At 71.6% G+C, this 54,948-nt stretch carries 54 protein-coding genes and 1 pseudogene (1 of these 55 running past the window's edge); 25 read left to right on the top strand and 30 right to left on the bottom strand.

From position 1 onward, the window contains the following. Positions 1-156 carry the 3' portion of a hypothetical protein gene (locus ACIRFH_RS05675; protein ID WP_403517272.1) on the top strand. Its footprint begins 36 nt before the window's first position, so 156 of the gene's 192 nt are visible here — the last part of the coding sequence; its start codon lies beyond the left edge, outside the window; its stop codon occupies positions 154-156. A 336-nt stretch (positions 157-492) separates the two neighbouring features. Here ACIRFH_RS05675 and ACIRFH_RS05670 read toward each other — a convergent pair whose 3' ends face one another. The 3 genes from ACIRFH_RS05670 to ACIRFH_RS05660 all read right to left on the bottom strand — a co-directional run bounded on the left by ACIRFH_RS05670 (position 493) and on the right by ACIRFH_RS05660 (position 2,390). Next, the gene (locus ACIRFH_RS05670) at positions 493-1,311 is read right to left on the bottom strand and encodes a maleylpyruvate isomerase N-terminal domain-containing protein (RefSeq protein ID WP_403517271.1); all 819 of its coding nucleotides are present in this window, start codon (positions 1,309-1,311) and stop codon (positions 493-495) included. 131 nt (positions 1,312-1,442) lie between these two features. Further along, positions 1,443-1,949, bottom strand: a complete 507-nt coding sequence (locus tag ACIRFH_RS05665; RefSeq protein WP_403517270.1) for a DUF6584 family protein — start codon at positions 1,947-1,949, stop codon at positions 1,443-1,445. A gap of 192 nt (positions 1,950-2,141) precedes the next feature. Beyond that, positions 2,142-2,390: a hypothetical protein gene (locus ACIRFH_RS05660; protein WP_403517269.1), complete on the bottom strand. Its 249-nt coding sequence runs from the start codon at positions 2,388-2,390 to the stop codon at positions 2,142-2,144. Positions 2,391-2,471: 81 nt separating this feature from the next. Here ACIRFH_RS05660 and ACIRFH_RS05655 point away from each other — a divergent pair. Continuing rightward, positions 2,472-2,951: pseudogene (locus ACIRFH_RS05655) on the top strand (hypothetical protein); the annotation flags it as partial. Further along, the gene (locus ACIRFH_RS05650) at positions 2,948-3,307 is read left to right on the top strand and encodes a hypothetical protein (protein ID WP_403517268.1); all 360 of its coding nucleotides are present in this window, start codon (positions 2,948-2,950) and stop codon (positions 3,305-3,307) included. The pseudogene ACIRFH_RS05655 and the gene ACIRFH_RS05650, both read left to right, overlap by 4 nt. A 292-nt stretch (positions 3,308-3,599) precedes the next feature. Here ACIRFH_RS05650 and ACIRFH_RS05645 read toward each other — a convergent pair whose 3' ends face one another. From ACIRFH_RS05645 to ACIRFH_RS05635, 3 genes are all read right to left on the bottom strand, one after another. Next, complete coding sequence (locus ACIRFH_RS05645) at positions 3,600-4,109, bottom strand: GNAT family N-acetyltransferase (protein WP_403517267.1); 510 nt, start codon at positions 4,107-4,109, stop codon at positions 3,600-3,602. Between the two features lie 21 nt (positions 4,110-4,130). Beyond that, positions 4,131-6,155 (bottom strand): ATP-binding protein, encoded by a 2,025-nt coding sequence (locus ACIRFH_RS05640; RefSeq protein WP_403517266.1) that lies wholly within the window; start codon positions 6,153-6,155, stop codon positions 4,131-4,133. Between the two features lie 493 nt (positions 6,156-6,648). After that, positions 6,649-7,020, bottom strand: coding sequence for a DUF192 domain-containing protein (locus tag ACIRFH_RS05635; protein ID WP_403517265.1), 372 nt, complete (start codon positions 7,018-7,020; stop codon positions 6,649-6,651). 90 nt (positions 7,021-7,110) lie between these two features. On the opposite strand from ACIRFH_RS05635, the gene ACIRFH_RS05630 reads away from it, so the two are divergent. The 5 genes from ACIRFH_RS05630 (at position 7,111) to ACIRFH_RS05610 (ending at position 13,916) form a co-directional block, all read left to right on the top strand. Next, positions 7,111-7,983, top strand: coding sequence for an LLM class flavin-dependent oxidoreductase (locus tag ACIRFH_RS05630; RefSeq protein ID WP_403517264.1), 873 nt, complete (start codon positions 7,111-7,113; stop codon positions 7,981-7,983). A gap of 52 nt (positions 7,984-8,035) precedes the next feature. Beyond that, complete coding sequence (locus tag ACIRFH_RS05625; protein WP_403517263.1) at positions 8,036-8,827, top strand: class I SAM-dependent methyltransferase; 792 nt, start codon at positions 8,036-8,038, stop codon at positions 8,825-8,827. Positions 8,828-9,933: 1,106 nt separating this feature from the next. Next, positions 9,934-11,259: a PhoH family protein gene (locus ACIRFH_RS05620; RefSeq protein ID WP_403517262.1), complete on the top strand. Its 1,326-nt coding sequence runs from the start codon at positions 9,934-9,936 to the stop codon at positions 11,257-11,259. Between the two features lie 440 nt (positions 11,260-11,699). Beyond that, positions 11,700-12,395, top strand: a complete 696-nt coding sequence (locus ACIRFH_RS05615) for a transglycosylase SLT domain-containing protein (RefSeq protein ID WP_403517261.1) — start codon at positions 11,700-11,702, stop codon at positions 12,393-12,395. A 135-nt stretch (positions 12,396-12,530) separates the two neighbouring features. Next, positions 12,531-13,916: an AI-2E family transporter gene (locus tag ACIRFH_RS05610; protein ID WP_403517260.1), complete on the top strand. Its 1,386-nt coding sequence runs from the start codon at positions 12,531-12,533 to the stop codon at positions 13,914-13,916. 113 nt (positions 13,917-14,029) lie between these two features. On the opposite strand, the gene ACIRFH_RS05605 is transcribed toward ACIRFH_RS05610, so the two are convergent. Together ACIRFH_RS05605 and ACIRFH_RS05600 are read right to left on the bottom strand one after the other, a co-directional pair. Beyond that, a complete protein-coding gene (locus tag ACIRFH_RS05605; RefSeq protein ID WP_403517259.1) occupies positions 14,030-14,563 on the bottom strand; it encodes an alkyl hydroperoxide reductase in 534 nt (177 codons plus the stop codon). 6 nt (positions 14,564-14,569) lie between these two features. Continuing rightward, the gene (locus ACIRFH_RS05600) at positions 14,570-15,124 is read right to left on the bottom strand and encodes a peroxiredoxin (RefSeq protein ID WP_403517258.1); all 555 of its coding nucleotides are present in this window, start codon (positions 15,122-15,124) and stop codon (positions 14,570-14,572) included. Between the two features lie 133 nt (positions 15,125-15,257). Here ACIRFH_RS05600 and ACIRFH_RS05595 point away from each other — a divergent pair, with 133 nt between their 5' ends. Then, positions 15,258-16,196, top strand: a complete 939-nt coding sequence (locus ACIRFH_RS05595; RefSeq protein ID WP_403517257.1) for a LysR substrate-binding domain-containing protein — start codon at positions 15,258-15,260, stop codon at positions 16,194-16,196. 162 nt (positions 16,197-16,358) lie between these two features. On the opposite strand, the gene ACIRFH_RS05590 is transcribed toward ACIRFH_RS05595, so the two are convergent. From ACIRFH_RS05590 to ACIRFH_RS05570, 5 genes are all read right to left on the bottom strand, one after another. Next, positions 16,359-18,707, bottom strand: coding sequence for an ABC transporter permease (locus ACIRFH_RS05590; protein WP_403517256.1), 2,349 nt, complete (start codon positions 18,705-18,707; stop codon positions 16,359-16,361). Beyond that, positions 18,704-19,393, bottom strand: coding sequence for an ABC transporter ATP-binding protein (locus ACIRFH_RS05585; RefSeq protein WP_403517255.1), 690 nt, complete (start codon positions 19,391-19,393; stop codon positions 18,704-18,706). The genes ACIRFH_RS05590 and ACIRFH_RS05585 overlap by 4 nt, the downstream gene beginning before the upstream one ends. After that, positions 19,390-19,914 carry a PadR family transcriptional regulator gene (locus ACIRFH_RS05580; RefSeq protein ID WP_403517254.1) on the bottom strand — a complete coding sequence of 175 codons (525 nt, stop codon included), beginning with the start codon at positions 19,912-19,914 and terminating at the stop codon, positions 19,390-19,392. The genes ACIRFH_RS05585 and ACIRFH_RS05580 overlap by 4 nt, the downstream gene beginning before the upstream one ends. 162 nt (positions 19,915-20,076) lie before the next feature. Beyond that, on the bottom strand, positions 20,077-20,334 hold the full coding sequence (locus ACIRFH_RS05575) for a hypothetical protein (protein ID WP_403517253.1): 258 nt from the start codon (positions 20,332-20,334) through the stop codon (positions 20,077-20,079). Beyond that, the gene (locus tag ACIRFH_RS05570) at positions 20,331-21,269 is read right to left on the bottom strand and encodes an SPFH domain-containing protein (RefSeq protein WP_403517252.1); all 939 of its coding nucleotides are present in this window, start codon (positions 21,267-21,269) and stop codon (positions 20,331-20,333) included. Before ACIRFH_RS05570 ends, ACIRFH_RS05575 begins: the two co-directional genes overlap by 4 nt. A 270-nt stretch (positions 21,270-21,539) precedes the next feature. Here ACIRFH_RS05570 and ACIRFH_RS05565 point away from each other — a divergent pair, with 270 nt between their 5' ends. After that, positions 21,540-23,840 carry a transglycosylase domain-containing protein gene (locus tag ACIRFH_RS05565; protein WP_403517250.1) on the top strand — a complete coding sequence of 767 codons (2,301 nt, stop codon included), beginning with the start codon at positions 21,540-21,542 and terminating at the stop codon, positions 23,838-23,840. 68 nt (positions 23,841-23,908) lie between these two features. Here ACIRFH_RS05565 and ACIRFH_RS05560 read toward each other — a convergent pair whose 3' ends face one another. The 4 genes from ACIRFH_RS05560 to ACIRFH_RS05545 form a co-directional block, all read right to left on the bottom strand. After that, positions 23,909-26,002, bottom strand: a complete 2,094-nt coding sequence (locus ACIRFH_RS05560) for a SpoIIE family protein phosphatase (RefSeq protein ID WP_403517249.1) — start codon at positions 26,000-26,002, stop codon at positions 23,909-23,911. Positions 26,003-26,275: 273 nt separating this feature from the next. Then, complete coding sequence (locus tag ACIRFH_RS05555) at positions 26,276-26,980, bottom strand: DUF402 domain-containing protein (RefSeq protein WP_403517248.1); 705 nt, start codon at positions 26,978-26,980, stop codon at positions 26,276-26,278. Between the two features lie 57 nt (positions 26,981-27,037). Next, the gene (locus tag ACIRFH_RS05550; RefSeq protein ID WP_403517247.1) at positions 27,038-28,423 is read right to left on the bottom strand and encodes a class II fumarate hydratase; all 1,386 of its coding nucleotides are present in this window, start codon (positions 28,421-28,423) and stop codon (positions 27,038-27,040) included. A 158-nt stretch (positions 28,424-28,581) separates the two neighbouring features. Beyond that, a complete protein-coding gene (locus tag ACIRFH_RS05545; protein ID WP_403517246.1) occupies positions 28,582-30,258 on the bottom strand; it encodes a fumarate hydratase in 1,677 nt (558 codons plus the stop codon). Between the two features lie 195 nt (positions 30,259-30,453). Between ACIRFH_RS05545 and ACIRFH_RS05540 the strand changes: the two genes are divergently transcribed. Next, entirely contained in the window at positions 30,454-31,152 is a 699-nt protein-coding gene (locus ACIRFH_RS05540) for a DUF1707 domain-containing protein (RefSeq protein ID WP_403517245.1), read from the top strand. A 103-nt stretch (positions 31,153-31,255) separates the two neighbouring features. Then, entirely contained in the window at positions 31,256-31,636 is a 381-nt protein-coding gene (locus ACIRFH_RS05535) for a WhiB family transcriptional regulator (protein ID WP_403517244.1), read from the top strand. Positions 31,637-31,912: 276 nt separating this feature from the next. On the opposite strand, the gene glpX is transcribed toward ACIRFH_RS05535, so the two are convergent. Then, a complete protein-coding gene (glpX, locus tag ACIRFH_RS05530; RefSeq protein ID WP_403517243.1) occupies positions 31,913-32,947 on the bottom strand; it encodes a class II fructose-bisphosphatase in 1,035 nt (344 codons plus the stop codon). A 125-nt stretch (positions 32,948-33,072) separates the two neighbouring features. Here glpX and ACIRFH_RS05525 point away from each other — a divergent pair, with 125 nt between their 5' ends. After that, positions 33,073-33,606, top strand: coding sequence for a DUF4245 domain-containing protein (locus tag ACIRFH_RS05525; protein ID WP_403517242.1), 534 nt, complete (start codon positions 33,073-33,075; stop codon positions 33,604-33,606). 91 nt (positions 33,607-33,697) lie between these two features. Here the strand turns inward: ACIRFH_RS05525 and ACIRFH_RS05520 are convergent, their stop codons facing one another. Then, entirely contained in the window at positions 33,698-34,288 is a 591-nt protein-coding gene (locus ACIRFH_RS05520; RefSeq protein WP_403517241.1) for a malonic semialdehyde reductase, read from the bottom strand. Between the two features lie 231 nt (positions 34,289-34,519). Between ACIRFH_RS05520 and ACIRFH_RS05515 the strand changes: the two genes are divergently transcribed. After that, complete coding sequence (locus tag ACIRFH_RS05515) at positions 34,520-34,732, top strand: DUF4287 domain-containing protein (protein ID WP_403517240.1); 213 nt, start codon at positions 34,520-34,522, stop codon at positions 34,730-34,732. Between the two features lie 24 nt (positions 34,733-34,756). Here the strand turns inward: ACIRFH_RS05515 and ACIRFH_RS05510 are convergent, their stop codons facing one another. From ACIRFH_RS05510 to ACIRFH_RS05500, 3 genes are all read right to left on the bottom strand, one after another. After that, the gene (locus tag ACIRFH_RS05510) at positions 34,757-35,008 is read right to left on the bottom strand and encodes an exodeoxyribonuclease VII small subunit (protein WP_403517239.1); all 252 of its coding nucleotides are present in this window, start codon (positions 35,006-35,008) and stop codon (positions 34,757-34,759) included. 9 nt (positions 35,009-35,017) lie between these two features. Next, complete coding sequence (gene xseA / locus ACIRFH_RS05505; RefSeq protein WP_403517238.1) at positions 35,018-36,226, bottom strand: exodeoxyribonuclease VII large subunit; 1,209 nt, start codon at positions 36,224-36,226, stop codon at positions 35,018-35,020. A 483-nt stretch (positions 36,227-36,709) separates the two neighbouring features. Continuing rightward, positions 36,710-38,083, bottom strand: coding sequence for an APC family permease (locus tag ACIRFH_RS05500; protein ID WP_403517237.1), 1,374 nt, complete (start codon positions 38,081-38,083; stop codon positions 36,710-36,712). A 129-nt stretch (positions 38,084-38,212) separates the two neighbouring features. Here ACIRFH_RS05500 and ACIRFH_RS05495 point away from each other — a divergent pair, with 129 nt between their 5' ends. After that, complete coding sequence (locus ACIRFH_RS05495; RefSeq protein ID WP_403517236.1) at positions 38,213-39,229, top strand: 4-hydroxy-3-methylbut-2-enyl diphosphate reductase; 1,017 nt, start codon at positions 38,213-38,215, stop codon at positions 39,227-39,229. Positions 39,230-39,282: 53 nt separating this feature from the next. Then, positions 39,283-40,023 carry a polyphosphate--glucose phosphotransferase gene (ppgK, locus tag ACIRFH_RS05490; RefSeq protein WP_403517235.1) on the top strand — a complete coding sequence of 247 codons (741 nt, stop codon included), beginning with the start codon at positions 39,283-39,285 and terminating at the stop codon, positions 40,021-40,023. A 237-nt stretch (positions 40,024-40,260) separates the two neighbouring features. On the opposite strand, the gene ACIRFH_RS05485 is transcribed toward ppgK, so the two are convergent. Then, positions 40,261-40,902: a DUF6542 domain-containing protein gene (locus tag ACIRFH_RS05485; RefSeq protein ID WP_403517234.1), complete on the bottom strand. Its 642-nt coding sequence runs from the start codon at positions 40,900-40,902 to the stop codon at positions 40,261-40,263. Between the two features lie 175 nt (positions 40,903-41,077). Here ACIRFH_RS05485 and ychF point away from each other — a divergent pair, with 175 nt between their 5' ends. Then, positions 41,078-42,166: a redox-regulated ATPase YchF gene (gene ychF, locus ACIRFH_RS05480; protein WP_403517233.1), complete on the top strand. Its 1,089-nt coding sequence runs from the start codon at positions 41,078-41,080 to the stop codon at positions 42,164-42,166. An 84-nt stretch (positions 42,167-42,250) separates the two neighbouring features. Here the strand turns inward: ychF and ACIRFH_RS05475 are convergent, their stop codons facing one another. The 6 genes from ACIRFH_RS05475 to ACIRFH_RS05450 form a co-directional block, all read right to left on the bottom strand. Then, entirely contained in the window at positions 42,251-42,514 is a 264-nt protein-coding gene (locus ACIRFH_RS05475) for a type II toxin-antitoxin system RelE/ParE family toxin (protein ID WP_403517232.1), read from the bottom strand. Next, entirely contained in the window at positions 42,507-42,776 is a 270-nt protein-coding gene (locus ACIRFH_RS05470) for a type II toxin-antitoxin system Phd/YefM family antitoxin (RefSeq protein WP_403517231.1), read from the bottom strand. The genes ACIRFH_RS05475 and ACIRFH_RS05470 overlap by 8 nt, the downstream gene beginning before the upstream one ends. A 115-nt stretch (positions 42,777-42,891) precedes the next feature. Further along, the gene (locus ACIRFH_RS05465) at positions 42,892-43,539 is read right to left on the bottom strand and encodes a response regulator (RefSeq protein ID WP_403517230.1); all 648 of its coding nucleotides are present in this window, start codon (positions 43,537-43,539) and stop codon (positions 42,892-42,894) included. Position 43,540: 1 nt separating this feature from the next. Further along, a complete protein-coding gene (locus ACIRFH_RS05460) occupies positions 43,541-44,719 on the bottom strand; it encodes a histidine kinase (protein ID WP_403517229.1) in 1,179 nt (392 codons plus the stop codon). Positions 44,720-44,725: 6 nt separating this feature from the next. Beyond that, positions 44,726-46,891 carry an MMPL family transporter gene (locus ACIRFH_RS05455; RefSeq protein WP_403517228.1) on the bottom strand — a complete coding sequence of 722 codons (2,166 nt, stop codon included), beginning with the start codon at positions 46,889-46,891 and terminating at the stop codon, positions 44,726-44,728. Positions 46,892-47,391: 500 nt separating this feature from the next. Next, the gene (locus ACIRFH_RS05450; protein ID WP_403517227.1) at positions 47,392-47,769 is read right to left on the bottom strand and encodes a VOC family protein; all 378 of its coding nucleotides are present in this window, start codon (positions 47,767-47,769) and stop codon (positions 47,392-47,394) included. 95 nt (positions 47,770-47,864) lie between these two features. On the opposite strand from ACIRFH_RS05450, the gene ACIRFH_RS05445 reads away from it, so the two are divergent. Both ACIRFH_RS05445 and ACIRFH_RS05440 read left to right on the top strand, forming a co-directional pair. After that, positions 47,865-48,299 (top strand): winged helix-turn-helix transcriptional regulator, encoded by a 435-nt coding sequence (locus ACIRFH_RS05445; RefSeq protein WP_403517226.1) that lies wholly within the window; start codon positions 47,865-47,867, stop codon positions 48,297-48,299. A 14-nt stretch (positions 48,300-48,313) separates the two neighbouring features. Beyond that, on the top strand, positions 48,314-48,688 hold the full coding sequence (locus ACIRFH_RS05440; RefSeq protein ID WP_403517225.1) for a winged helix-turn-helix transcriptional regulator: 375 nt from the start codon (positions 48,314-48,316) through the stop codon (positions 48,686-48,688). 119 nt (positions 48,689-48,807) lie between these two features. Here the strand turns inward: ACIRFH_RS05440 and ACIRFH_RS05435 are convergent, their stop codons facing one another. Next, a complete protein-coding gene (locus ACIRFH_RS05435) occupies positions 48,808-49,749 on the bottom strand; it encodes a LysR family transcriptional regulator (RefSeq protein WP_403517224.1) in 942 nt (313 codons plus the stop codon). Between the two features lie 96 nt (positions 49,750-49,845). Here ACIRFH_RS05435 and ACIRFH_RS05430 point away from each other — a divergent pair, with 96 nt between their 5' ends. From ACIRFH_RS05430 to ACIRFH_RS05405, 6 genes are all read left to right on the top strand, one after another. Further along, positions 49,846-50,676 carry an oxidoreductase gene (locus ACIRFH_RS05430; protein ID WP_403517223.1) on the top strand — a complete coding sequence of 277 codons (831 nt, stop codon included), beginning with the start codon at positions 49,846-49,848 and terminating at the stop codon, positions 50,674-50,676. Positions 50,677-51,123: 447 nt separating this feature from the next. Continuing rightward, a complete protein-coding gene (locus ACIRFH_RS05425) occupies positions 51,124-52,287 on the top strand; it encodes a DUF4190 domain-containing protein (protein ID WP_403517222.1) in 1,164 nt (387 codons plus the stop codon). Between the two features lie 146 nt (positions 52,288-52,433). Further along, complete coding sequence (locus ACIRFH_RS05420; protein ID WP_403517221.1) at positions 52,434-53,186, top strand: GntR family transcriptional regulator; 753 nt, start codon at positions 52,434-52,436, stop codon at positions 53,184-53,186. Positions 53,187-53,623: 437 nt separating this feature from the next. Further along, positions 53,624-53,815 (top strand): SPOR domain-containing protein, encoded by a 192-nt coding sequence (locus tag ACIRFH_RS05415; protein ID WP_403517220.1) that lies wholly within the window; start codon positions 53,624-53,626, stop codon positions 53,813-53,815. 52 nt (positions 53,816-53,867) lie between these two features. Continuing rightward, positions 53,868-54,290: a (deoxy)nucleoside triphosphate pyrophosphohydrolase gene (locus ACIRFH_RS05410; protein WP_403517219.1), complete on the top strand. Its 423-nt coding sequence runs from the start codon at positions 53,868-53,870 to the stop codon at positions 54,288-54,290. Positions 54,291-54,486: 196 nt separating this feature from the next. Beyond that, positions 54,487-54,918, top strand: coding sequence for an ATP-binding protein (locus ACIRFH_RS05405; RefSeq protein ID WP_403517218.1), 432 nt, complete (start codon positions 54,487-54,489; stop codon positions 54,916-54,918). Positions 54,919-54,948: the final 30 nt, after the last annotated feature.

The following is a 54,948-nucleotide window of genomic DNA, read 5'->3' as shown; positions in this document are numbered from 1 at the left end:
GAAGGAAACAATTGTTTCCGCCTCGGCACAGACACCCGAGGCAACGCCTACATCGCCGTGGCCGGGCAGGAGGACCGCCCCCTCACCGACAGCCGGGAAGCGCTTCGCGCCCTCATCCGTGGCATCAAGGCGGGCGACGCGGACCACTTGCTGTAGCACCCGCGCGTGGGCGGCGCTTCCGGCCACCCCCGCGCACCTCGTGAGGGGAGACGGCAGGGCGGGGATCCGCACGGGTGGCCGACGTCGCACTCGCGGCGTCGGTGGCCGTCCTCCCGACCGCCTGTGACGCCACGGGCGAGAAGGACGCACCACCGTCACGGGGACAGGCACCGGTGTCCGCGACCACCGACCGGCCCGCCGAGTCTGGTGCCGCGCGGTGGGCCGCGCCCCGGTCACTCCCGCCCCGACCTCTGACCTCGGACGCCACCCGACGGGGGTGGCACTCGTTCCCGCTGCCCGAGTGGCCCCGGAACACCCCGTCGTGAACCGTCGTCAGCGGCGCCTCGTCCCGTCCTGCTCCTCCGGCTCCCAGGCGCGGAGCAGGTCGAGCAGCCCCGCGTCTCCGTCGATCCGCAGGGAGCCCGCCGGGATACGGTCGTACAGGAAGAGGACCAGCTCACTGGCTGTGCCTCGGACGGAGACGCCGGAAGCTTCCGGGCCTTCGCCGGTGACGGCGGCGGGCGTCGTGCCGGGCACGGGGAGACGGGTGGAGCGTGCGCCGTCGCCGTCGACCGTGAGGCGCCAGGAGAGCCCCTCGGCGGCGTGGAAGTCGAAGGCGGTGGGCCGGTGCGGCCAGGCGCTCGTCGTCGCGACGCAGGTGAACAAGAACTCCTCGACCCCGTCGAGCGCCACCTCGTCCGGCAGCCGCTGCGGGGCACCCGCGGTGACCTGGGCGTCGTAAGCGTGCAGCGCGATCTCCTGGAGCTGGTGCCGGGCGACGGCACCCGTGGTCCGCGGCGACTGGGAGGCACCCCACCACATCCAGCAACCGCGGTCCGGGCCGACCTCCCGCAGCGCGTCCAGCAGCTGCTCCGTGGACTCCGCCGACCAGGCCGACAGGACCTCGCGCTCCCGAGGCGCCGCCGGGACGTCCGTTGCCGCGGACTTGGCGGCGGCAGGCCCCGCGACGACGGCGGCGGCCCAGGCACGGCGCCCCTCGCCCAGGTGCTGCACCAGGTCGAACAGCGTCCGCTCGGGGCAGGTCGGCACCTGCGCCTCGAGGCCGGGCGCGTCGGCGACCGCGGCGCGGAAGGCCGTCGAGCGATCGTCGATCAGTCGCAGCAGGTCGGGGAACTCCAGAGTGTTGTGCACTCCGGATGCCTATCACCGCGCTTTGGCAACCGGGCAGTGGATTTCCCGAGCCGGTGCGACGCGCGGGTGGGCCGCGAGGCGGCGGTCCCTGCGGACCGGATCGGCGCCCCCACGGGCCCCGGCGGTCCGGGTCAGTCGAAGAGGGCGATGAGTCCGTTCACCCAGATCGCGAGGAACGCGAGGACCGCCACCAGGCATCCGGTGCCTGCCAGGAAATCGGCGAAGGTGCTCTTCCCGCTGTCCTCCTCCTCGCCGGGCGGCACCGTGTCCCAGTCGACGGGACGGCCCACGGCGTCGGAGCAGGCCGCTCGTACCGCTGCCAGCTGCTCCCTGGCGAAGGCTGTTGGGGCGAGCGACTCCGGGCCCTGCCAGGCAAGGGCCCGCATGCGCTGCGGAGCCGCGTGGTATCTCGCCTCGAAGGCGGCGGTCTCGGCCGCGTCCCGGTCCTCTTCGAGGTACATCCAGCGGCCCGCTTCCGCGGGCTCCCCGTACAGGCGGTACACCTCGGCCAAGCGCCGGCGAAGCATCAGGTCGTTCGGGAAGGACGACACCAGCCCGCGCAGACGCTGGCGCGCGACGGGGACCCGCCCGGCGGCCAGGTCGGCGTCGGCTCGGGCAAGGGTGTCTCTCAGCGGCATGAACGCATGATCGGTTACCGCGGCGACCACTGTCGACCTGGTTCTGCCGTGCGGCGCGCGACGGCGGGCGGCCCGGCGCGTGCCGGACCGCGTGGTCCGGACGTGCGGCGGCGACCGGGGCTTCGAGGACGCCCGCGAACCGGGCGGCGGCACCCGCATGCGGGCGGTGTTGCCCCGCTTCGCCGCGTCCGGCTACGAACAGGCGCTGCGTGGTTCGGCGGTGACGTCGTCGGCGACCAGTCGTCGGGTGAAGTGGTAGCACTGGTCGACCGTCGTCCCCGAGCTCGAGACGAGGGCGGAGACGGACACCGTGTCCCCCTCACGCACCACGTTCTTGAGGTCGAATCCCGTGTAGTCGGTCGGGTCGCACACGCCGATGACGTAACAGTTCGTGACGGCTTTGGTGAAGTGGTCCCCGTCGTTGCCGCCGATGGTCAGCATGACCAGCGTGGTGTCCGGGCTGAGGACACCGGAGTCGGTCCGGCACTTCTCGCGGTAGTTGTCGATCCTCCCCCAGGGGGTGTCATCAAGGCCGCAGCCCAGGATGCAGGTCTGCCGCCCGAAATGGTCGCGGGCATCGCCTGGCAGGAGGTCGAAGGCGATCCGGGTGTCTTGGACGACCTGGCGTACCAGGGCCGTAAGGTCCTCCCTTTCAGCGAAGATGCCGACCGGACCTCCATGGGCCCCATGTCCATCCAGGTCCGTCGAGCGGCCGAGGTGCTTGGCTACGATCCGCAGCACCTGACAGATCTGCAACGGGACCAGGTCGTGGGCGCGCTCGAGGACCCTGCCAAGAACATCTTCATTGCCTCCGAATACCTGGCTCAGCTCAAGGCGGAGAGCGGCTTTGCCGATGTACCGCCGGAGCAGATGACGCGCGCGCAGATGCAGGAGCTGGCCGCCCGCTACAACGGCGGGTCCTATTACGAGGACCCGAACGCCCAGGCGTATGGTCGCGGCTTCGACAAGAACGTGGATCAAGCGAAGGAAGCCCTCCGGTGAACGATTCGGCGTCCCCCTCCGCGCCTGTCACCCGCGAAGACGGAACTCCGGGCCAGCGCCCCCGGTTCGGGTTCGGCTCCGGTGTTTGCGGATTGTTTCTGGCGGCGGGCAATCTCGTGTCGGTCTACGTCACCTTCCTTGCGTACATGGCCACTCCAGCCGGCCCCTGGGACAGCGAGACCGTCGCGCACTCGAATATCGCGTCCGGCCTCGTCCTGCTTCTGTCGTTGGGTATGGCACTTCTCACTTGGGTGTGCGTCAAGGCGGAGTGGCTGCGCCGATGGTGGTACGTGCTCCCTGCAGTCATGGCCGTCGCCGCTCTGCTGCGGCTGACCCTCTTCGTCCCCGAGTTCTGAGTCACCCGGATGACAGTGACGCCATGCGGTCGAGCTGCGCATTCGTCGGTGCGGCAGTTCCGGGGATGCTTGGAAGTGAGGGTCCTCGCCCACGCCGCGAGCTCCATGACAAGTGATCGGCGTTGCCCGCCTTGATCGCCGGCGCCGGGTCGTAACCCGCGTGACACTTGTCGTACAGCGGGAACCAGCGCGTGTGCTCCTCAGCAGGAGCGGCGCGCTCCAGGCGAACCAGGCGGGGTTGCGCCGCCACGTGCCCGAGTACTGCTGACAGCTCCACTTCGGGGCCCCTCAGTCACAGACCCCGGCGCATGCAGCACCTCGGCCACCGGTCCAGACCGTGCGCCGCCTCCCGCTCGCGGATCTTCCGCAGGCCAGGGGTGAGTTCGCGGTCGTCCACGGGGCGAAAACCGCAGCGGGCGGCGTAGTAAGGGGCATTCCACGGGACCTGGGTGAACGTGGTGAGGGTCAGGGCGGGGACCCCCTCGTTCCTGGCCCGGTCCGCCAGGTGGTCCAGCAGCGACCGGCCGACACCGCGACGCGCGCTGTCCGGGTGCACCGACACCTGCTCGACGTGGAGATCGCCGTCGACGCGGTCGGCGATCAGGTAGGCGACCGGGACGTCGGCGGCGTTCACCGCGACCCAGGCCAGACCGGCGTCGTGGTAGCGGGCGAGTTCACCGAGCGGAAGCGGCTCGTCCTCGGCGATCTCCGGCATGCCGATGTCCCGGAAGCACTCCCCGGCAGCCCTCTCGATGTCCTGGAGGACGGGCAGCTCGTCCAGACACACGGCTCGGATGTGCATGTCCCCATTCTCCCCCAGCCCTCACGGGCTGACGGCGACTCCGGCCGTTCCGCTCCCTCCCACCCTCGGCACGGGGACGGTGCCGTCGCCCACCAGGTCCACGACCGCATCGGCGTGTTCCCTGATCAGATAGTCCATGGCGTGCTCGGTCGACGACTGGTACTCGAGCTGCTCGCTGTAGAAGCGGAGCCGTTCCTGAGCATCCTCGATGATCTCGCCCCAGGTACGCACCCAGATCCGGTAGGCCGGATGCGTGACGACGCATCCGGGCAACCTGTCGGGCTGGTGGGCGAGTTGTCGGAGGTTGCCGTCCATGGCATTGCCGATGAGCCAGAAGTCCCAGGTCACCGTGGGCTCCCGAAACCTGTCGTCGCCCATCACGGCTTGCGCGTAGCTGCTGATCTGCGAGAATTCGGCCATGCCGAGGACGACGCTCGGTCTCTTGAGTTCCACCACGAGATGGTGGCGCTCCCCCTTCCGCTGCCGGGCGGCGCGGGACAGCATCAGGTCGACGATTCCCCGGCTCCCGTCCTCCCTCAGCACAGGGGCCGGAGCCGGCGCGTCCCGGCCGAGGAGACGGCAGTGCTGTCTCAGCACCTCGTTCAGACTGCGGTCGCTGACGTGCAGCCCATACTCCTCACCGAAGATCCAGCACTCGTTCTCCAGGATCCGGTGCAGCTCGGTGCGCTCCTTCACCCGCCCCCTGGCCACGGGATCGAAGACGAGGTGCTCCAGGGCCGACAGGAAATCGAGACGCCCGGTCGTCGCCGTCGACGCCTTGATCAGGGCGGACAGCGGCGTACGGTCCAGCAGTCGGCTCAGTTCCGTCTGCTCCTGCTTGGAGAGCGCGAAAAGCTCCTCGGCGATACGGAGCACTTCGCCCGGCTCGTGGGTCAGGACGGAACGCAGCAGCGCGAAGGACACCTTCTGGGCCCTCTTGCTCGCGGGCAGATGCCGGACAACCGCGGTCGCCACAGCGTCGAAGGTCTCGCGCTCCGCGCGCTCCTGATCGTTGCGGGGCTCGCCTGTGTACGGGTAGAAGCCTTCCGCGCGCCATGAGTCGACGAGCTCCTGACGCCGCTCGTCGGCACGGGAACGGAAGTGCGCCCGCATACGCTCCCGGGCTCCGGCCAGCACTTCGGCGGCGGGCCCTTCCGGTGTCCAGTCCGCGAAGGCGAGGTCACCGGCCGAATCGTCCTCGAACCCCTCCCAGGAGAGGTACGCCGTGAAGTGGAAGCCCGGAGCCTGGATCTCCGGCTTCAGCTGTGCCAGCGACATCTCCCGGCCGTCGCACAGGATCAGAGCCCGGGAGAAGGGGCGCGACCATTCGATGATCTTCAGCTGGGCCGACGGGTGACGACTTCCCGGCGGAGCCGCCACCTCGTACGTATCCACGCGGACCTGTTCCGACGACGGGTCCAGCCGCGTCCCGTCGTAGACGATGGAGATGTCCGGGTACGCCTCCAGGTGAAGCGCGAAGGCGGCGGTCAGCGCGGTACGGGCGGCGTCCTCGGTCAGCTTCTGGAGATCCTCGCCGCCGAACGCCTCGAAGACCGTACCCGTCGCATCGTTCGTCGGCTCGGGGTCACTGACGTCGAACTCGTCCATGGAGCTGCGGTCGGACTCGATGACCACACGGCGACGGCTCCCCTGCAGCCCGTTCACGCTGGTCCAGCGCACCTCACTGCCGAGCGCGAACGCCCTGACCCGGCCCCTCCCGTTCTTTCCGTGCAGCACACGCTTCTTGACCTCGCTGGCCTGCGCGCGCTTCTTCCAGGACATACCGATCTGCGCGAAGTAGTCGCCGCACTTCTCCGCCGCGATACCGGTGCCGTCATCGATCACGGCGACCCGGTCGATGCCGCCGAAGTCGTTCCGCTCAAGCTCCACGGTGACGTGTTCGGCATCCGCGTCGAGAGAGTTCCAGATCAGCTCCTCGATGGCTCCGACAGGATGGCGCAGACGTGCCAATTCCTCGACATGTCCCCGTCCTACGGTCAACCGAAGCTTCGCCATGAGGGTCAGCACCTTCCGCGTCATCGTCATCCACAGGCTGCGAGGCGGAAGCCGGGCGCTTCCTCAGTCATCAACTCAAGTATCTGGCAACATGTCACTCGACGTTTTGGCGCCCACTCTGTCGGGCGCTCGACCACCGCCAGGCGGGGGCGGTGATCGGAAGCGCCGCGTGATCCGGTCCATCGCCCCACTGCGGGTTCTGCAGCAAATGGTCCGCGTCGCCCGCTCTGATCCTGCGGATGAGGGCGAAAGGCGCTTCCCGGACGTCGGTGAGCGGGCGGTCCTTCTGCCCGGCCACGGCGATGCAGGTGTTGCCCCGGGTGTCTGTGCCGAGGCGGAAGCAATTGTTTCCTTCACCACAGAACGGTTCTTACCGTTCGTTGCCAGTCATCGAGGCTTCCCCGGGGTCCGCGGGCGACGCTGTGAACAAGATCCCGGGTTCGACGCGGCGTTGTCCGTCCACTTGGCGGGGCGTGTCTCGGCATGCACCGACCGCGTCCGGCAGACATCAGGCCACGCCCTCCTACCTCTCCGTCACCTCCACCCGCACCCCCGCCCGCACCCCCCACCCCGCCATCGCCCCCGCCTCGGCCTCCAGCACGTGCCGGGCGCGCGGCCGGGGCAGGCCCAGCCGGCCCGGGCGCATGGTGCGTACCGCGATGACGGTGAGCCGGCGGTCCAGGTAGGCCACGTCGATGGGGAAGCGCATCCGGAAGGTGTGCACGCTGTTGGCAGGCGACAGCAGAAGCGCCCCGTCGACCGCGTCCCGCCCCAACAGCCCCTTGGTACGCGCCCGGTAGGAGGCAGCGATCTCCAGCGGAACCGCGACCGCCCTCCCGCCCGGCCCGCCGTCCACGACCAGGCGTCCCTGCCCGTCCCGCCAGCGCCGCCCCATGCCGACCCCCTCCCCGCGCCGCGCACCGGCGCCGTGCCGGGCCGCGAAATGTCGTTGTCTCGTGCCCCGGGCCAAGTGTAGGAAGATCCCATGACCGCACTCGGTGCCGTGTTCCGCCCCCAGCTCGCCCCCGAACGACTGCGCGACGTGGCACGCGTCGCCGAGGAGGCGGGGCTGGAGGAGCTGTGGCTGTGGGAGGACTGCTTCCTCGAAGGAGGGATCTCCACGGCCGCCGCCGCCCTCGCGTGGACCGAGCGGCTCCGGGTCGGCGTCGGACTGCTGCCCGTGCCGTTGCGGAACGTGGCCGTCACCGCCATGGAGGCCGCCACCCTGCACCGGATGTTCCCCGGCCGCGCGATCCTCGGCGTCGGACACGGCGTGCAGGACTGGATGGGGCAGGTCGGCGCGCGGGCCGAGTCGCCCGTCACCCTCCTGCGGGAGTACCTGCTCGCCCTGCGGGCCCTGCTGCGCGGGGAGCGGGTGACGACCGAGGGCCGGTACGTCCGGCTCGACGACGTCGCCCTCGACTGGCCGCCCGCGCAGGGCGCCGAGGTGCTCGCCGGGGTCACCGGGCCCCGTTCGCTGGGGCTCGCCGGGGAGGCCGCCGACGGGACCATCCTCACGTCGGTCAACACACCCGACGACGTACGACGGGCCCGTCTGCTCATCGACGAGGGACGGGCCGCGGCCGGGCGGACGGAGCCGCACAAGGTGGTCATGTACCTCCTCGCCGCCACCGGGCCCGGCGCCGCCGAACGGCTGCGGGCCGAACAGCTGGCCGAAGGGCTCGAACCGGGACCGGACCTCGGCGTCGCCGGGGACGCCGACACCGTCGCCAAGGCCGTCCGGCGGCTGGCCGAGGCCGGCGCCGACACCGTCGTCCTCCAGCCGACGGGTGACGAGCCCGACCCCGAGGGCTTCGTGCGGTTCGCCGCCCAGCAGGTCAGGCCCCTGGTGGATTAGCCTTCCGGCCGTCAACCGCCCCCGTATGCGCACAGAACGGATCGACCGCCCCATGACACCCGCCCCCTCCCGCTCCTTCGACGACCTCGTGGCCGAAGGCGCCGCCGTCCCCACCGAAGGGTGGGACTTCTCCTGGTTCGAGGGGCGGGCCACCGAGGAACGGCCGTCCTGGGGATACGCGCGGTCCATGGGCGGACGGCTGGCCGGGGCCACGGCCGTACTGGACGTGCAGACCGGCGGCGGCGAGGTCCTGGACTTCGCCCTCGGCGTCGCCGCCCCGCACCGGCCCCCGCTCGTCGTCGCCACCGAGGGCTGGCCGCCGAACGTCGCCAAGGCCACCGCACTGCTCCGCCCGCGCGGCGTCGCCGTGGTCGCCTCGCCCGACGACGCGCCGTTCCCCTTCGCGGACGGGGCCTTCGACCTCGTCGTCAGCCGGCACCCGGTCCGGCCGCACTGGGAGGAGATCGCCCGCGTGCTGCGGCCCGGCGGTACGTACTTCGCCCAGCACGTCGGCCCCGCCAGTGTCTTCGAGCTGATCGAGTTCTTCCTCGGCCCCCTGCCCGCGGAGAACCGCAACGCCCGCCACCCCGACCTGGAGCGCGCCGGTGCGGAGGCCGCCGGGCTGGAGGTCGTCGACCTGCGGGCGGAGCGGCTGCGGATGGAGTTCCACGACATCGGCGCCGTCGTCCACTTCCTGCGCAAGGTCGTGTGGATGGTCCCGGGGTTCACCGTCGAGGAGTACCGGCCCCGTCTCCGCGAGCTGCACGACCGTATCGAGGCCGAGGGGCCCTTCGTGGCCCACAGCGCCCGCCAGCTCTTCGAGGCCCGCAAGCCGGACGCGTAGGCCGGACGCGTAGGCCGGGGGCGGGCCCGGGACGGACTTGGCCGGGAACCGCCGTGCGCCCGCCGCCGTCCGGGTGATTCCCACGGCCTTCGACAGGGCGGGGACGGGCGCCGGGTCCGACGTGCCGTTCTGGGCGTAAGCGACATACCTTCGCAAATATCCGCGCTCCGGAGGGAGCGTGCGGAATCGCCCCGCGATCCTCACAGGGTTTCCACATCGTTATCCGGCTTCGCCCCACCCGGGTCGAAACCGCCTGCCGCGATCACGTAAATTCGAAGCAGGTAATTCGCGCGAGCAAAGCTGCGCGTACGGCACCGCGCAGTGGAGGGGGCTGCGCGGTGCCCGGTCAAGCGAGCGTTCGCCGGTGGTGTCACCCGGTGGAGGGATGCGGAAGCACTTCGCCGCACCGGGCCGGCGTACGCCGGATCCTCCGTGTCGCCCCTCCTGTCACCCGCTTCCCTGCGAATCCCGTGCGAACGGGCCCGTTCAGGCCATGATTCAGGGCGGAATGGGAGATTCCGCGACCACTCGGGCGTTGCCGGATGATTCCGGAGAGTAGTTGTGGCCCGCCGATGCGCGCAGCATCCCTTACGAAGGGTTATGGTGGAAACCCCCCCTCGGGCCGGTCCGTCTCCCCCCCCACGGACCGGCCCGTTTTTTCTGCCTCCGTGCCGCCCGCCGCCCGGCCTGTGCCACCTGGTCTCCAGCGCCGCCCGTCTTCCGGTCCCGCGCCGCCCCGCCGTCGGCCCGCGCCCCGCCCGCCCCGACCCGCCCGGGTACCCCTTCGGGCGCCCGCCATCAGGAGTTCACCGGCGCGTCGTCCTGCGCCGTTGCATGGCGGCGCTCGTTCGAGGGCATAAGGCAAGCAGGTCGACGCCCGAACCACGGGCATCGGTTCTCAGCGGACGGCACAGAGCCGCCCGCCCGGGAGGCCCTTTGCACCAGCCCCACCGTGCGGTCACGGCGCGGGAGCAGCGGCGGAGGGCCGGTTCGCGGCCCGCACCCGTGGTGCACGGCGGCCGGCGACCGGCCGGCTCGTTCCCGCCCTCCCGGCCCAGCGTCCACTCCGTCGCTCCCCGACCTCTTCCGAGGGGGTACGTCCTTCCGTGGTGACCAGCACAAAGCGCCACAAGCCAGATAGGCGCACCTACGTTCTCGACACCAGCGTCCTGCTGGCAGACCCCAAAGCACTGAGCCGCTTCGACGAGCACGAGGTCGTGCTCCCGATCGTCGTGGTGACGGAGCTGGAGGCCAAGCGGCACCATCCCGAACTGGGCTACTTCGCCAGGCAGGCCCTGCGCCTGCTCGACGAGTTCCGCGTGCGGCACGGCCGCCTCGACGCCCCCATCCCGATCGGGGACCTCGGCGGTACCGTGCGTGTCGAGCTCAACCACTCGGACCCCAGCGTGCTGCCCACCGGCTACCGCCTGGGGGACAACGACTCCCGCATCCTCGCGGTCGCCCGCAACCTGCAGGCCGAGGGGTTCGACGTCACCGTCGTGTCGAAGGACCTCCCGCTGAGGATCAAGGCGTCCTCCGTCGGGCTGCTCGCCGAGGAGTACCGCGCCGAGCTCGCCATCACGGACGCCTCCGGCTGGACCGGCATGTCCGAACTCACCCTGCCGGGTGAACAGGTGGACGTGCTCTTCGAGGAGGGCCGGGTCCACGTCCCCGAGGCCGCCGACCTGCCCGTGCACACGGGGCTGACCATCCAGTCGGAGCGCGGCAGGGCGCTCGGCCGCGTCACGCCCGACGGCGGCGTCCGGCTGGTGCGCGGCGACCGGGAGGCGTTCGGCATCAAGGGCCGCAGCGCCGAGCAGCGGATCGCGCTCGACCTGCTGCTCGACCCGGACGTCGGCATCGTGTCGATGGGCGGCCGGGCCGGCACCGGCAAGTCGGCGCTGGCGCTGTGCGCGGGACTGGAGGCCGTGCTGGAACGCCGGCAGCACCAGAAGGTCATGGTCTTCCGCCCGCTGTACGCGGTCGGCGGACAGGAGCTCGGCTACCTGCCCGGCTCCGAGGCGGAGAAGATGAGCCCCTGGGCCCAGGCGGTCTTCGACACGCTGTCGGCGGTCACCAGCCGCGAGGTCATCGAGGAGGTCACCGCCCGCGGCATGCTGGAGGTCCTGCCGCTCACCCACATCCGCGGCCGCTCGCTGCACGACGCGTTCGTGATCGTGGACGAGGCCCAGTCGCTGGAGCGGAACGTCCTGCTGACCGTCCTGTCCCGGATCGGCGCCAACTCGCGGGTCGTGCTGACCCACGACGTGGCGCAGCGGGACAACCTGCGGGTGGGGCGGTACGACGGAGTGGTCGCCGTCGTCGAGAAACTGAAGGGCCATCCGCTCTTCGCCCACGTCACGCTGACGCGGTCCGAGAGGTCCCAGATCGCGGCGCTTGTGACCGAAATGCTGGAGGACGGGCACATCTGAGAACTCCGACCCGGCACGGGTCGGTTGTCCCGACGGTCGACGCCGTCCGGAAAGGCCAAGAGCCTAGCCGGGCGGCGTCTTCACGCGGGGAGTTTTCTCGAAACCCCCAGGGCCAAACGAGATGTGAGCTTTCACACGCGGGGCAGAATTGCCTCACCCCGCCGGGTTACGGCAGAGTCTCACTCCTGTCAGGCCCCGCATACGACACACCTGTGCCCCCCAGGGGGCGCCCCCACGCGGTGGGGGAGGTACAGCACCACAGAAGTACGTCCAACTCCATAGCAGCGTCGTATGCCGCCCGAGCACCACGCGGCGCTCCCGTCGAGGGAGTTGTCCACCGGGCCCGTGCCTCCCGTGACCCGTAGTTGGGGAGGTCAGTGTCAGGGGCACGATTGCGTCCGCGAGGGTCACCGAAGCGGGCGATGCTGGAAGGAAACCGTGTGAGCCGGATCTCGGTCCGGGGATTCGCAGTGGCCTCGGCCACGGCGGTCACCGCAGTCGGAAGCGTCGTCGGCGTTGCCTCGGGCAGCACCGCGCAGAACCACGACGCGGAGGCGACGGCAGCAGGCACGACGCTGCTCGCGGACATCCCCATGGGCGAGCAGGCGCAGGTGCAGACCGCGTCCCTGACGCAGCAGGCCGACGTACAGGCCATCGCCGCGGACGCGAGCGCCAGGAAGGACGCCGAGGAGGCGGCCCGCAAGGCAGCCGCCGACACCGCCGTCGCCAAGCAGCAGAAGGCGAAGAAGGCGGCCGCGGATGCCAAGAAGCGCGAGGCGGCCAGGGAAGCCGCCAGCCGCGACGCCAAGCGCGAGTCCGTGTCCTTCGCCGTCCAGAGCTCCTACAGCGTCGGCCAGATCCAGGCGATGGCACGTCAGATGGTGCCCAGCGGCCAGTTCCAGTGCTTCAGCAACATCGTGGACCACGAGTCCAGCTGGAACTACAAGGCCGTCAACCCGTCCTCGGGTGCCTACGGTCTCTTCCAGGCCCTGCCCGGTTCCAAGATGTCCTCGGTCGGCTCCGACTGGCAGACCAACCCGGCCACCCAGATCAAGTGGGGCCTCAACTACATGGACAGCCGCTACGGCAGCCCGTGCGACGCCTGGGCGTTCTGGCAGAACAACCACTGGTACTGAGCAGGCCCGCCGCTCAACTCCGCGCAGCCCCTCACCGTCCTACGGTGAGGGGCTTTCGCGCTCCCGCCATGTACGGTCGTGACCGGAACGGCTCCGGGGGGAGTGGTGGGGAAAGACGGGGGAAGAGGACGGATCATGTCGCGAGTGCCAGGGTGGCTCGGTCGGCTCGGCGCCGGACTGACCCGGATGAGCAGGCAGTTGGAACAGCGTCGCGCCGAGGCGGAGGGCGAGGACCTCGACGGCGCCGGTCCGGGGCGGGCCCCGGACCACGTGGTCTCGCCGGACACGGACGACCTGTCCGCGGGGCACGGACACACGCTCGTCGAACACCCGGTCGTCGTCCGGGAACGGCCCGACCCCGCGCAGGCGGTGCCGTGGGGCATGCGGGTCGCCGCGGAGGCCGGATGGCGGCTGCTGGTCCTCGCGGGCACCCTCTGGGTGCTGATGAAGGTGATCAGCGCCGTCCAGCTGGTCGTGCTGGCGTTCGTGGCCGCGCTGCTGATCACGGCGCTGCTCCAGCCCTCGGTGGCGTGGCTGCGACGGCACGGCGTGCCCCGCGGGCCGGCCACGGCCCTGACCGCCATCCTCGGGTTCGTGGTGATGGGCCTGATCGGCTGGTTCGTCACCTGGCAGGTCATGGAGAACATCGACAACCTCTCCAACCAGATCCAGGACGGCATCGACGAGCTGCGCAACTGGCTGCTGAACAGCCCCTTCCACGTCACCGACAAGCAGATCAACGAGATCGCCAAGAACCTGCGCGAGGCGGTCGGCGCCAACACCGACCAGATCACCTCCGCGGGACTGGAGGGCGTCACGGTCGTCGTCGAGGCGCTCACCGGCATCCTGCTGGCCGCCTTCTCGACGCTGTTCCTGCTCTACGACGGCAAGCGCATCTGGCAGTGGTCGCTGAAGCTGGTGCCCGCCGCGGCCCGGCCGGGCGTCGCCGGTGCCGGTCCGCGCGCCTGGCGGACGCTGACCGCGTACGTACGCGGCACGGTCGTGGTCGCGCTGATCGACGCCATCTTCATCGGCCTCGGCATCTACTTCCTCGACGTGCCGATGGCCGTGCCGCTGGCCGTGTTCATCTTCCTGTTCGCCTTCATCCCGCTCGTCGGCGCGGTGGTGTCCGGCGCGCTCGCGGTCGTCGTGGCGCTGGTGACGCAGGGCATGTTCGCGGCGGTCATGACGCTCGCCGTCGTGCTGGTGGTGCAGCAGATCGAGGGCCACATCCTCCAGCCGTTCATCCTCGGACGCGCGGTGCGGGTCCACCCGCTGGCGGTGGTGCTGTCGGTGGCCGCCGGCGGCATGGTGGCCGGCATCGGCGGCGCCGTGGTCGCCGTACCGCTGGTCGCGGTGACGAACACCGTCGTGGGCTATCTGCGGGCGTACTCCCGCGAGGCCGCCGTACGCCAGGCGCCGAGGCCGCGCGGCGCGACGTCGACGGACGCGTCCCCGACGCTGGAACCGGGGCCGGGGACCGCCGGGGCCGAGCCGCCGTCGGACGCACCCCCGGCATGACGACGACGCGAGAACGGCATGACGACGACGCGAGAACGGCATGACGACGACGCGAGAAGGGCCCCGCTCACCAGGACGGTGAGCGGGGCCCTTCGTGCCGGGTCCGGCGGGACCTACTGGGCGAGGACCGCCTCGGCGTCCAGCGTGGCGCCGACGGCCTGGATCACAGCGGCGATCTTGAAGGCCTCCTGGATCGTGTCGCGGTCCAGGCCGGCCTTGCGCAGCACCTGCTCGTGCGAGTCCAGGCACATGCCGCAGCCGTTGATGGCGGACACCGCGAAGGACCACAGCTCGAAGTCGACCTTGTCGACGCCCGGGTTGCCGATGACGTTCATCCGCAGACCGGCGCGCAGGGTGCCGTACTCGTGGTCCGACAGCAGGTGCCGGGTGCGGTAGAAGACGTTGTTCATCGCCATGATGGCGGCGGCCGACTTGGCGGCCGTGTACGCCTCGGGCGTGAGGTTCGCCTTCGCCTCCGGCTCCAGCTCGCGCAGCACGATGGGGGAGCGCGAGGCGATGGCGGTCGCCAGCACGGTGCCCCACAGCTGCTGCGCCGGGAGGTCGGAGTTGCCGATGACCGAGCCCAGGTTGAGCTTCAGGTCCTTGGCGTAGTCCGGTACGGCGGACTTCAGGGAGTCGAGGGACATGTCAGGTCACTCCCCCGACAGCAGCGCGACCGGGTCCAGGGTCTCGTCGCCCTTGGTCCAGTTGCACGGGCACAGCTCGTCGGTCTGCAGGGCGTCCAGGACCCGCAGGACCTCCTTGGGGTTACGGCCGACCGAGCCGGCGGTGACCATCGTGAACTGGATCTCGTTGTTCTGGTCCACGATGAAGACCGCGCGCTGCGCGAAGCCGTCCTCGCCCTCGATGCCGAGCGCGCGCATCAGCTCGTGCTTGGAGTCGGCCATCATCGGGAAGGGCAGGTCGGTCAGGTCCGGGTGGTCCTTGCGCCAGGCGTGGTGCACGAACTCGGAGTCGCCGGAGAAGCCGAGGATCTGGGCGTCGCGGTCGGCGAACTCGTCGTTCAGCTTGCCGAAGGCGGCGATCTCGGTCGGGCACACGAAGGTGAAGTCCTTGGGCCAGGCGAAGACGACCTTCCACTTGCCCTCGTAGGTCTTGTGGTTGATCTGCTCGAACTCCTTGCCCTTCTCCAGCGAGACGCAGGCGGTCAGTTCGAACTCGGGGAACTTGTCACCGACAGTGAGCACGCGCTCTCCTTGCAGCGAAGAAACACCCGCTTTGCGAGTGTTTCCCATGGGTTGGACGTTATTGATGTTGGCACAGAGTGCATTGATTAGGGAAATAGCTACACTCGGTCGAGTTGATCGGAGGTGGCTATTAGTGACAGGTAAGAAGAGGCAGCCCAGCCTCGCCCAGCTGCGGGCCTTCGCCGCGGTCGCCGAGCATCTGCACTTCCGCGATGCCGCCGCCGCGATCGGCATGAGCCAGCCCGCGCTCTCCGGCGCCGTCTCCGCCCTGGAGGAGACACTCGGTGTCACCCTCCTGGAGCGTACGACGCGCAAGGTGCTGCTCTCGCCGGCGGGAGAACGCCTCGCGGTGCGGGCCAAGGCGGTCCTGGCGGAGGTCGGAGCGCTGCTGGAGGAGGCGGAGGCGGTCCGCGCGCCGTTCACCGGGGCGCTGCGGCTCGGCGTCATCCCGACCGTGGCGCCGTACCTGCTCCCGACGGTCCTGCGGCTGGTCCACGACCGCTACCCCGACCTCGATCTCCAGGTCCACGAGGAGCAGACGGCGAGCCTGCTCGACGGCCTCGCGACCGGCCGCCTCGACCTGCTGCTGCTGGCGGTGCCACTCGGCGTCCCCGGCATCACCGAACTCCCGCTCTTCGACGAGGACTTCGTGCTCGTCACCCCGCTCGACCACCCGCTCGGCGGCCGGGAGGGCATCGAGCGCGGCGTGCTGCGCGAGTTGAAGCTGCTGCTGCTCGACGAGGGGCACTGCCTGCGCGACCAGGCGCTCGACATCTGCCGGGAGGCCGGCCGCGCGGACGTCCCGGCGACCACGACGGCGGCGGGCCTGTCGACGCTGGTGCAGCTGGTGGCGGGCGGCCTCGGGGTGACGCTGCTGCCGCGTACGGCGGTCCGCGTGGAGACGTCCCGCTCCAGCCAGCTGCTCACCGGTTCCTTCGCCGACCCGGCGCCCACCCGCCGCATCGCCCTCGCCATGCGCACGGGCGCGGCCCGCGCCGCCGAGTACGAGGAGCTGGCGGCGGCGCTGCGGAAGGCGATGGAGGGCCTCCCCGTGCGCACGGTCCGCGGCTGACGGGCGCGCCGAGGGGGCCGACGGGACCGAGGGGGTCGACGGGACCGAGGGAGTCGAGAGGGACCGACGGGCCCGCCGGCGCGTCCGGCGCGCGAACGCCCGGACGCGGCACGGAGTGCGTGCCGCGTCCGGGCTGGGGGAGAGGGGGCGGGGCGGCCGGGGCTACTCCGTCCGCAGCCCCTCCGGGCGCATCAGGCGCAGCAGCGGCGGCAGGCTGGCCAGGGTCACCACCAGGACGACCACGGCACCGATACCGGTCATCGACAGGACACCGGCCCAGTCGACGACGACCGGCGTGCCCGTCATCTTCAGCAGTACCGTGCCCAGCGTCAGGCCGACCGCCGAGGCCAGCACCAGACCCAGCACGATCGGTATCGCGGTCTGCCACAGCACCGACAGGCCCAGCGTGCGGCGCCGGGTGCCGAAGGCGACCAGGGCCGACAGCAGCTTCCTGCGCTCGCGCAGCTGCTCCAGCTGCGAGACCAGCAGGCTCGCGCCGATCAGCCCCAGCACGCACGTGGCGCCGACGAACAGACCGGTGCGCAGGGCGTCGAACCGGTCGGTGCGCTCCGTCGCCGTCCAGTTCAGGGGGTACGCCCGGGGGCCGATGGCTGCGGCGGTGTTGCGCACCCGCTCCCGTACGTCCGGCACGGACTCGTCGAGCCGGAGATAGGCGTGCCCCTCCAGGGCCGGCTCGAGCGCGGCCGGCTGCGCCTTCGGTGTGACCAGGAAGCCGCCCCGGTCGATCCCGCCGACCAGATGGGCACCCGGCTTGGCGTTCTTGATGTCCTGCGGCACGGTCCAGGGGATCTCCAGGCGCTTCCTGCCGCCCTCGTACGTCGGGTCGAGGTAGAGCTTCCGCCCCGGCTTCACCAGCTGCCCCATGTCGACGCCGCTGTCCCACTCGGCGCCTCGGACGGCGAACACGTCCCCGTCGGCGCACGACGGCAGCTCGGCGAGCTCCCGCAGCGCCGCGCAGCTGCCCACGGTCATCATCGTGGTGGACTCCGGGTCCTTGGCACGCTCGCCGAGGTACGCCTCGGAGTAGGGGTTGACCGCGGTCACGCCCTCGGTGTTCCGCAGCTTCTCGGCGGCCGGGCCCAGCGGCTCCCCGCTCGGCAGGGACACCTCCATCTGCGCCCAGGACACGTCCTGTCCGGTGCTCTCCGTGTAGTCGTCGTCCACGCCCGCGAACAGCATCTGCAGCGCGATCGCCCCGGCGACGGCCACGGCGATGCCGTTGACCATGCGGGCCGCCGTGCCGCTGCTCAGCTGCAGCCGGCGCACGGCCAGCTGCCAGGACACGCTGCCCCGGCCGAGGCGGGCGACCACCGTCTCCACGACCCACGGCAGCAGCGCGGTCACGCCGACCAGCAGCAGGACGACGCCGCCGGTCACCAGGTACTGGTTGAAGTTCCCGTGGTCGCGGCCGTTGCCGATCATCGGGTAGAGCATGGCCAGGCCGGCCACCGGCAGCAGCAGCCGCCACCACAGCCGCCGGCGCGCGGGCTTCGCCGTGCGCACCACGCCGAGCGGTTCGATCACCACGCCGCGCAGCGCGAACAGCGTCACCAGGACGGCCGCGGCCGGCACCGCCACCGCCACCAGCAGCGCCAGCAGCGGCGAGGGGTTGAGGTAGCTCGGGAACACGCTGATGCGGAACACCTCGGCGGTTCCCGCCAGCTGACGCCCGATCATGAAGAACCCGGCGCCGAAGACGAGCCCGAGCGCCGCGCCCGCCAGCGCCTCGCCGGCGGCGATCCGCCGGGTCATGCGGCTGTCGGAGCCCACCAGCCGCAGTGCCGCGAGCCGCCGGTCGCGCCGCTCGCCGCCGAACCGCACGGCCGCGGCGATGAAGACCGCGACCGGCATCAGCAGCACCACGAAGACGACCAGGACCAGCAGGAGCAGCACCGGGTCGGCCTTCTCCTCCCCCGGCTCGGGGTCGCCGAAGTGGTCGATGCGGGTGATCAGGAAGCCGTTGATGTGCGGGGCGAGCCCCTCGGCGCCCCGGTAGAAGGCGAGTTCGTGCGAGCCGATCAGCCCGCTCTCCCCGATGGTGCCGGTGATCCGCTCGGGCAGCCGCTCCCGCAGCAGCTTGCCGGAGTCCGACTCCAGCAGCTCCTTCAGCGCGGGGGAGACCACCATCTCGCCCACGGCCGGGAACTTCTCGACCCCGGGCGGCAGCGGCGCCCGCGGCCCCTCGACCTCCAGGGCGCGGCCCCGGACGGTGGTGTCGCGGAAGTCGGTGTCGACGTCGGCGACGACCAGGGTGCCGTCGCCCTTGGGGAGCCGCTGTTCGGTGAGCGCCAAGTCGAAGTCGGTGCGCGCGGCCTCCCGCTCGTGCCGCACGGCGAGCGCGTTCGGGATCGCCGTCGTCAGCAGCAGCAGTGCCACGCCGAGGCCGACGCCGACGGCGGTCAGCAGGGCCCGGGTCCACCCCTCGCGCCCGCCGGTGAGGGTGAAGCGGACACCCATGGCCAGGTCGCGGCTCCACTGGCGCACGCTCATACGGCGCGCTCCATGTCCCGCGACCTGCCGTCCCGTACGACGACCTCGCGGTCGGAGTACGCGGCCACCCGCGCCTCGTGCGTGACCAGCACGACGGCGGCGTTGGTGGAGCGGGCGGCGTCCGTGAGCAGTTCCATCACGCGCTCGCCGTTGAGGGAGTCCAGCGCGCCGGTCGGCTCGTCGGCGAACAGCACGCGCGGGTTCGTGACCAGCGACCGTGCCACGGCGACGCGCTGTCCCTGGCCGCCGGAGACCTCGCCGGGCCGTTTCTTGCGCAGGTCGTCGACCTCCAGCCGTTCCATCCAGGTCAGCGCGGCCCGCTCGGCGTCCTTGCGAGAGGTGCCGTTCAGGCGCAGCGGCAGGGCGACGTTCTCGACGCAGGTCAGCTCCGGCACGAGCTGCCCGAACTGGAACACGAAGCCGAACTCCGAGCGGCGCAGCGCACTGCGCTGGGAGTCGGACATGGCGGACAGCTCCCGCCCGTCGTACGTGATCGTCCCCGAGTCGGGGGTGACGATGCCGGCGAGACAGTGCAGCAGCGTCGACTTGCCGGACCCGGAGGGGCCCATCACGGCGACGACCTCACCGGGGTGGATGGAGAACTCGGCGCCGTCGAGGGCGAGGGTCGGGCCGTAGGCCTTGGTCAGCTTCTCGGCGGAGAGCAGGGAACCTGCGGGATGGGTCATCGGACGACCGCCTCACGGAGCTTGTCGAGGCGCGCGGCGGTGAGCTCCAGCCAGCGCAGGTCGGCCTCGAGGTGGAACAGGGCGTGGTCGCAGATGAGCTGGTCGGCGAGGTCGCCCTTGCGCTTGCGGTCGGTGAGGATGCGCATGCTGCGCAGGTGTTCCGAGCGCTGGGTGTCGAGGACGTCGGCGGCGTCGCGGTGGGTGAGCAGCGCGAGGACGACCTTCGTGTACAGCGTGGACTGCAGGTACGGTTCGGGCTTCTCCGGCGTGGCGAGCCACCGCTGCACGTCGGTGATCCCGGCGTCGGTGATCGCGTACCGCTTGCGCTCGGGACCGCCGCCCGCCTCGATGCCGTCGACCACGACGAGGCCGTTCTTCAGCAGGCGGGACATCGTCGAATAGACCTGGCCGTAGTGCAGCGGCCGGTCGTGACCGAACTTCTCGTCGAATGCGCGCTTGAGGTCGTAACCATGGCGCGGTCCGGACTCCAGGAGCCCCAGGAGGGTGTGACCGATGGACATGCGCAGCACTCTACACACGGCGTATACACCCCATGTATACGCGGGGTGCAGAGATCGTGGCGCGGGGTACGGGACCGCAGGTCGGAGCCGTTTGTCACGGTTCCGCTACGACGGAGGCCGCGCCACCGCGAGGATGCGGTGGCGCGGCCTGTTCCGGGCCGGTCACGACGGGGGCGCCGCGCCCGGACCGCCCTTCGGAGGGCGCCCCCGGCGGGGCAGCGGCCCGGTGTCGCCGGGCAGGCGGCCCGCCTCCGCGAGCGCCCTGCGCAGCAGGAACTCGATCTGGGCGTTGGCCGAGCGCAGCTCGTCGCCCGCCCAGCGGGCCAGCGCCTCGTACACCTGCGGGTCCAGCCGCAGCAGCACCTGCTTGCGCTGCTGCGGCCGGCGCTTGGGGGCCGGGCCCCCGGACGGGGTCGTCACTGGTAGAGCGTCCCCGTGTTCAGGACCGGCTGGGCGGCGCGGTCACCGCACAGCACGACCATCAGGTTGGACACCATCGCCGCCTTCCGCTCGTCGTCCAGCTCCACGATGCCCTGCTCGCTGATCCGGGCCAGCGCCGCCTCCACCATGCCGACCGCGCCGTCCACGATCTGCCGCCGGGCCGCGACCACCGCGCCGGCCTGCTGCCGCTGGAGCATCGCCGAGGCGATCTCCGGCGCGTACGCGAGGTGCGTGAAGCGGGACTCGATGATCTGCACGCCGGCCGCCTCCACGCGCGCGTGCAGCTCGACGGCGAGCTTCTCGGTGATCTCCTCGGCGTTGCCGCGCAGCGAGAGGCCGTCCTCCTCGTGGGCGTCGTAGGGATATTCGATGGCGATGTGCCGCACGGCCGCCTCGGTCTGGGTGGAGACGAACTCTATGTAGTCGTCCACCTCGAAGGTGGCCTGTGCGGTGTCCTCCACCCGCCACACCACGACGGCGGCCAGCTCGATCGGGTTGCCGTAGGCGTCGTTCACCTTCAGGACGGCCGTCTCGTGGTTGCGTACCCGCGTCGAGATCTTGGTGCGCGAGGTGAAGGGGTTCACCCAGCGCAGCCCGTCCTGCCGGATCGTCCCCCGGTACCGCCCGAAGAGCTGCACCACCCGCGCCTCGCCCGGCGCCACCATGTTCAGCCCGCACATCGCCAGGAACGCCGCCAGGGCGATCACGACGCCCCCGACGATCAGCCCGGCCTTCGCGCCGGCCGCCGAGACCGTCGTGGCGGCGACGATCAGCGCGGCGCCGACGATCAGCCCGAGCAGTCCCAGCAAAAGCGCCAGCCCGCCGCCGATGCTGGGTGCCTGGGTCTCCCGCACCCGTGGCGCCGGCATCTCGGGCATATCGGCCTTGGCCTGCGATGTTCCGTGTACGGACATGAGTGTCCCCCCGTTCCCGCGAGGTGCGCTCGCCCGCTCCCCGCTGATGGCATTGATATCGCTATGTGATATCACTTTACCCGGTCACGGCAACCCTGAACCCCTTTCGTACGTCGGTTCCTTTGGGACAGGTGCTGATTCTCACGTCCGTACAAGGTGGGATCGGCGACCGTTCGACGTATCTCACGGTGTTAGCTTTCTGAGCTGACCTGAGTGGCGAACCCGTGTGACGGGTGAGCACACACGACCGAATCGGAGCGGATCGGATCCATGGGACGAGCGGAAGAGAGAAGGGCGCGCCGGCGCGGTGGCCGCCGCGCGGCGCCGAGTCGACGCCGCTCGTCGCCGAAGGCCGACCGGAGCCTCATACGCCGGCTGTTCACCTGGAAGAAGATCCTCGGCACGTTCCTCGGCGTGTGCCTGCTCGGCATGGGCGCCTTCATCGTGCTCTACATGATGATCGACATACCCGAGGGCAACGCCGACGCCCAGCGGCAGGGCAACGTCTACAAGTACAGCGACGGCTCGATCATGGCCCGCAAGGGCTACAACCGCGAGATCGTCGACCTGGCCAAGGTCCCCAAGGACGTCCAGCGCACCTTCGTCGCCGCCGAGAACAAGACCTTCTACAAGGACTCCGGCGTCGACCTCAAGGGCACCGCGCGCGGTGTGCTCAACACGCTCTCCGGCAAGGGCGCCCAGGGCGGTTCGACGATCACCCAGCAGTACGTCAAGAACTACTACCTGACCCAGGACCAGACCGTCTCGCGCAAGCTCAAGGAACTGGTCATCTCCCTGAAGCTGGACCGCGAGAAGTCCAAGGACTACATCCTCGCCGGGTACATCAACACCAGCTACTACGGCCGCGGCGCCTACGGCATCCAGGCCGCCGCCCAGGCCTACTACCGCGTCGACGCCGAGGACCTCACGGTCGAGCAGGGCGCCTACCTCGCCGCGCTGCTCCAGGCGCCCAACCAGTACGACTGGGCGATCGCCAGCGACACCGGCAAGAGGCTGGTCCAGGAACGCTGGAACTACGTCCTGAACAACATGGTCGAGCAGAAGTGGCTGGACGAGGCCGCCCGCCAGAACATGAAGTTCCCGGTCCCCAAGGAGCCCAAGCCCGCACCCGGGATGGAGGGCCAGACCGGTTACCTGGTCGAGGCGGCCAACACCGCGCTCAAGAAGCAGCTCGTCGCCGGCGGCACCGCCGAGGACATGAAGCAGGCCGACGCGATGGTCGAGGCCGGCGGCTGGACCGTCACGCTCAACGTCGACAAGAAGAAGCAGGCGGCACTGGAGAAGGCCGTCAAGGAGCAGCTGACCAGCAAGCTGGACCCCGCCAAGCGCAAGGTCGACGCCGACGTCCAGGCCGGCGCCGTCTCCGTCGACCCGAAGACCGGCGCGGTCGTCGCGATGTACGGCGGCGTGGACTACGTCAAGCACTACACGAACAACGCCACCCGCGACGACTACCAGCCCGCCTCCACCTTCAAGCCGGTCATCCTCGCCGCCGCCGTGGACGAGGACGCCGAGACGCAGGACGGCGTGCCGATCACGGCGAACACCATGTACGACGGCACGAGCAAGCGCCCCGTGGTGGACGACGGCCGGGAGGTCGGATTCGCCCCCGAGAACGAGGACGACGCCGACTACGGCGAGATCGACGTCCAGGAGGCGATGAACAAGTCGGTCAACTCCGTCTTCGCGCAGATGGGCGTCGACGTCGGCATGCCCGAGGTCATGAAGGTCGCGGGCACACTCGGCATGGACACCGAAGGCGTGCAGGCCGTGCCGGCCCAGACCCTGGGCAGTATGGGCGCGAGCCCGCTGGAGATGGCCGGCGTCTACGCCACCCTCGACAACCACGGCAAGAAGGTCACCCCGGCCGTCGTGAAGTCGGTCGAGCACAACTCCCGCAAGGTCGACTTCCCCGACCCCATCGGCGACCAGATCATCAGTCGCGAGGCCGCCGACACGGTGACGTCCGTGCTGACCGGCGTGGTCGACGACGGTACGGCCCGGAAGTCCGTGCGCGACAACCCGATGCGCGACGGCCAGCAGGTGGCCGGCAAGACCGGTACGTCCGACAACAACAAGTCGGCCTGGTTCACCGGCTTCACGCCCGGCCTGGTCACCTCGGTCGGCCTGTTCGGCGAGGACTCCAAGACCGGCGCCCAGGTCCCGATGTACAAGGCGGGCGGCGAACCCCGCGTCAACGGCGGTGGCTTCCCGGCGCAGATCTGGGCCGCGTACACCTTCGGCGTGATGAAGGACGTCGAGAAGTTCGACCTGGAGACCAAGCAGGGCGCCGCGGTGAAGCCCAGCACCTCGCCCACGGTCACCCAGTCGCCGACCCAGTCGCCGACCCAGGAGGAGACGACCGAGGCACCGGAGACCGAGGAACCGGAGACCGAGGCGCCGGAGACCGAGGCACCCGAAACCGAGTCGCCCTCGCAGTCGCCCTCGCAGTCGCCGTCCGGCACCCCGTCGACCGAGCCGCCGACGGGCGGGGAGACCACGGAGTCGGAGGAACCGGGCTTCCCGGGCGACGACCCGTGGGACCAGTAGCCGGCAGGACGTCGGCGGCAACGTGAAGGGGCGCCCGGTGCTCACCGGGCGCCCCTTCCGTGTGCCTCTCAGCCCCGGTTCAGCTCGAACCAGACCACCTTCCCGGTGCTCAGCCGGGTCGCGCCCCAGCGCCGGGCCATCCGGTTCACCAGGTGCAGCCCGCGCCCGTTCTCGTCCGTGGCGCGCGCCTGCCGCAGCCGCGGCAGCTGCGGCACGTCGTCGCCGACCTCGCAGCGCAGCACGTCGGTGCGCAGCAGCCGCAGGGTGACCGGCTTGGTCGCGTACCGCACGGCGTTGGTCACGACCTCGCTGACCAGCAGCTCCACCGAGTCCGTGAGCTCCTCCATGCCCCAGCGGACCAGGGCGCGCCGGGCCAGGCGGCGGGCCCGGCCGGGGGCCGTGTCCTCCGGCTCCAGGAACCAGTACGCCACGTCACTGGGCGCGATGCCGTCGAAACGGGCGGCGAGCAGCGCGATGTCGTCGTCCCGGTCGCCCGGCCCGAGCATGTCCAGCACCTCGTCGCACAGGGCCTCCAGCGGCGGCGGATGGTCCGGGCCGGTGAGCTGCGCGGTGGCGGCCAGACGCTCCCGCAGCTGCTCTATGCCCGTCCACACGTCCCGCAGGCGGGACTCGACCAGTCCGTCCGTGTACAGCAGCAGCGTCGCCCCCGCCGGGGCCTCCAGCTCCACGGCCTCGAAGTCCACGCCGCCCACCCCGATCGGGGCGCCGGCCGGGACGCGCAGCACCTCGGCGTGGCCGCCCAGGTGCAGCAGGACGGGCGGCGGGTGGCCGGCGTTGGCGACGGTGATGCGGTGCGCGACCGGGTCGTACACGGCGTACAGGCAGGTCGCCATGCGGTCGGAGCCCAGGCGCTGGGCCTGCTCGTCCAGGTGGTGCAGCACCTCCTGCGGGGGCAGGTCCAGCCCGGCCAGGGTCTGCGCCGTGGTCCGCAGCTGGCCCATGATGGCCGCCGACGTCATCGAGTGGCCCATGACGTCCCCGACGACCAGCGCGACCCGGCTGCCGGGCAGCGGGATGGCGTCGTACCAGTCGCCGCCGACCCGCGCCGTCTCGGCGGCCGGCAGATAGCGGGAGGCCAGCCGCACGCCGGTGCAGCGCGGCAGGTTCTCCGGGAGCATCGTGCGCTGCAGCTCGTCGGCGATGTAGGCCTCGCGCCCGTACAGCACGGCCTTGTCGATGCCGAGCGCGCTGTGCGTCGCGAGCTGGGCGGCGACCAGCAGGTCGTCGCCCTCGAAGGCGGTGCGCTCCGGGCCGCGCAGGAACAGGGCGGCGCCGATCACCCGGCGCCGGCCGCGCAGCGGCGCGAGGATCGCCCGCCGTCCGCCGGGCACGGCGAACCCGCCGCCGTCACCGAGCAGGTCCGGCAGGGCGGCACGGGCCGCGGGCGCGTCCGTGAAGACCGGGCGCACCCCGCGCAGCACCTCGGCCAGCGCGCTGCCGGGCCGCACCTCGCACAGCTCGGAACCGACCGCCTCCAGCTCCGTGGGCTCGGGCTGGACGGCGGGCGGGAAACCGCCCTCGGTGTCCCGCTCGGCCGGTATCCGGTCACTGCGGCGCAGCCGCAGCACCAGCGGGCCCGTGGGTCGCTCGTCACCGACCGGCAGCGGCTCGCGCAGATAGACGAGGATGGCGTCCGCGAAGGTCGGCACGGTGGCCCGGCACAGCCCCATCACGATCTCGTCCAGGTCCATGCCCCGGGCGATCCGCCGGGTCGCGGCGCCGACGAACCGCAGCCGGTCCCCGTCCCGCCGCATGGGCGTGGGCCGTCCGGGCACGGTGGACTGCCCGGTACGCCGGTCCGGTGCCGGGGACGCGTCACGGCCGCCCTGCCCCGCCAAAGACCCCACTCCGTCCGAGGGCCCGCCCGGCTGGACCGGGACGCCCTCGGCCGCGGGCCGCGGCCGGTGGGTGTCGGGCTCGGCGGCGTGCTCCGCACCCGGCTGGGAGTGCTCGAAGGCGCCCGCGCCCGCGCCGGGGGCGGGCGGTGTCTCGCCGGTGCGCCCCTGTGCCGGTAAGGCGCCCGCGGGGGCCCGCGGCGGCACGGGGGCACTCAGGAACGCCCCGGGGGAGTCCGTGGGGCCGTCGCCCGTCGAGGGGCGTTCGAAGGATGTCGGGTGCTCCGTCACGCGTGTCGAATCCATCCGTCCGGGACTGCGCGCGGCGCGTGCAGTTCGTCCCGCAGGAATCCCGATACCCGGAAGACGTGCCCGGGGAACGGGATTCCCGCGTGGTCAGAGGCTGTTCCTGTGCCACCGGCGGGCCGGCCGCGACCGGTACTGCCCTCGTAGCCCTCGCTCACGTCCTGCCGCCCCTCGGTGACGATCGGTCAAGCACAGTGCACGCTCCGCCGGTTGCCCCTGCGCCCGTTGCGGAGGACGATCCTACGTTTCTTGCCCGGGGGCGCATCAAGGGTCTCATGGGGACACGTGCGCGGGCGTGCGATCCCAGTCGCCGGGCAGCGACGGTACCGTCCAGGACGGATCGGGGCGCCACTGTTCCCAGCCGTCCGAGAACGGCGACCCCCAGTCCCGGATCGCCTCGACCGCTGCGCGTCCCGCCCCGCGCACCCGCTCGGCGAGGTCGGCGTCCACCAGCCGGTCCCGCTGGGCCTGCGCGAACTCGTCCTCGTCCCGCCAGTGCCAACTGCGGTCCGGCTGCACGGTGATGTCCAGGAAGTGGTCCTCGGAGTCGACACCGCCCTCCCAGCGGGCCAGCGGCTCCTCCAGGTTCACGTACCAGTTCTTGAACACCCAGCCCGGATCCCAGAACAGCCACACCGACCACGGATCACCGGGCCGGGCCAGCTTCAGCACCCCGGTGCCGAACCAGCGGTCGCGCTGCACGGTGCGCGGCTTGGTGTAGCGCGTCGCCAGCGGCTCCAGGTGCACGGGCGTGCCGTCGGCGAGCACCGGCTTGACGCACTCGGTGCCGGGCGCCAGCCACACGGCGAGCAGATCGGCGTCGTCCCGTACGACGGTGACGGGCCGCACGATGTGGAAGTGCCGCCCGCCGTTCTCCCGGTACCGCCACAGGATGTGACTGCCCGGAGCCCAGAACTCCGCCGGGGCGGCCGGACCGCCCGCCTGTGCCGCCGCGCTCATCGCTTCACCGTCTGCCATGGACAGATATTAGGTGCCCTGACCAACCGACGCGGGGGTGATCGCGAGGAGCGGATGTCACGGACGGGTCATCCGCAGCACGTCCAGGGCCTCGTCCAGCTGTTCGTGCGTGAGGTCGCCGCGCTCGACGTACCCGCCCTCCAGCACCACCTGACGGATCGTCTTCCGCTCGGCCAGCGCCTTCTTGGCGACCTTGGCGGCCTCCTCGTACCCGAGGTACCTGTTGAGCGGCGTGACCACGGACGGCGAGGACTCGGCGTACTCGCGGGCCCGTTCGCGGTTCGCCGTGATGCCGTCGACGGTCCGGTCGGCGAGCAGCCGCGAGACGTTGGCGAGCAGCCGCACCGACTCCAGCACGTTCTTGGCGATGACCGGCAGCATGACGTTCAGCTCGAAGTTGCCGGCCGCCCCGGCGGTGGCCACGGTCGCGTCGTTGCCGACGACCTGGGCGGCGACCATGAGCACGGCCTCCGGGATGACCGGATTCACCTTGCCCGGCATGATGGACGAGCCGGGCTGCAGATCGGGCAGCACGATCTCCGCGAGCCCGGTCCGCGGCCCCGACGACATCCACCGCAGATCGTTCGCGATCTTCGTCAGCCCGACGGCGATGGTCCGCAGCTGCCCACTCGTCTCGACGATGCCGTCCCGTGCGCCCTGCGCCTCGAAATGGTCGCGCGCCTCGGTCAGCGGCAGCCCGGTCGCGCGGGCCACCTCCTCGATGACGGCGGCGGCGAAACCGGGCGGGGTGTTGATGCCGGTGCCGACCGCGGTGCCGCCCAGCGGCAGCTCGGCGAGCCGGGGCAGCGACGCGTTCAGCCGCTCGACGCCGTACCGCACCTGGGCCGCGTACCCGCCGAACTCCTGGCCCAGCGTGACGGGTGTGGCGTCCATCAGGTGCGTACGCCCCGACTTCACGACGTCGGCGAACTCCCCGGCCTTGCGCTCCAGGGCGGCGGCCAGGTGGTCCAGCGCGGGGACGAGGTCCCGGCTCACGGCGGCGGTGGCGGCGATGTGGATCGACGACGGGAAGACGTCGTTGGACGACTGGGAGGCGTTGACGTGGTCGTTGGGGTGCACGTCGCGGCCGAGCCGCTCACTGGCCAGGGTGGCGATGACCTCGTTGGCGTTCATGTTGGACGAGGTCCCCGACCCCGTCTGGAACACGTCCACGGGGAAGTGCTCGTCCCACTTCCCCGCGGCGACCTCGCCCGCCGCCTCCTGGATCGCGCCGGCGATCTCCTTGTCCAGCACCCCCAGCTCGGCGTTGACCTTGGCCGCCGCGCCCTTGATCCGGGCCAGCGCCTCGATGTGCGCGCGCTCGATGCGCTGCCCGGAGACGGGGAAGTTCTCGACGGCACGCTGCGTCTGCGCCCGCCACTTGGCGTCCGCCGGGACGCGGACCTCGCCCATGGAGTCGTGCTCGATGCGGTAGTCGCTCATACCGGGTACAGCGTGCGGGGCGGTGCGGATGTTCCGGGCGGGGAGGGGGATCCAGCCCCTCCGGCGTTCGAGGGGCGGAGGCCCGGGGCAGCGCCCCCGGGTCGGGAAGGGCAGGCGCGGCGGGGGGCGGGAACCGTCCCCCCCCGCGCCCTGGGGTACTACGCCAGCCCCGGCCCCCGCACCGGGATCGTCGTGAACGTCGGCGCCGGCGCCGGGTCCTGGAAGAAGTCGTTGCCCTTGTCGTCCACCACGATGAACGCCGGGAAGTCCTCGACCTCGATCTTCCAGACCGCCTCCATGCCGAGCTCCTCGTACTCGACGACCTCGACCTTCTTGATGCAGTCCTGCGCCAGCCGCGCCGCCGGGCCGCCGATGGAGCCGAGGTAGAAGCCGCCGTGCGCGTGGCACGCGTCGGTGACCTGCTTGCTCCGGTTGCCCTTCGCCAGCATCACCTTGGAACCGCCCGCCGCCTGGAACTGCTCCACGTAGGAGTCCATCCGCCCGGCCGTCGTCGGCCCGAAGGACCCGGACGCGTACCCCTCCGGCGTCTTCGCCGGGCCCGCGTAGTACACCGGGTGGTCCTTCAGGTACTGCGGCATCTCCTCGCCCGCGTCCAGCCGCTCCTTGATCTTGGCGTGCGCGATGTCCCGCGCCACGACCAGCGGGCCGGTCAGCGACAGCCGGGTCTTGACCGGGTACTTGGTCAGCTCGGCGAGGATGTCGTCCATCGGCTGGTTGAGGTCGATCTTGACGACGTCGCCGGCCTCGTCGAGCTGCTCGTCCGTCGTCTCCGGCAGGAACCGCGCGGGGTCCGTCTCCAGCTGCTCCAGGAAGACGCCCTCGGCGGTGATCTTCGCGACGGCCTGGCGGTCCGCCGAGCAGGACACCGCGATGGCGACCGGGCAGGACGCCCCGTGCCGGGGCAGGCGCACCACGCGCACGTCGTGGCAGAAGTACTTGCCGCCGAACTGCGCGCCGATGCCGATCTTCTGCGTCAGCTCGAAGACCTTCTCCTCCAGCTCCTTGTCCCGGAAGCCGTGGCCCAGCTCCGAGCCCTCGGCCGGGATCTCGTCCAGGTAGTGCGCGGAGGCGTACTTCGCGGTCTTCAGCGCGTACTCGGCGGACGTGCCGCCGACGACGATCGCCAGGTGGTACGGCGGGCAGGCGGCCGTGCCCAGCGAGCGGATCTTCTCCTCCAGGAACTTCATCATGGAGGCCTCGTTCAGCACGGCCTTCGTCTCCTGGTACAGGAACGACTTGTTGGCCGAGCCGCCGCCCTTCGCCATGAACAGGAACTTGTAGGCGCCGCCGTCGGTCGCGTACAGCTCGATCTGGGCCGGGAGGTTGGAGCCGGTGTTCTTCTCCTCCCACATGGTGAGCGGAGCCATCTGCGAGTAGCGCAGGTTCAGGTTCTTGTAGGCGTCGTAGATGCCCCGGCTCAGGGCCTCCTCGTCGCCGCCCGCCGTCAGGACGTTCTGGCCGCGCTTGCCCATGACGATCGCCGTGCCGGTGTCCTGGCACATGGGCAGCACGCCCGCCGCCGCGATGTTCGCGTTCTTCAGCAGGTCCAGCGCCACGAACTTGTCGTTGCTCGACGCCTCGGGGTCGTCGATGATGCGGCGCAGCTGGGCGAGGTGGGCCGGGCGCAGGTAGTGCTGGATGTCGTGGATGGCCTCCTCGGCCAGCTTGCGCAGCGCCTCGGGCTCCACCTTGAGGAACGTCCGCCCGTCGGCCTCGAAGGTGGAGACGCCCTCGGAGGTCACCAGCCGGTACGGAGTGGTGTCCTCGCCCTGGGGGAGCAGATCGGTGTACGCGAACTCAGGCATCTCGCCCATTCCTCACTCGACATCACGCGCGGCTGGATTCCTCAGCAACGACGGCTGGCCTCCATTGGCAGCGTCCACCAGCGTAGAACCTGTCGTCGGCGGCGAGCTTGTGAGGTAAGGCTCAGTGGGCGGCGGGGGCGAACGGCGCGACAAGGCCGCCCCCACCCCTGGTCGCGATCTATCGCGTTTCGGTACGCTGCCGTGGTGGACCTTCAGAAGCACGACCGACAGCAGGACACGGGCCCGGCGCCGCACGTCACCGAGCTGCGCGCCTCGGACGCCGACCGTGACCGCATCGCCGACATGCTGCGCGACGCCCTCGCCGAGGGGCGTCTGACCGCCGAGGAGCACGCCGAGCGCGTGGAGGGCGTGCTGGCCGCCAAGACGGTCGGCGAGCTGGACGTGTTCGTGCGCGACCTGCCCGCCGCGCACGGCCGACGGGACGCCGCCGCGGCCCCGGTCCCCGACCGCCCCACCCTCGGCGCGATCCCGGCGGACCCCGAGGAGAACGTGGTGGCGGTGTTCAGCGGCGCCGTCCGCAGGGGCCGTCGGCGCGCGAGCCGCCGTATCCACGCGTACGCGGTCTTCGGGAGCGTGGAGATAGACCTCAGCGAGGCGCTCTTCGAGCACCAGCAGGTCGTGATCAAGGCGTTCGCGGTCTTCGGCAGCGTCGAGGTGCGGGTCCCGGAGAACGTGTCGCTGCGCGGCGCGGGCGGGGGTGTGCTCGGCAGCTTCGAGGTGGACTCCCTCGATTCGGCCGAGGCGGAGGCCCCCGTCGTCTACGTGGACGGCTGGGCCGTGCTGGGCAGCGTCGAGGCGCGCCCCAAGCGGGGCAGGATCGTCGCGGACATCCTCGACCGGGTACAGCGCAAGGTGGAGAAGGGGTTGCGCAAGCACATGTAGCGCGGCGCCCGGCACGGGGGGAAACCCAGTGCATAGGCGCGCGCACAGCGGGTAAGCCTGACGCATCGTCTCTCGCTCGCGAAGCCGTCGTCAGGAGTAGACCGTGCTGCAACCGCCGCATTCGTCCCTGCAGGTAGCCGCCGTTCCGGCCCAGCGGGTGCCCGTGCGGGACAGGGACCAAGACGCTCCGTGGCACACCGAGGCGGTGTGCCGGCGCGACGAGGCCGGACTGTTCTTCGCACCCTCCAAGGAACCCACCGCCGCCCGGCTCTCCCGCGAGGAGGCGGCCAAGCGCGTGTGCGCCCGCTGCCCGGTCATGGTCGAATGCCGCGAGCACGCGCTCCTGCAGCCCGAGCCCTACGGCGTCTGGGGCGGCCTCACCGCCGCCGAACGCCGTGTGGTCCTCGCCCGCCGTCGCCGCCGCGACCTGGAGCTGAAGAAGACGGCCGGCGCCGCGACGGGCCGCATAGCCGCGGCCGGCTGACCCCGGACACGACAAGGGCGCCCCCTCCGCACAGGGGGCGCCCTTTGTCACGCCGGTCAGGACAGCCGGGTCAGGGGCACGGCTTTCTCACGCCCCGGGCCCACGCGGGCGCGACCGGCCGCACCTGTCGGCGCCGGGCGGTGCACCCTCCCGAGGGGCGCGGGGCCGTGCTCAATGTGCGGCTCCGCCGCGTGGGCGCGACCGGCCGCCACGAACCCGCACCCGCCGACGGACAGGCGCCCCCGCTTCGATGGGCGCCCCGCGACACCGGCAGAGTCACTTCGCCCGGTCGAAGTCGATCGCGCTGTACGCCCGCAGCTTGCTCAGCCGGTGCTCGGAGTCGATGCGCCGCACCGTGCCCGACTTCGACCGCATCACGATCGAGTCGGTGGTGGCCGTCTCGGACCGGTACCGCACGCCGCGCAGCAGCTCGCCGTCGGTGATGCCGGTCGCGACGAAGAAGACGTTGTCCCCGGCGACCAGGTCGTCGGTGGTCAGCACCCGGTCCAGGTCGTGTCCGGCGTCGATCGCGCGCTGCCGTTCCTCGTCGTCCTTGGGCCACAGCTTGCCCTGGATCGTGCCGCCCAGGCACTTCACGGCGCAGGCCGAGATGATGCCCTCCGGCGTGCCGCCGATGCCGAGCAGCAGGTCGATGCCGGTGCCCTCGCGCAGCGCCAGGATGGAGCCGGCCACGTCGCCGTCGGAGATCAGCTTGATCCGGGCGCCGGTCTCCCGGACCTCCTTGATCAGGCCCTGGTGCCGGGGCCGGTCGAGGATGACGACCGTGACGTCCTCGGGGGTGCGCCGCTTGGCCTTGGCGACCCGGCGGATGTTGACGGACACGGGCGCGTTGATGTCGACGAAGTCGGCGGCCTCCGGGCCGGTGACCAGCTTGTCCATGTAGAACACGGCCGACGGGTCGAACATGGAGCCGCGTTCGGCGGCGGCCAGCACGGCGATCGCGTTGGACATGCCCTTGGCGGTCAGCGTGGTCCCGTCGATCGGGTCGACGGCGATGTCGACCTCGGCCCCGGTCCCGTCCCCGACCCGCTCCCCGTTGAAGAGCATCGGGGCCTCGTCCTTCTCGCCCTCGCCGATGACGACGACGCCGTTCATCGAGACGGTGGAGACGAGGGTGCGCATGGCGCGGACCGCGGCACCGTCGGCGCCGTTCTTGTCACCGCGTCCGACCCAGCGGCCGGCGGCCATCGCCGCGGCCTCGGTGACCCGGACGAGTTCCAGGGCGAGGTTGCGGTCGGGGGCCTCGGAGGGGACGTCCAGTTCGGACGGCAAGTGATGATGCTCGGTCATCGGAGCGCACCTTTCTGATACGACGACGGCCGGATGAGGGTATGAGTCGCACTCTATCGCCAGTCCGACAAAATGAGCAGGGGACCCCACGGATGAGCGGAACGGGGACCTGCGACGATAGGGGCGTGGCAGGTACGAAAGGCAAGCAGAAGACGGCCCGGGACATGATCCTCTCCCTGGGGGTCATCGTGCTCGTGGGGCTGGGGATGTGGATCTTCATCCCGCACAGCGAGGGGGAGCCCGACATCAAGCGGGTCGACTACCGGGTCGAGCTGCTCACCGCGCGCCGTGCCGCGTCATACCCGGTGGCGGCGCCGGAGGGGCTGTCCGAGGACTGGAAGCCGACCTCCGTCCGGTTCCGCGGCGACGACTTCGACGCCTGGCACCTGGGCTTCCGCGCCCCCGACGGCGAGTACGTGGCGGTCGAGCAGTCCATGGAGAAGCCGGCCACCTTCATCGAGGAGGCCAGTCAGGGCGGGCGGAAGAGCGACGCCACCGAGCGGATCGGCGGCCGTACGTGGACCCGGTACGAGGGCGGCCGGTACGACGCGCTGGTGCTCCAGGACACGGACGGTGTCAAGGGTGCGACGACCGTCGTGGCGGGCACCGGGCCGTTCGAGCAGCTGGCCGACATGGCGGCGGCACTGAAGACGGGCTGAGCGCCGGTCACGACCGGCGTACGACGAAGGCCCCCGGCGCATGCCGGGGGCCTTCGTGCCGCGGTGACCGCGCCGTGGCGCGGTCACCGTCTCAGACGGTGGTGACGACCTGCTCGTACGACAGGCGCGGGGAGCGCGGGAACCAGGCGTCCGGGCCCGGGCGGCCGATGTTGACGACCATCAGCGGGGTGTGGTCGTCGTCCAGGAACTCCTTGCGGACGCCCTCGAAGTCGAGGCCGGTCATCGGGCCGGCGGCCAGGCCCGCGGCGCGGACGCCGACGATGAAGTACGCGGCCTGCAGGGCGGCGTTCAGCAGGGCGGCGTCCTCACGCGCGGGGCGCTCGCTGAAGAAGGCGTCCTTGGCCTGGGGGAAGTGCGGGAAGAGCTGCGGCAGCTCCTCGTGGAACTCGTTGTCGGCGGACAGGATCGCGACCAGCGGGGCGGCGGCGGTCTTGGGCCGGTTGCCCTCGGCCATGTGCTGGACCAGGCGCTCGCGGGCCTCGGGGGAGCGGACCAGCGTGATGCGCAGCGGGGACTGGTTGAAGGCGGTCGGGCCGTACTTGACCAGGTCGTAGATCGCCTGCACCTGCTCGTCGGTCACCGGCTCGTCGGTGAAGGTGTTGGCGGTGCGGGCCTCACGGAACAGCAGGTCCTGGGCGGCGGGGTCAAGAACGAGAGACATGCGTGAACTTCCTGGGGATGCGCGTCGGCCCCGTGCGGTTCGGCGCGGGAGCCGTTGACGGGGACGAGGCTACGCCAAAGAAGTTCAAGCTTCAATCAATAGGAGAGTGCAGTGATCCGCTTCACGCGTCCAGGGGTGACACAGGTCACGCCCGGCGGGCGATCATTTCGCCCGCCGGACGCGGTCCTACCGGGCACAGACCGCACCTCACACGAATGGGACCGCACCGACATGACCAGCACCGTCAAGGGCCCCGCCTCCTACTTCCCCTCCATCGAGAAGAAGTACGGCCGGCCGATCGCGGAGTGGAAGGAACTGATCCGCTCCTCGCCGCTCACCAAGCACATGGAACTCGTCACCTGGCTCAAGACCGAGCACGGACTGGGCCACGGACACGCCAACGCACTCGTCGCCCACACGCTCGCCGAGGACAGCGGGAAGTAGCGGGAGCGGGAGAACGGGAGGGCGCTAGGCGTCCGCGTCCTCGTCCTGCGCCCCGGTCTCCTCGGCCAGCGCCGCGTCCAGGCGGGCGCGGGCGCCCTCCAGCCACCGCCGGCACACCTTCGCCAGCTCCTCGCCCCGCTCCCACAGGGCGAGGGACTCCTCCAAGGTCGTGCCGCCGGCCTCCAGCCGCCGTACGACCTCGATCAGCTCGTCCCGCGCCTGCTCGTACCCGAGCGTCCCGGACTCGGCCGCCGGCTGCTCCACCTCGCTGGTCATCCACTCACCCTATGCGTCGACTCGTACGGAGAAATCACCTTCGAAAACGCGAGCGCGCAGCGTCTCGCCCGGCTCCACCTCGCCCGGGTCCCGCACCGCGCGGCCGTCGGACCGCTGCAGCACGGCGTACCCGCGCTGGAGGGTCGCGGCGGGGGAGAGGGCCACCACGCGCGCGTGCGTGTGCGTCAGCTCGGAATCGGCCCGGTCGAGCTGGTGCCGCAGGGAGCGGCGGCCCCGCTCCAGCAGGGCCGCCACCTGCTCGGCCCGCTCGTCGACCATCCGGTGCGGGTCCTGGACCGACGGCCGGGACAGCGCGTGGGCCAGCCCCCGCTCCTCGCGGTCGACGAACGCCGCCACGCACCGCCGTGCCCGGTCCCGCAGCTGCCGCACCCGCTCGTACTCCTCGCCGACGTCCGGTACGACCTTCTTGGCGGCGTCGGTCGGCGTGGAGGCGCGCAGGTCGGCGACGAGGTCCAGCAGGGGACTGTCCGGCTCGTGCCCGATCGCCGAGACGACCGGCGTACGGCAGGCGGCGACCGCCCGGACCAGCTGCTCGTCGGAGAACGGCAGCAGGTCCTCCACGCTGCCGCCGCCGCGCGCGACGACGATCACGTCCACGTCGTCCCTCGCGTCCAGCTCCTTCACCGCCTGCACCACCTGCGGCACGGCGTGCACGCCCTGCACGGGGACGTTGCGCACCTCGAAGCGGACGGCGGGCCAGCGGTTCCGGGCGTTCTCCAGCACGTCCCGCTCGGCCGCGGAGGCCCGCCCGCAGACCAGACCGATCAGCTGCGGCAGGAAGGGCAGCGGCTTCTTCCGCTCCGGCGCGAACAGGCCCTCGCGCGCGAGGGACTTCTTCAGCTGCTCCAGCCGTGCCAGCAGCTCCCCGACGCCGACCGGCTTGATCTCGGCGGCCCGCAGGGACAGCTGCCCGCGCGGCGCGTACCACTCCGGCTTGGCGTGCACGACCACGCGGGCGCCCTCGCCGACCACGTCCGCCACCGCGTCGAACACCTGGCGGTAGCAGGTCACGCTCACGGAGATGTCGTACGACGGGTCACGCAGCGTCAGGAACACCACCCCGGCGCCCGGCCGCCGCGACAACTGCGTGATCTGCCCCTCGACCCACACCGCGCCGAGCCGGTCGATCCAGCCCCCGATCAGCCGTGACACCTCGCCGACGGGCAGGGGAGCTTCGGGGGACGTGTTCGCAGCCATGCGCCGAGCGTAACGGCCGGGTACGACAACGGCCCCCGCCCGGACACACGTACGGCTCCCCGCCTGGACCGACAGGGCGGGCGTCCCGCGCCGAGCCGGCCGAGAGGCGCCCGGGCCGGGCCTGCGCGGCGCGCGCCGTCTCCGCGCGTGGCCGCCGCCCGGGTCGCCAGGCGGGTGTCCGGGACCGGGCCGGCCGTGAGGCTCCCCACCGTTCCGGCCCGAGCCCGCTGTCTCGCGTCCGGCGGCCCCACGGCCGGCCCGGTCCCCTCCGCGCCGCCCCGCGGCCTCACAGCTCGCCGTCCCCCTTCCGTGGGTCCGGCGGTGACGCCCCGCCGGCCTCGTCCGCCCGCGCGGGACGGCTCCGTCCTCACCGACCCGTTCCCGCGGGGCCGGCTTCCCGTGCCCCGTCCGTCCCAGGACGCCACCGTCCTTGCCGACCGACCCGCGGGGCCGGTCTCCCGTGGCCCCCGTCCGTCCCAGGACTCACGCACTCGCCGCGCTCCTCCGACGGGCCTGCGCGGCCAGTACCACCAGGCCGATCGCCAGCCAGACCGCTCCCACCACCTGCGCGGTCCCCGAGGCCTCCACGATCACCGCGATCGTGATGGCCGCGCCGAGCACCGGCACCAGCACATGCCGCCACCAGCTCACCGGCCCCCCGCGGCGCCGCACCGCGAACCAGCCCACCACGCTCGCGTGCAGCAGCGTGAACGCGGTCAGCGCGCCGATGTCGACCACCGACACCAGGTGGTCGAGGCCGTCGTCCCGGCGTGCCGCCCACACCGCCGCCACCAGCGTGATCACGGCCGCGACCAGCAACGCGACCCGCGGCACCCCACCGTCCGTGCGCGCCAGCGCCCCCGGCAGCCGCCGGTCGCGCCCCATCGCGAAGAGCAGTCGTCCCGCCGCCGCCTGCCCGGCCAGCGCGGCGAACGCCGCACCGATCGCCTTGCTCACCGCCACCAGGTCGTGCAGCCACGTCCCCACGGACGAGTCCACCGCGTCGTAGAACGCCGACCCCTGCCGCGCCGGCTCCGCCGCCAGCCGCGCCGACGACACCGGCTCCAGCAGCGCCACCAGATACGTCTGCGCCACGAACAGCACGCCCGTCAGCGCCAGGCAGAACAACAGCGCCCGCGCCACCTTCGCCGACCCACCGGTCACCTCCTCCGCGAACGTCGCGATCGCGTCGAAGCCCAGATACGACAGCACCGCCACCGACACCGCGCCGACCACCGCCGACAGCGCGAACGCCCCCTGCGTGCCGTCCCCGGACAGCGGCGACAGCCAGCCCCGCTCGGCCCCGTCGCGCGCGAGGACCACGATCGCCGCCACCACGAACACCAGCAGGACCGCGATCTCCAGGGCGAGGACCAGGAAGCCCACCCGGGCCGCCGTCCGCACCCCCCACAGGTTCAGCGCCGTCGTCACGACCACCGCGAGCGCTGTCCACACCCACCGCGACACCTCCGGGACCAGTGCCTCCATGGCGATACCGGAGAACAGGTAGGCCACCGCGGGGATGAGGACGTAGTCCAGCATCGCCATCCACCCGGCGACGAAACCGGCCCCGTCGCCGAGCCCCACGCGCGCGTACGCGAACACCGACCCCGCCTGCGGGACCACCCGCACCATCTGGGCGTAGCTGAAGGCGGTGAACGCCATCGCGACCGTGGCGACGACGTAGACGAGGGCGACCGCGCCGTGCGACTTGGCGTCCAGGGTGCCGAAGACGCCGACCGGCGCCATGGGCGCGATGAACAGCAGCCCGTAGACCACCAGGTCCCGGAAGCCCAGGCTGCGCCTCAGCTCGTGTTCCCCACCGGCCCGGGGGGCCGTCGTACCGGTCTCGGACATCGTGCCTCCGCCAGCGCATCGCATCTGTGCCTCGGACTGTGCCTCGGACTGTGCCTCGGAACGTCCCCGTCAGTGTCCCCGCCGGCGCCGCGCCCACGCGATCTCCGACCCGCCGAACGCGGCCTTACGATGGGTGCCATGACCGCTTCGCCTGGCCGCCGTGTCCTGCTCGCCGCCCCCCGTGGTTACTGCGCGGGTGTGGACCGCGCCGTGATCGCCGTCGAGAAGGCCCTGGAGCAGTACGGGGCCCCCGTCTACGTCCGGCACGAGATCGTCCACAACAAGTACGTCGTGCAGACCCTGGAGAAGAAGGGCGCGATCTTCGTCGAGCGGACGGAGGAGGTCCCGCCGGGGAACATCGTCATGTTCTCCGCGCACGGCGTGGCCCCCGTCGTCCACGAGGAGGCCGAACGCGGCAGGCTCGCCACCATCGACGCCACCTGCCCCCTCGTCACCAAGGTGCACAAGGAAGCCGTCCGCTTCGCGAACGACGACTACGACATCCTCCTGATCGGCCACGAGGGCCACGAGGAGGTCATCGGCACCTCCGGCGAGGCCCCCGACCACATCCAGCTCGTCGACGGCCCCGGGGACGTCGCCAAGGTCGAGGTCCGCGACCCGTCGAAGGTGGTGTGGCTGTCGCAGACCACCCTCTCCGTCGACGAGACCATGGAGACCGTCGACGCGCTCAAGGAGAAGTTCCCGCAGCTCGTCTCCCCGCCGAGCGACGACATCTGCTACGCCACGCAGAACCGCCAGCTCGCGGTCAAGCAGATGGGCGCCGAGGCCGACCTGGTGATCGTCGTCGGCTCCCGCAACTCCTCCAACTCCAAGCGCCTGGTCGAGGTCGCCAAGCAGGCCGGCGCGCGCGCCGCCTACCTGGTGGACTTCGCCGACGAGATCGACGAGGCATGGCTGGAGGGCGTGACCACGGTCGGCGTCACCTCCGGCGCCTCCGTCCCGGACGTCCTGGTCGAGCAGGTCCTGGAGTGGCTGTCGCAGCGCGGCTTCGCGGACGTGGAGATCGTCAAGGCCGCCGAGGAGTCGATCACCTTCTCGCTGCCCAAGGAACTCCGCCGCGACCTGCGCGAGGAGGCCGCCGCACTGGTGGCCGAGCGGGGCGGCTCCGGCACGGCCGGGGCGTGACCGCCCGGATCACCGCCCGCGTGACGGCCGGTGGCCCGTCGTAACGTAGAGCCATGCAGATCTTCGGCGTGGACATCGGCGGATCCGGGATCAAGGGCGCCCCTGTGGACCTCGACAGGGGCGATCTCGCCCAGGAGCGCTGCAAGGTGCTCACCCCGCACCCGGCGACCCCCGACGGGGTGGCCGACGGGGTGAAGCAGGTCGTCGACCACTTCGGCTGGACCGGCCCGGTCGGCCTCACCTTCCCGGGCGTCGTCACCGGCGGCGCCACGGTCCGTACGGCGGCCAACGTCGACAAGAGCTGGATCGACACGGACGCGCGCGCCCTGTTCGGCGAGCGGCTCGGCGGACTGGACGTCACGGTCGTCAACGACGCGGACGCGGCCGGTGTCGCCGAGATGCACTTCGGCGCCGGGCGCGGCCGGCGGGGCACGGTCATCCTGCTCACCTTCGGCACGGGCATCGGCAGCGCCGTCTTCACCGACGGCGTCCTCGTCCCCAACAGCGAGCTGGGCCACCTCGAGCTGGACGGCCACGACGCCGAGAAGCGGGCCTCCAGCAAGGTCAAGGACGACCACGACCTGTCGTGGGAGCAGTGGGCCCAGCGGGTGCGGAAGTACCTCGCCCACGTCGAGATGCTGTTCTCGCCCGAGCTGTTCATCATCGGCGGCGGGGTCAGCCGCAAGTCCCACAAGTTCCTGCACCATCTCGAGGGCATCAGGGCGGAGATCGTCCCGGCGCAGCTGCAGAACAACGCGGGCATCGTGGGAGCGGCGATGCGCGCGGCCGGCTGAGAGGTCGGCACTCGGGCCACCGTACGCACGGAGGCCCGGCTGCCACGGCGCGGGGGCCGTCGCCGGGCGGCCATCGGTGTCATCGGGCGGCTGTCTCCCGGCGGCCGTCACCGCGCGGTCCGGTGGCTGTCACCCGGTGGCCGTCACCGCGCGGCCGCCGACCGACATTCGCTGACCGTCATTCGCCGGCTGCCAGGTCGTCGGTTGTCAGGCCGCCGGCTGTCAGATCGCCGGCTGTCAGGCCGTCGGCCGGTTCCGGGCGGCGGCAGCGGCGGCCACCCGGCGGCGTGCCGCCCGGATCCGCCGGGCGATCACGACCGACCCGGCGATCAGCGTCCCGCCGTACAGCCAGCCGGCCTCGGTGGCCAGCGCGGTCACGATCCCCATCAGCCGCCCGCCGACACCGTCACCGCCCTCGGCGACGGTCGTCACACCCGCGGCGAAGGCGATCGGCACGACGACGGGCGCGATCAGCAGGTCGCCCTTGCGCACCCAGAACGCCGTGAGCACGCACACCGGCAGGAACAGCACGCCGTACACCGTCAGGGACGCGCCGAACAGCACCTGGTCGAGGAACCCGAGCACGACCATCACCGCCGTGCAGAACAGTCCGCCGCCCAGCCCGGTCAGCCGGGGATTGGGCGTCGCGCGCACCCGCCGCAGGACCCGCAGCGCGGCCGGCACCGGCGCCCCCGCCCCGGAAGGCCGGGGCCCCGCCTCCGCCGCCGGACGACGCGGCCCGCCGCCCGCGCCCGGTACGCCGGGCCGCCGGACCGGCGGTCTCGCCGGTCCGCCGCCCGCCTTCCGCCCCTGCGGGGGCAACGGCGTCCGGCCCCGTCGCGGTCCGTACTGCGCAGGTCGCGTCCTGTGTTGCTCCACTGGACCAACTTAGGTCGGTTTATGTGTCGAATAGCCCGACAGACACGCCGTGGGACGAGGTCCGGCCAGGTGTTCGACGCCCGGCGCGGCCGTTACCGGGCACCCCGTAGACTGGTGGATCGGCCCAGTCTGGCCTGCCCCGCCCTCCGCATCCTCACGTACGGGAAGTCGCAACGTGTCGCTCACGATCGGAATCGTCGGTCTGCCGAATGTCGGCAAGTCGACCCTGTTCAACGCCCTGACCAAGAACGACGTGCTCGCGGCCAACTACCCGTTCGCCACGATCGAGCCCAACGTCGGCGTCGTGGGCGTCCCCGACCCGCGCCTGACGAAGCTGGCCGAGATCTTCTCCTCCGAGAAGATCCTCCCGGCGACGGTCGACTTCGTCGACATCGCGGGCATCGTGCGCGGCGCGAGCGAGGGCGAGGGCCTGGGCAACAAGTTCCTGGCCAACATCCGCGAGTCCGATGCGATCTGCCAGGTCATCCGCGCCTTCAAGGACGAGAACGTCGTCCACGTCGACGGCAAGGTCTCGCCCAAGGACGACATCGAGACGATCAACACCGAGTTGATCCTCGCCGACCTCCAGACCATCGAGAAGGTCCTGCCCCGCCTCCAGAAGGAGTCGCGGATCAAGAAGGACGTCGCGCCCAAGGTCAAGGCGGTGGAGGAGGCCAAGGAGATCCTGGAGAAGGGCGACACGCTCTTCGCCCACGGCATCGTCCAGGGCACCGAGCGCGCCGAGCTCCTCCACGACCTGCACCTCCTCACGACGAAGCCCTTCCTCTACGTCTTCAACGTCGACGAGGACGAACTGACCGACGAGGACTTCAAGAACGAGCAGCGCGCGCTGGTCGCCCCCGCCGAGGCGATCTTCCTCAACGCCAAGCTGGAGGCGGACCTCGCCGAGCTGGAGGAGGACGAGGCCCTGGAGCTCCTCCAGTCCGTCGGCCAGGAAGAGCCCGGCCTGGCCACCCTCGCCCACGTCGGCTTCCGCACCCTCGGCCTGCAGACCTACCTGACGGCCGGCCCCAAGGAATCCCGCGCCTGGACCATCAAGAAGGGCGCCACCGCCCCCGAGGCCGCCGGTGTCATCCACACCGACTTCCAGAAGGGCTTCATCAAGGCCGAGGTCATCTCCTTCGACGACCTGGTCGCGACCGGCTCGGTCGCCGAGGCCCGCGCCAAGGGCAAGGCCCGCATGGAGGGCAAGGACTACGTGATGCAGGACGGCGACGTGGTGGAGTTCCGCTTCAACGTGTGATCGCATCACCACAGGCGGCCTGACCCGCGAGAACGCGGGTCAGGCCGTTGTGCTGTCCGCAACAGTCCGCAGAACCGGGAGCGGCTACGTGTCATGGACCGGGGAGCGGTGTCCGATGTGTACGACCCGCACGGTCAGTTCCCCGTTGTCGATCGTGTAGACGACACGGTGGTCGCCGACTCGCGGGCGGCGGCGCTCGGGCTGGGATACGAGTGCGGTGGTGTCGAAGCCGAAGGGGGCGCTCTCCAGCTCTGTCGGTTTGGCCAGGATTCGAAGCGCGATGCCACGCGGGATCTTGCGTAGCCCGGCCCGGGCCTCGGGCCGGAACACCGTGCGGTAGTCACTCACCGCGTGCCAGCGTCTCCCTCATCACGTCCTCGACGAGGCCGCCGGCGGCCGGGCTCGCCATGCGCTCGTCGATGATGCGGTTGATCTCACGCTCTTCCCCCTCCTGGTACTCGCGCAGCACCTCGATCGAGACCACGGCGGCGACCTGCTCGCCGCGACGGGTGATGACCGTGGGCACGTCGTCGCGGTCGGCCCGTTCGACGACTTCGGCCAAGTGGGCGCGCACGTCGCGGACGGACTCTATGGGCAGTGGCTGCGCCATGCCCGAAGGTGCCGAGTGTGCCATGTGTGTGCAATGCCTGCGGGCCGGTCGCGCCCCGAAGGTCGCTTGTGTCTCCGTTGTACCGCGGCCCTCGCAGTGGACGCCGCCCCAAGCGTCATGTGCCCGTTCGCCGCAGCAGGCCCCGCTCCATCGCCACCACCACGGCCCGGGTGCGGTCGCTGACGTCGAGCTTGGCGAAGACCCGTAGCAGGTGGGTCTTCACCGTCGCCTCGGCGATGAAGAGGCGCTCGCCGATCTCCGCGTTCGACAGCCCGTCGGCGACCGCGGTCAGTACCTCCACCTCCCGGCTGGTCAGCTCCACCGGCGCCGGTCGGCGCATCCGCGCCACCAGCCGCTGTGCGACCCGCGGCGCCAGCACCGTCTCGCCGCGGTGGGCCGCGTGGATCGCCTCCACCAGGCGCTCCCGGGTGGCGTCCTTCAGCAGATAGCCGGTCGCGCCGGCCTCCACCGCGCGCTCGATCTCGGCGTCGGTGTCGTACGTGGTGAGGATCAGAACCCGGGTGCCGGCGTGTTCCGCCACGATCCGCTCCGTGGCGCCGACCCCGTCGAGCACCGGCATCCGCAGGTCGAGCAGCACCACGTCCGGCCGTACCTCGCCGACCAGCGACACCGCCGCGCGGCCGTCGCCCGCCTCGCCGACGATCTCGATGGACGGCTCCGCGGAGAGCAGTGCCACCAGTCCGGAGCGCATGACGGTGTGGTCGTCCGCCACGATGATGCGCAGCTTGGGCTCGTCCGTCATGTCACTCCTGACCTTTCGCGGGGAGTACGGCGAGGACGAGGGTGCCGTCGCCGGGGGAGCTGGTGATGGTGAGGTCGCCGCCGAGTTCGGCGACCCTTCGGCGCATGCCGTCCAGGCCGAAGCCGCTCGCCTCGTCGACGTGGAAGCCGCGGCCGTCGTCGGTGATTTCGAGCTCGACCGCGTCGGGGCCGACACTGAGCACGACGCCGACGGCGGTGGCGGCGGCGTGCTTGCGGACGTTGGCCAGGGACTCCTGGGTGCAGCGCAGCAGGGCGATGCGGGTGGTCTGGTCGAGCTCGAGGCCGTGCTCGGGCAGCTCGGCCGTCACCGGGATGCCGGTGTCCTCGGTGAAGCGCTCCAGGGTCCGGCGCAGCGCGTCGGCGGACGCGCCGGTCCGCGGGGCCGAGCCGACCAGGGCGCGGGCCTCCACCAGGTTTTCGCGGGCGGTCTGCTCGATGGAGCGCAGCTGCTGCGCCCCGCGCGCCGGGTCGGACTCCAGCGACGTACGGGCCGCCTCCGCCAGCACCACGATGGAGGCGAGGCCCTGTGCGAGCGTGTCGTGGATCTCCCGCGCCAGCCGCTCGCGCTCCGCGGCGGCGCCCTCACGGCGGTGTGCCTCCGCCAACTCCTGCTGTGCGTGCTGGAGTTCGGCGCCCAGCCGCTCGGCGCGAGCGTCGTTGCGGGTGGCGATGTGGTGCAGCCAGAGCCCGAGCAGCGAGCCCGTGGCGTAGCCGATGAGGGCGGCGGTGGCGTTGCCGGTGCCGAAGTCCGGGCTCCAGCCCTGGTCGGCGACGCCGCCGAGGACGGTGGCGGCGGTGGCCACGCCGCTGAGCGCGACCGCGCGGCGGGGCCCGTCCGCGTAGATCCAGAACATCGGCAGCGACACGATCAACAGCGCCGCCCCGCCGCCCGGCAGCGCCGCCATCGCTCCGAGCGCGGGGATCAGCAGCCACAGGAAGACGAGCGGTCGCACCGGCCGGTTGCCCGGCCACAGCCGCAGCAGCCCGTAGCTCACGCCGAGTACGGCGAGCACCACCGCCGACAACCAGCCCGCCCGGCCGCCGTCGTGCAGGGCGATGGCCGAGGGGGTCAGCCCGAAGAACACCCAGCAGGCGTCGTACCAACGGCGGAGCCTGCGTATGCCGATGGCTTCCTCGGGCTGCCGCGGTTCGCTGCTCATGCCGCGTCAGCCTACGGGCACGGCCGGCTCGGTCCGCGCGATGCGGGCCGCGGCCCGGCGCGACGGCCACCACGCCCGGTTGTCGAGCAGCAGCAGCGCGGCCGGCAGCACCATCATCCGGATCACCACCGCGTCCAGCAGCACCGCCACCGCGAGGCAGAAGCCCATCTGCTTCATCTCCGCCAGGTGCAGGGCGACGAAGCCGCCGAAGACCGTGACCATGACGATCGCCGCGCTGGTGACCACCTTCGCCGACTTCCCGATGCCGTCCAGCACCGCCTCGCGGGAGGAAAGACCGCGCTGCCGAGCCTCCTGGATCCGGCTGACCACGAACACCTGGTAGTCCATCGAGAGCCCGAAGAGGATCACGAAGAGGAACAACGGCACCCGGGACGCGATCGCTCCGATCGAGTCGAAGCCCAGCAAGGTCTCCGCCCAGGTTCCCTGGAAGACCGCCACCATCAGCCCGAGCGCGGCGGCCGCGGAGAGAAGGTTCAGTACGACGCCGAGGAGGCCGATCACCACCGAGCGGAACGCCCACACCGTCATCAGGAACGTCACCAGCAGCAGCGCCCCGAGCATCAACGGCAGCTTGCCGCGTTCGTGGTGCACATAGTCCTGACCGCGCGCGACATCGCCGCTGACGGCGGTCTCGGCGCCCCGCAGCTCCCCGGTGGTGGCCGGGATGTAGACGTCCCGCAGCCGCTCCAGCGACCGGACCGCCTCGTCGGCCTGGGCGGGGTGCGGCACGGACAGCTCCAGAACGCTGGTACGGCCGTCCGCGGACGTGCGCAGCGAGGGCGCGGCATGCTTCGCGAAGAGTGCGTCTGCCTGCGTGCGTTCGTCCAGCTCGGTCAGCGCCCGCCGTGCCTCGCCCTCCTGCCCGGGCGCGTTCCGCACCACCACCTCGTGCTTCACCAGCAGCTCGGGAAAGTCCGCGGTCAGCCGGTCATATGCCTGCATCGCAGGGATGTCGCGGGAGAAGGTGTCCCGCCCCGGGTCGATCAGCTTCATCTGCAGCACGGGCATCGCCAGCGCCAGCAGCGCGAGTACGGAGACGACCAGCGTCGCCACCGGGCGCCGCTGCGCGGGCCGCAGCAGGGCGGCGAAGAACCGCCCGGTCCCGGCCCGTTCGGCGCGCGGCGCCTTCCCCTTCCGTGCCCGCTGCGCGGCCCGGCGCTCGGTGCGCCGGCCGAGCTTCACCAGCAGAGCCGGCAGCACAGTCAGCGAGCTCACCACCGCCACGGCGACGACCAGGACGGTGCCCGTGGCGAGCGAAGAGAAGATCACGTCGGTGGCGAGATAGAGGGTGGCCGTGGACGCGATCACCGCGAGCCCGGAGATCACGATCGACCGCCCGGCCGTCGCCGCCGCCAGCTCCACCAGCGCCTCCGACGTGAGCCGCCCGCCCGCGCGTGCCCGCTCCTCGCGCTCCCGCTTGAGGTAGAAGAGCGTGTAGTCGACGCCGACCGCCAGGCCGATCAGGAGGATCAGGTTCGTGCCCACGCCCGCGTCCGGGATCAGGTGCGAGGCCAGCATGTTGAGGCCCATCGCCGCGGCGATCGAGGCCAGCGCCAGCAGCAGCGGCACCCCGGCCATCACCGCCGAGCCGAAGACGACCAGCAGCGTGATCAGCGTGACCGGCAGCGAGATCCGCTCCGAGAGGGCGAGGTCCTCGTCACGCTGGTCGTTGACGCCTTTGCTGATCGCGGGGGAGCCGGTCTCCTCGATCTTCAGATCAGGGTGGGCCTTCGCCACCTTCTCGGTCTCCGCCAGCAGCGGGACGACGTTCTTCTTGCCCTCCAGCTCGGGGCCCTCGAGGGTCACCGACACGCGGACGGTGTCACCGTCGCGCGAGCGCACCGGATCGGCGACGCTCGCGACTTCCGGCAGCTTCGCCATCCGCGCGGCGACGTCCCGGGCCGCGGCCTCGGTGCCGTCGCCGCCGCGGATCGTGACGTGCTCGACCGGCTTGCGCTGCAGTCCGGCCTCGGTCGCCAGTTGCTCGGCCCGGCCGGCCTCGCCGACCCAGTAGTCCTCGGTGGTTGCTTGGTGGGTTCCGGCCGTGATCCCTGCGCTGAGACACAGCACCACGAAGACGAGCCAGCCGGTGATCGCTCGCCAGGGGTGGAGGGCGCTCCAGCGCGCCATCCTCACGGAGATGTTGGTCATGACATTGATGCTGGTCGCGAGGCCAGGGGCGGCATGAGGGTCAGCAGGTTGAACCTCGTGTCCACCGACCGGTGGACACGAGCACCCCGGCCGGTCCGCAGTCGGTCCGCAGGACACTCGCAAACAGTCATCGGGAACCGGCAGACGCCAACGGGGAAATAGCCGGTCAGAACTCCGGACGGGGCTCCGTCGCAGATCAGGGTCGGGCCGCAGGCATTCCGCTTCAACGTGCAGGGCGATTTCCCTTGACCGCCAAGAAGGCTGGTCAAGGCGCATAACAGCACCCATGAGGGCTGGGGTTGCCAAGGGCCGCAGGCGCCTCTCTTCGATTCTTTATCCACAGGACACGGGCTGACCGGTAGCCCCCGGCTCGTGCCTGCACCGTGGCGACCGGTGACACGGGAGCGGCGGAGCGGCTGCTGCGGCAGCAGTCGGCGTACACGCCGCCGACATGACGGTGAGTCCGTGCCCCGGGCTCGTCGGGGGCACGGACGCGCTGGCTACGCCCGCACGATGCGCTCCACCAACTCCGGGACCCATTCCACGTACTCGACCTCTGCGCCACCGTGATGGCGCGCGTACAGGAACCGACCGGTGGCGCTGGCGCTTTCCGGTGTGGTGATCTCGGCGCCGGCGGTCGCGAGAGTCTCGATCAGGGTATCGAGGTCGTCGACGATCACGGTGGCGCTGGCGTGGGAATAGCGAGCACGCTCCGCCGGCGGCCCCGCGATGACGAGGAAGTCACCGATCGCTGCGAGTTCGACGGAGTCGAAGGCGAAGCGGAGATCGGGCTCTGCGCCGGTCAGTTCACGCAGTAATGCCAGCGACTTGTCCAACTCGTCGGTCCACAAGCGTGCGTACGTCTTGAGAATGGTCATTGCGTGTCCTCACGGTAACTTGTGAATACCTGGGAACCGTAGGAGAGTGAAGAGGTCAGAGGGAAGAGCGCACTTTTGCGAGAGAAGGGCACCTGGTGGTTACCGAAGAGGTCAGGCGCGTGTCGGAGGACGCCGATGTGACACGCGCCCACTCCCTCGCGCGTGAGATCTTCTCCGGCATCGCGAACAAGTGGACGCTGCTGGTGGTCAGCACCCTCGGCGAACGCACCCTGCGCTTCACGCACCTTCGCGGTGAGGTGAAGGGCATCAGCCACAAGATGCTCACGCAGACGCTGCGCGGCCTCGAACGCGATGGGCTCGTCGAGCGCACCGTCTACCCGACCGTGCCGCCGCGCGTGGAATACGCGCTCACGGACGCAGGTCAGGAGCTGCGGCACACCGTCTACGGCATGTGCGCATGGACTCGCCGGCACCTGGAACACATCGAGGAATCCCGCGAACGGTACGGCCGGGCGCCACAGACCGCGGCCACGCCCGTCAAGAGCCGACCGGCGTCAGCCGGTCGCTGAGACCAGGTTTCGCCATGGATGCCGCCGACGAACTCCGCATCGACCTCCCGCACCGTGAACTGCTCGACCAGGTCCTCGACAAGTGGTCGCTCAGCGTCCTCAACGAGCCCTGCGAGCGCCCGTGCCGTTTCAACGAACTGCGCCGTGCCGTCCCCCAGGTCACCCAGAAGTCGCTGACCGCGACGCTCCGGAGGCTCGAACGGAACGGTGTGATCGAGCGCGAGGTCGTCTCCACCCGCCCGGTTGCGGTCAGGTACCGGATCACCCCGCTCGGCAAGACCCTCCGGCCCCCCGTCGAGGTGCTGCTGGCGTGGGCCTCGGAGAACATGCCCGCCGTGGCACGCGCACGCGCAGCCTTCGACGAGCGGGAGGAAGGGGCGGGTCTCTGATCCCGTTCCGCCTGCCGGTCGGGCCCCGGTCCCGCTGACGCCGTCCCGCCCGGCGGCCCGCGCTCCGGCGGCCGCCGCCGCGGCCGTGCGACTCCGGTGCCCCACCTGCTGTCGCACCGTCACCCGCGGGCGACCACCTGCCGGCACGCCTCCACGTATCCCCGTACCAGCGGGCGCTCCTCGTCCTCCCGGCGCCAGGCGAGCGCGTACCGGCTCGGGCTCAGCCCCCGGACCGGGCGGGTGGTGACGCCGCCCAGGGTGATCAGCGGGGCGTTGCCCGAGGCCACGAGACAGATGCCGAGACCCGCGACGAGGGCCTCGTACGTCTCCTCCGTACCGGCGATCTCCGCGCCGATGCGCGGTGGGCGGCCGGTGCCCACGGCCGGGGCGCGCCGTTCGTCCAGTTCACGCCGTTCGTCCAGTGCCAGCCAGAAGTCGCGCAGGACGCCCGCCTCCGGCGGCAGGGCGAGGAACGGCTCGTCGACCAGGTCCGCGAAGTCGACCTCGGGACGGGCCGCGAGCGGGTGGGTGTCGGGGAGGGCGACCAGGCGGGGCTCCTCGGCGACCGGGGTCCACGCGTAGCGGCCGGCGTCGGGCAGCGGCAGCCACACGTAGGCGACGTCGGCCGTGCCGTCGGCCAGACCCGCGGTCGGGTCGTGCCAGCTCATCTGCCGCAGCCGCGGCAGCGCCCGGGGGTGGGCCGCCGTGAAGCGGGAGCGGATCGCCGGCAGCAGGCCGCCGCGCCCGGGACTGGTGCTCATGCCGACCACCAGCGTGCCGCGCCGCGCCGCCAGGGTCGCCCGCACGGCCGCCGCACCCTCGGTCCAGTCGGCCAGCACCCGCCGGGCGTGCGGCAGCAGGGCCGTGCCCGCCTCGGTGAGCGTCACACCGCGCGGCTCGCGCCGGAACAGCTCGGCGCCCAACTGTCGCTCCAGCGCCCGGATCTGCTTGCTCAGCGCCGGCTGGGACACGTACAGCCGCTCCGCCGCCCGCGTGAAGTGCAGTTCCTCGGCCACCGCCGCGAAGTAGCGCAGCTCCCGCACGTGCACGTCCGTCGTCATGCCCGTTGGTTATCACCGCGGGTCTTGGACGGGCAACCGGCTTCGTCGGCAGGGTGGTTGGCGATGGCAGGCCGGACGGAAGACGAGGGAGCCGGAATGAACAAGGTGTGGCTGATCACGGGTGCGAGCAGCGGCTTCGGGCGGGCGATCGCCGAGGCGGCCCTCGCCGAGGGCGACGTGGTCGTCGGCGCGGCCCGGCGGCCCGAGGGGCTCGACGACCTGGTGGCCGCCCATCCCGACCAGATGGACGCACTGCGCCTGGACGTCGCCGACACGGCCGCCGCCGAGGCCGCCGTGCGGGACGTGGTGGCACGGCACGGACGGATCGACGTGCTGGTCAACAACGCGGGCCGCACGCACGTCGGCGCCTTCGAGGAGACGGGCGAGGACGAGCTGCGCGCTCTGTTCGACGTGCACGTCTTCGGGCCGGCCGCGCTGACGCGGGCCGTGCTGCCGCACATGCGGGAGCGGCGCTCGGGCGCGATCGTGCAGATGAGCAGCATGGGCGGGCAGATGTCCTTCGCGGGCTTCTCGGCGTACAGCGGGACCAAGTTCGCGCTGGAGGGCATGAGCGAGGGACTCGCGGACGAGGTGCGGGAGTTCGGGATCAAGGTGCTCGTCGTGGAGCCGGGCGCCTTCCGCACCGGCCTGTTCGCGAGCGGCGCGGCCGGGATGAGCGCGGACAGCGGTGTGTACGCCAAGGTCAGCGAGACCCGCGGAATGGTCTCCGGCGGCGACGGCAGCCAGCCCGGCGACCCGGCCAAGGCGGCGGCACTCGTCCTCGCCGCGCTGGCGGCCGACGACACCCCGCTGCGGCTGCCGCTCGGCGACGACGCCGTCAGCGCGGTCCTCGACCACCTGGACCAGGTCCGGGCGGACGTGACGGCCTGGGAGAAGCGCACGAGGGCCACGGGCTTCGACGACTGAGACCCACCCCGGCCGGGAACGGTTCGTGCGGACCGTTCCCTCCGGGCTGCCCTCTCCGGGCCGTTCCCTCCGGGCTGCCCTCTCCGGGCTGCCCTCTCCGGGCTGCCCTCTCCGGGCCGCCCTCTCCGGGCCGCCCGCCCACGGGCTGCGGCTCCGATCGTCCGTCCGGGCCGCAGGGGGCGCGGCTCCGGGCCGTCCGTCCGGTCCGTCCCCTGCGGGCCGTGGCTCCGGAGCATTCCTCCGGGAGGCCACCCCGGGGCACCCCGGCCCGCCCCCGGAGGGGCGCCGCTCCGCCCGCCGCCCCCGGCCGTCGTTCCTGATCTCGCGTACCGCCCCGGCTCGGCGCGCGCATACCATGCGGTCAGTCACGCGGCCGTGCGTTCCGGACGGTCGCTCCCACCCCGCGGGGCCTTCCGCGCCGCCGCACGGATCAGGAGTACGGCACCCGTGTCCATACCGCCGCCCACCGGCCCCCAGGGACCGTACTCCCCAGGGCCCTACCCCCAGGGGGCGTACGCCCCGCAGCAGCCCCAGCCGGTCTGGGGCGGTCTCTACGGTGCGTACCCGCGGCAGGCGCCCGTCAACGGTGTGGCCATCGCCGCGCTCGTCCTCGGCGTGCTCTGCTTCCTGCCGGCGGTCGGACTCGTGCTGGGGCTGGTCGCCCTGCGGCAGATCAGGAGGAGGGGCGAGCGGGGCAAGGGGCTCGCCGTGGCCGGTTCCGTGCTCTCCTCCGTGGGCCTCGCGCTGTGGGTGGTGTCGCTCTCCACGGGCGCCGCCGCCGACTTCTGGCAGGGCTTCAGGGACGCGGCGCGGGGCGAGGGCACCGCGTACGCGCTCTCCAAGGGCGAGTGCTTCACCACGCCCGGCGGGTCCCTGGAAGGGGTCGCCTACGACGTCGACGTGGTGCCCTGCGCCGAGGAGCACGACGGCGAGGTGTTCGCGGCCTTCGACCTGCCCGGCGGCTCCTACCCCGGCGACGTCGAGATCACCCGGTCCGCCGACGACCGGTGCTACGCGCTCCACGACACCTACGCCATGGACCGCTGGGCCCTGCCCGCGGACGTCGACGTGTACTACCTGACGCCGACCCGGCAGAGCTGGCGCATGGGCGACCGGGAGGTCACCTGCCTGTTCGGCAACACGGACGAGCGGGGCACGCTGACCGGCTCGCTGCGCAAGGACGCCATGACGCTCGACCCGCACCAGCACGCCTACCTGCTGGCGGAGGGCGTCCTCAACCGGGCCATGGACGAGATGCCCGAGGCCGAGTCCGTCGAGGACGACTTCCCGGCGTACGGGACCTGGGCGGGGCAGGTGTCCGAGGCGCTGACCCGGGAGACCGGGATGCTGCGCGGGCACACCTGGCCCGCGGGGTCCGAGCGGCAGGTCACCGATCTGCTCGAGGACCTCGACGAGGCGCAGAGGGAATGGAGCCTGGCGGCCGAGGCCACCGACGTCGACACGTACTACGAGCACTACGACAAGGGCTTCGACCTCGTCGAGGCCGACACGACGGTCACCGCGCGCAAGGCCCTGGGGCTGTCCACGACACCGCCGGTCTACGAGGACGAGGGCGGCCACGGGGGAGACGGCACCGGCATGGAGGTGTGAGGGCGTCCACAGGGGGGAGAAAGTGCCTGCGTGAAGCCCCCGGCGGCACACGTCATCACATCGAGTGATTCTCTGGCCTTTGCTTGCCTGGCACAACCTACGGTTGCCACGCTGTTGCTGTCTGTACAACCTGATGGGAGCGGCCAGTGACAATCGGTGAGCAGCCGGCGTACCTGCGCGTCGCGGGTGATCTCCGCAAGAAGATCGTCGACGGCCTGCTGGCGCCGCACACCCGCCTCCCCTCCCAGGCCAGGATCCGCGAGGAGTACGGCGTCTCGGACACCGTCGCCCTGGAGGCGCGCAAGGTGCTCATGGCCGAAGGACTGGTCGAGGGCCGCTCGGGCTCCGGCACCTATGTGCGCGAGCGGCCCGTGCCCCGGCGCATCGCCCGCTCCGGATACCGGCCGGCCGGTGACGCCACGCCCTTCCGCCAGGAGCAGGCCGACGCCGGGGTCCGCGGCACGTGGGAGTCCCGCAGCGAACAGGCCGAGGCGAGCGGCGCCGTCGCCGAGCGGCTCGGGATCAAGCCCGGGGACCGGGTGATGTGCACGCGCTACGTCTTCCGCGAGGGCGGCGAGGCGATGATGCTCTCCACCTCCTGGGAGCCGCTCGACCTCACCGGCCGCACGCCCGTGATGCTGCCCGAGGAGGGCCCGCTCGGCGGCATGGGCGTCGTCGAGCGGATGGCCGCCATCGACGTCGTCGTGGACAACGTCACCGAGGAGGTCGGCGCCCGCCCCGGCCTCGCCGAGGAGCTGCTCACCCTGGGCGGCGTCCCCGGACACGTGGTCCTGGTCGTCCAGCGCACCTTCTACGCCTCCGGCCGCGCGGTCGAGACGGCCGACGTGGTCGTCCCGGCCGACCGGTACCGGGTGGCGTACCACCTGCCCGTCAAGTAGGGCCCCTCCGGCCGGTCGGACAGGGCCCTTCCCGTCGAGCTGGGTCCGGGTCCGTCGGCGAATTCCGGGGGTGTCCGCCGCCGACGGACCCGCCCGCTCTGCGAGATGGCGCACGCCTCCGTGCGCCTCTCGCGCCCCCTCGCCCGCGTCGGCACCGTGTTCCGCGGTCCGGGCCACCGGCCCGCACCGCGTCGTTTCGGTCGTTCCTGCAGGTCGCCTCCGTCCTGCCGGACACGCCCCTGACCGGAAGCATCGGTGCCACAGGAGGGCGCATCGGGTATCGCGCGCCCCCTGCATTCTGGCTGGATGCGTACCTCTTTGTGAAAAACCGTATTCGCTGCGTAAAGGTTAGGCGTAGGCTCGGGCATATGCGGATTGCGGTTTCCTCGGCGAGCGGGGTGTGACGGGGGCCGCGGGGTGGGAAGCGGAGGGGCGCGATGAACGACAGCACGGTCACTCTTCCCTGGCTGGTCTTCCGCCAGGACGACAACGGCAATCGCTACCGCGTGGGCAGGTACGCGACCCGGGCCGAGGCCCAGAGGATCGCGGACACCCTCGACGGCCGGGGTCACAAACAGCTCTACTGGATCGAGAAACTCGGCCCGAACACCACCGGCCCGGCCGACTGACCCGGCGCACCACCGCGACGGCCGGCCCGGCCGGGCGACTAGGCTCCGGCGCATGACGGAACGGATCGTGGTGGGTGCCGCGCTGATCGACGGCGGGCGCCTGCTCGCCGCCCGGCGCAGCGCGCCGGCCGAGCTGGCCGGACGCTGGGAGCTGCCCGGCGGCAAGGTCGAGAGGGGCGAGACGCCCGAGGCGGCCCTCGTGCGTGAGCTGCGCGAGGAGCTGGGTGTGGCGGCCGAGACCGGCGAGCGCGTCCCGGGGCAGTGGCCGCTGAGACCTCCGTACGTCCTCCAGGTGTGGACCGCCCGCCTGCTGCCCGGCTCCGCCGCTCCCGAACCCCTCGAGGACCACGACGTCCTGCGCTGGCTCACCCCCGCCGAGATCTGGGACGTGCCCTGGCTCGACCAGGACGTACCGGCCGTCGAGCGGGCGCTCGCGCACCTGGCACCGGAGGCGAACGACGCGCGGGGCGCGTAGGGGAGCCGGTGCGGGCGCCTCGTGGGCCGGCGGTGCTTCCACGCGCCCATGTGTCCTGAGATGTTCCAGATCTTCCAGGATGAACAAAGACGCCCGGAGATGTGGAGATATTACGAGATGCCCCGGGATTCCCCTCTGGACGGTATCGGGCCTCCGAATCGGGTATGGGCCCATTAATCCTACGAAACCGGACAGGGTGGGGTCGCAGGTCGGGGAAGTGAGCGGCGTGATCAGGACCGAAGGCGACTGCGTCGAGTGGGTCTTCCCGGGGGAGCCGGACACCGTGCGGACCGCGCGCTCCCTCGTCCGCGACCGGCTGCGCGGCTGGGGCCTCGACGGTGTCGGTGACATCGCCGCCCTGCTGGTCAGCGAGCTGGTCACCAATGCCCTGCGGCACGCCACGGGCCCCGTCGGGGTCCGTCTCGTCCACCGTCCCGGAGGTCTGCCGGGCGTCCTGCTCGTGGAGGTCTCCGACGCGCTCCCCGACCCTCCCCGTGAACGGGCCGCCCGGCCCGAGGACGAGAGCGGCCGGGGGCTGTACCTGGTGGCCTCCTCCGCCCGCCGCTGGGGTTCGCGACCCGCGGAGGCCGGCAAGACGGTCTGGTTCGAGCTCGCGGTGCCGGAATGACGTGGCCGTGGTCGCACCGAAATGTCCCGA

Origin of the sequence: Streptomyces sp. NPDC093586 (assembly GCF_044764905.1) — a bacterium.
In the GTDB taxonomy this organism is placed as follows: Bacteria; Actinomycetota; Actinomycetes; order Streptomycetales; family Streptomycetaceae; genus Streptomyces.
Note: the sequence above shows the minus strand (reverse complement) of the source record. Positions and strands in the feature narration are given on the sequence as shown.

Bases quoted from the DNA above. Each gene is read 5' to 3' on its own strand.
- ACIRFH_RS05515 (WP_403517240.1), top strand. From the start codon at position 34,520: ATGACCAGCACCGTCAAGGGCCCCGCCTCCTACTTCCCCTCCATCGAG.
- ACIRFH_RS05450 (WP_403517227.1), bottom strand. From the start codon at position 47,769: ATGACCATTCTCAAGACGTACGCACGCTTGTGGACCGACGAGTTGGAC.
- ACIRFH_RS05610 (WP_403517260.1), top strand. From the start codon at position 12,531: ATGTCGCGAGTGCCAGGGTGGCTCGGTCGGCTCGGCGCCGGACTGACC.
- ACIRFH_RS05660 (WP_403517269.1), bottom strand. From the start codon at position 2,390: ATGCTGACCATCGGCGGCAACGACGGGGACCACTTCACCAAAGCCGTC.
- ppgK (WP_403517235.1), top strand. From the start codon at position 39,283: ATGCAGATCTTCGGCGTGGACATCGGCGGATCCGGGATCAAGGGCGCC.
- ACIRFH_RS05640 (WP_403517266.1), bottom strand. From the start codon at position 6,155: ATGACGATGACGCGGAAGGTGCTGACCCTCATGGCGAAGCTTCGGTTG.
- ACIRFH_RS05545 (WP_403517246.1), bottom strand. From the start codon at position 30,258: ATGGGCGAGATGCCTGAGTTCGCGTACACCGATCTGCTCCCCCAGGGC.
- ACIRFH_RS05585 (WP_403517255.1), bottom strand. From the start codon at position 19,393: ATGACCCATCCCGCAGGTTCCCTGCTCTCCGCCGAGAAGCTGACCAAG.
- ACIRFH_RS05560 (WP_403517249.1), bottom strand. From the start codon at position 26,002: ATGGATTCGACACGCGTGACGGAGCACCCGACATCCTTCGAACGCCCC.
- glpX (WP_403517243.1), bottom strand. From the start codon at position 32,947: ATGACCGAGCATCATCACTTGCCGTCCGAACTGGACGTCCCCTCCGAG.
- ACIRFH_RS05550 (WP_403517247.1), bottom strand. From the start codon at position 28,423: ATGAGCGACTACCGCATCGAGCACGACTCCATGGGCGAGGTCCGCGTC.
- ACIRFH_RS05455 (WP_403517228.1), bottom strand. From the start codon at position 46,891: ATGACCAACATCTCCGTGAGGATGGCGCGCTGGAGCGCCCTCCACCCC.
- ACIRFH_RS05605 (WP_403517259.1), bottom strand. From the start codon at position 14,563: ATGTCCCTCGACTCCCTGAAGTCCGCCGTACCGGACTACGCCAAGGAC.
- ACIRFH_RS05520 (WP_403517241.1), bottom strand. From the start codon at position 34,288: ATGTCTCTCGTTCTTGACCCCGCCGCCCAGGACCTGCTGTTCCGTGAG.
- ACIRFH_RS05460 (WP_403517229.1), bottom strand. From the start codon at position 44,719: ATGAGCAGCGAACCGCGGCAGCCCGAGGAAGCCATCGGCATACGCAGG.
- ACIRFH_RS05555 (WP_403517248.1), bottom strand. From the start codon at position 26,980: ATGGCAGACGGTGAAGCGATGAGCGCGGCGGCACAGGCGGGCGGTCCG.
- ACIRFH_RS05565 (WP_403517250.1), top strand. From the start codon at position 21,540: ATGGGACGAGCGGAAGAGAGAAGGGCGCGCCGGCGCGGTGGCCGCCGC.
- ACIRFH_RS05415 (WP_403517220.1), top strand. From the start codon at position 53,624: ATGAACGACAGCACGGTCACTCTTCCCTGGCTGGTCTTCCGCCAGGAC.
- ACIRFH_RS05590 (WP_403517256.1), bottom strand. From the start codon at position 18,707: ATGAGCGTGCGCCAGTGGAGCCGCGACCTGGCCATGGGTGTCCGCTTC.
- ACIRFH_RS05495 (WP_403517236.1), top strand. From the start codon at position 38,213: ATGGGTGCCATGACCGCTTCGCCTGGCCGCCGTGTCCTGCTCGCCGCC.
- ACIRFH_RS05635 (WP_403517265.1), bottom strand. From the start codon at position 7,020: ATGGGGCGGCGCTGGCGGGACGGGCAGGGACGCCTGGTCGTGGACGGC.
- ACIRFH_RS05665 (WP_403517270.1), bottom strand. From the start codon at position 1,949: ATGCCGCTGAGAGACACCCTTGCCCGAGCCGACGCCGACCTGGCCGCC.
- ACIRFH_RS05500 (WP_403517237.1), bottom strand. From the start codon at position 38,083: ATGTCCGAGACCGGTACGACGGCCCCCCGGGCCGGTGGGGAACACGAG.
- ACIRFH_RS05625 (WP_403517263.1), top strand. From the start codon at position 8,036: ATGACACCCGCCCCCTCCCGCTCCTTCGACGACCTCGTGGCCGAAGGC.
- xseA (WP_403517238.1), bottom strand. From the start codon at position 36,226: ATGGCTGCGAACACGTCCCCCGAAGCTCCCCTGCCCGTCGGCGAGGTG.
- ACIRFH_RS05580 (WP_403517254.1), bottom strand. From the start codon at position 19,914: ATGTCCATCGGTCACACCCTCCTGGGGCTCCTGGAGTCCGGACCGCGC.
- ACIRFH_RS05430 (WP_403517223.1), top strand. From the start codon at position 49,846: ATGAACAAGGTGTGGCTGATCACGGGTGCGAGCAGCGGCTTCGGGCGG.
- ACIRFH_RS05410 (WP_403517219.1), top strand. From the start codon at position 53,868: ATGACGGAACGGATCGTGGTGGGTGCCGCGCTGATCGACGGCGGGCGC.
- ACIRFH_RS05570 (WP_403517252.1), bottom strand. From the start codon at position 21,269: ATGTCCGTACACGGAACATCGCAGGCCAAGGCCGATATGCCCGAGATG.
- ACIRFH_RS05435 (WP_403517224.1), bottom strand. From the start codon at position 49,749: ATGACGACGGACGTGCACGTGCGGGAGCTGCGCTACTTCGCGGCGGTG.
- ACIRFH_RS05465 (WP_403517230.1), bottom strand. From the start codon at position 43,539: ATGACGGACGAGCCCAAGCTGCGCATCATCGTGGCGGACGACCACACC.
- ACIRFH_RS05440 (WP_403517225.1), top strand. From the start codon at position 48,314: ATGGATGCCGCCGACGAACTCCGCATCGACCTCCCGCACCGTGAACTG.
- ACIRFH_RS05630 (WP_403517264.1), top strand. From the start codon at position 7,111: ATGACCGCACTCGGTGCCGTGTTCCGCCCCCAGCTCGCCCCCGAACGA.
- ACIRFH_RS05470 (WP_403517231.1), bottom strand. From the start codon at position 42,776: ATGGCGCAGCCACTGCCCATAGAGTCCGTCCGCGACGTGCGCGCCCAC.
- ACIRFH_RS05510 (WP_403517239.1), bottom strand. From the start codon at position 35,008: ATGACCAGCGAGGTGGAGCAGCCGGCGGCCGAGTCCGGGACGCTCGGG.
- ACIRFH_RS05645 (WP_403517267.1), bottom strand. From the start codon at position 4,109: ATGCACATCCGAGCCGTGTGTCTGGACGAGCTGCCCGTCCTCCAGGAC.